This window comes from Micromonospora sp. NPDC049359, from assembly GCF_044466585.1.
In the GTDB taxonomy this organism is placed as follows: Bacteria; Actinomycetota; Actinomycetes; order Mycobacteriales; family Micromonosporaceae; genus Micromonospora.
Genome location: NZ_JBITMW010000009.1, coordinates 1 through 57671, shown reverse-complemented (window position 1 = coordinate 57671; position 57671 = coordinate 1). Strand labels below are relative to the sequence as shown.

Below are 57671 nucleotides of genomic sequence, written 5' to 3'. Positions count from 1 at the left end.
CCTTGTCGACAACGACACGACGGCGCTGCGCCGTAGGCCCGGCTTCGAGCGGCTGTTGAAGCTCATCGCGTCCGGTGAGATCAACGTTGTTATCGCGTGGTCGAGTGAGCGGCTGCTCAAGACGAAGACCGACGAATACCGGTTTTACGAGACGTGTCTTGCCGCGCCTCACCCTGTAATCGTCTCCTACGCTCGCGGCATGACGTTCGACCTTTCGACGCCGCAGGGGCGAAAGTTCTTTGACAACGCGGCTAGTGACGCCCGGTACGAGACGGAGTTGAAGTCGGAGCGTCAGAAGCGCGCGAATCGTCAGCACGCCGAGAAGGGACGCCCCGCCCCCGGTCCCCGGCCCTTCGGCTACGAGCCGGACCGTGTGACGCTGCGCGACAGGGAGGCCAAGGCCGCGAAGGCCGTTTACCGTGCGATTCTTGCCAAGAGCAACCTCGCGTCACAGGTCCGAGCGTTGAACGATGCTGGGCTACGCACCGGACAGGGGAACCTGTGGCGGACGGAGACGCTACGCAAGTGGCTCACCAGCCCGCGCAATGCCGGTCTGCGCTCGCATCTTGGCGAGGTGGTTACAAAGGCCGGCTGGCCGGGCCTGGTGGACGAGGCGACGTGGCGGGCAGTGAAGGCGATCCTGGAGAACCCGGCGCGCAAGAAGACGGGCAAGTCCGCCAAGGGTATGAATACCGGTTGCGCCTGCTGCGGTGTCTGTGGCGAGACGGTCAACATGAGCGGCCAGTCGAAGACCGGAGCCAAGAACTACACCTGTCGCACCGGAAAGCACGTCAGCAGGGCGGTAGAGCCAGTGGACGAGCTAGTGAGTGATGTCGTGATCGCCATCATCGAACGAGACGGCGCTGATCTGCTGGTCGACCATGACCGCCCGGATGTTGACGCACTCGGTGAGGAACTGGAGGCCACCCGGGTTCTGCTCAAACAACTCGGAATCGACTTCGCCAAGAAGCGCATCCCGAGATCAACGATGCTTGCCGGCACCGAAGCAGCCGAGGCAGACATTGCCGAGATCGAGGCCAAGATGGCGGACGCCGGCAGGGTGGATGTCCTCGGCCCGGCCGTTGCCGCTTCCAACGTGCGGGAGTGGTGGTACTCCGACAAGGTGACCAACGACCAGCGCCGCGCGATCATCACCACACTCATGGACGTGACCATCCTGCCGGCGGTCCGAGGACGGAAGGGCTTCGACCCGGAGACGGTGCGGATCACGCCGAAGGAATCGGTTAGGCACGCGAGCTAAGCCCGCCTCACGGCAGCATGACCAAGCAGGACCCGTCATGCTGCCGTGGCGTCCGATCTCCGGATAAGCAGAGCAAGCGTCGAGCGTTGCTCCTCCGTCAGTGGCGGCCACTCGTCAAGTAGTTTGCGCACGTGCTCGGCGCGGAGCAGCTCCCGAATGCCGGGCGGCTTTGCAGCGGCAGTATCGGTTCGGCGCTTTGTCCGAGCCGATGCAGTGTCACGGCCCATCGCGCTCACCCCCCGGATCGGCATCGCGTGCCGCATCCCGAGCGGTCTGGAGGTCGTCGGCGATAGCGTCGGCGAACATGGCTTCGCCGGGGGTGTGGCCGTTGCCGGTGTACGTCCATTGCTTGTCGGTGATGGCGTCCGGGTCGTCGGGTAGTTGCTCGTCGGCTTGATCGCGGCGGTGTTCTTCCCGGGCGGCGCGGAGCGCGGTGTAGGTGGTGGAGTAGGCGCGGCTTTTGCTGGCGATGTGGCCTCGGTAGCCGAGTTGGTGTGCCCACCGCCGCAGGTTCAGCGCCTTGTGTTCTGGCCGTCCGCCGAGGGTCCAGCAGGTCCGGATGAGGGTTCGGGCGTGGTCGGCCACGGGGAGCACTGAGATGGTGACCGCGTCGCGGATGGGCTGGTCCACGGTGATGCCGGCGACATCAGGCTTGGTGACGTACTTCGCGATGTAGGAGGCCACCGCGCGTTCGTTGAGATCGTCGTCGCTGCCGTTGCCGGGAAGGATGGGCCGGATGTCGAGCTGCGCGCCGAAACGCAGGATGGTGTCCAGGCCGGGCACGGCCAGGTGGACACGGCGGGTGGCGGTCCGGATGGTCTGCACCAGCAGCGCCAGGGTTGCCCAGGCCGGCGGCGGGGTGTCGACGGTGGGGCCGTCGAAGCGCATGACCGCGTGGAAGTGCACGGCCCCTCGCCGCTGGTATTCGGCAACTTTGGCGTAGCCGACGCGAACGGTGTTGCGGGCGGCCGTGCGGACATGCCGCGTGTGGTGGCGAGGGCTTCGTAGAGGTTGCGGTATAGGCGTTGCCACAGGTCGCGGGTGTGGGCGTTCCACAGCACGGCGGCCGGGTAGTCGTAGCAGTCGCCGCAGATCGGGGACCCGGTGAGCGGGTCGTCCGATGGATGCCGGTCGAGGCACCACAGGGGCCGACCATGAGCGCAGACGAGACCACGGCGGCGGCGTGACGGTCGGCAGGGGTCGTCGGTGGTGTGACGGTGCACGGGGCCGAAGCTGGGCGCGGTGAACGTGACGAACACGCGCGGGTGATCACGGACGCTGTCGGGGACGCCCTTGCCGCCGGCGAGCCCCGCGACGACGAGTTGGTAGGTGTCGCCCTGGTGCAGCCGGGCGCAGGGTTCGCAGCGGGATTGACGACGGTTCCCGCAGGCGATGGTGAGCCGCCCATGAGGCTGCTCCGCCGAGGTGAAGGCACGCACGAGACGCCCGGTGCCAGCGTCCACGGTCAGGGTGTGACCGACGAGATGCACGGGGTGTTGGCAACCGCCGATATGACGGATGCGCGCCAGCCACGCCCGGAAGTCGGGGTGCGTCGCGGTGGTCAGGATCTCGCGGTCGGTGAACGACAGGCCAGAGTCAGGCCCGCCGGAGGCGGGGGTAGGCATGGTGGTCCTCTGCTCCTTGGGTCGTGGTGGCCGGCGCTGGTGGGCCGGTCGGTCCGTGGAACGCCGTCACCGGGTGCGCGTGCGGCGGGGCGGCCTGGTCGTGGACGCATCGCTGCTCCCTTCGGGCTGGCCGGCGAGTCAGGCCGGCGGGGTGAGGCCGGGCAGAACCGGCGCCAGGTGTGCCGTGCCGGCAATCACGGCGGCCAGGTGCTCCGGTGGCAGGTGCACCGACCGGGCGCGGATCCACCCGGAGTGCTCGGCGGTGGTGACCGCGACGCCCTTGACCGCCGGGTCGATCTGCTGGGCCGCCTCCACCGCATCGGGGTAGAGGTCGCCTAGCGTCATGTCGGCGGTTTCCGGGTCATTGACCTGAAGGCAGATCCGCCCGGCGAGCTGGGCGCGTAGCGCGGTCACCCCGGGGCCGAGGTCGGAGCCGACCCGTTGCCCAGCCACGATCACGTGCACACCCAACGCCGCGCCGAGCTGCGCCAGTCGGAGAAGGTGTGTCGTCGCGCGAAGCGCTTCGTCCTTGTCCGCGCGTGAGGCGACTAGGTACAGCTCGGCCAACTCGTCGACCACCACGATCACCGGCACCGGCCGCACAGGCTCGGGCAGTTGCCAGATGTTGCGTGCCCCGTGCTGGCGGCACAGCCGCATCCGCCGCTGCGTCTCTGCGACGAGTTCGGCCAGGATGTCCGCCGCCTCCGCCCGGTCAGTGGCCAGGGCCGAGAGCCGGGGCGCGTGGGGAGCCAACTCCATACCGCCCTTGCAGTCGATGCCGACCAGCGCGACGGGACGCGACGCCCACCGGGCTACGGCAGCGTTGATGAGCGTGGACTTACCCGACTGCGTGGCCCCGGTGATGAGCCAGTGCGGGAACGTGGCAAGGTCGATCACCCACCGCTGCCCGTCTTCCCGGTGGCCCACTTCGGCCGCCAGGTCCGCCGGCACCGCCGCACTGACCGGCTCGGTGATCGCCTCCGACGGATGCAAGGGCACCGCGGCCGGCTTCGCTGCCGGTGCGGTAGTCCGGGCCGCCGCTTCCCTGCCAGGTGTGGTGAGCGGGTCGGCAGTGAGGATGGTCAGCCGGACCCGGCCGCGTAGCCGCGCGTCGACCCGCACCGCGTGGACCTGCCAGGCATGCGCCATTGCCTCAGCCGCGTTGACGAACGGCTCCGGGACCTGCCCAGGGTGCAGCAGGATCACCGCCGTTGCCCCGAACGAGCGAGGACGGATCCGGGTCAGCAGCGGCAGCACCGGCATGATCGGCCTGCCCTTGACCAACAGCGGCCCGAGCTGCCCGGTGGTCGGCCGGTCGGTACCGGTCAAGTCCGCGTTGAGACACAGATGCCGCCACGAGTGACGCATCCGCAGCCGCAGCACCGGAAACCCGACCAGGTACCAATGCGTCCGGGGCGCGACCCTGCGCAGCAGCCGCGAGGCCACGACCAGCGCGACGACGACGGCCACCATGACCACGGCAACCGTGATGATCGTCGGTAGCCACGCCTGGAACCGGTCCATGGTGACCCCGGGAATTCTCGGCGCGAAGTCGGGAATCCACGGAGTCATCGACGGCGACGGCGCAGGCGTCGGCGGTGGTGCCGATGCCGGCGGCATCAGTCCGCCCTCCCTCGGATCATCGGATGCTCGGTGGCATAGTCGGACTCATCGGCGTAGGTACCGGCCAAGTCCAGGCCGTGCGCCAGGACGGACGCCAGCCACCCGCAGCGCGCCGCCGCCTCGCCGAGGTAGCCGGCCAGTTCCGCGACGAGGCGGGGCCGCTCGACCGGAGGCGCGGACTCGATCGCGTCGGCCAGATCAGCAACGCCGCACGCCATCAGCCGGATCACGTCCAGCTCGCTCGCGCCGGGCCGGTCATCGCCGCACCCGTGAATCAGGTCAGCGGCGCTCATGAGGAAGCCGCCTTACCGCCACGCTCACGCTGAGGCGCAGTCGGCACCGGAGCCGGAGCGGCACCGCCCTCAGTGCGAGGACGAACCGGGTAGACGGACGCCGCCTTGTAGGACAGGCCGTGCCGGCCCTCGATCTCCCACAGCGACACGTCCAACTCGGTCACGCCGACCGCGCTTCCCTCCGTCACGCCTTCCGGCTCGGCAGAGGTCCGAACATCGATCACCGACGCCTTACGGGTACCGGACCGACGCACCGCGACCCCCGTCACCCACAGGGCATTACCGTCGCGATCCTTTTGGATCACGCCGTCAAGGTCAGTTTTGCGTTCCGGCGCAGCCACGCACAGCAGGCCGGACAAACGGGAAAGATCAACAGGAATGCTGTTCACCACAAACTCCAAAGACAGAAAAGTTGGTTGGGTCGTGCAGGCCGTACAGGTTGTGCGGTAGTCGGAACAGGGACAGCGGAGCCGGGCCAACCGGGGCGGGCCGCGACTCCGCACCACCGGCACCACGAGACACAGCCGAATCGGCGCGACGTCAGCGCCACAGGCGCAACAGGACACAACAACCTCCATTGAGGACAGACGAAGCGGTGACGCCTCCCTGGGCATGGACGACGCCTAGCCCGACGCGACCGGACGAGCGGACGCCGGACAGCTCCTAGCCGGCGGGCCACGGGCTGGATGGGCAAGCAGGGACCGGCGCAGACGCCGCGTACCGAGGTTCCAGGCGATCAGGGCCAGGACGACCAGGACGCAAGGCGAGCAAGGTCAACACCCCGGAGAGTCGAGGTGCGTACGAGTTTCCCTACTTGGTCAAGAAGCGGAATCGGCATAGCCGATCCCGCGACAGACGGAAGGGGGTAGGGAAAGGAGCGGTCGGCGGGGTCGGGGGCTGCGGCCTAGCGGCCGGTCCCCCGCCCCGCCCCAGAGAGAAACAGAGCGCACACGGCACCGGGGACGCCCAGCAGCCAGCAACCAGGCGTCAGACCCTCACACCGGACCCCGACCACGGACACACGCCACCCGACGCCGACCGCAGTGCACGACGGCACGATCAGACCGCACCGCACCGCACCGCACTCCGGCGGCGAGCTGACCGCAGACCAAGACCACGATCGCCGCCGGGACGCCAGTCGACACGCCCGAGCCGCGACCCGTCCTCACCGATGCGGCCAACATCGGCCGAAACCGCAGGCCACAGCGCCGAAAGCGCCGACTACACCCGCCGGTCGATCCACGGCCGCGCTTTGAGGTGCTGCCGCGCCGGCAAGCCGGCTTGCCCTCGAACACCGAGGCTGAGCAGCGCGAACCCTCGCAGGAGCGAGTAGGCGGGGAGCCGGATGCACGACAGCCGTGCGAGCCCGAGCCGAACTCCTTTCCGCGATGGTCGGGCCGCAGCGATGCCGCCGGTGATAGTGCCTCTACCTACAGAGAAGGGAACGCGCACGCTAGAAACTCACAAGATCGACATCCTGAGTGCGAAGATTTTTCCGCCACGCGGTTACGCTGGGGATCAAGGCCAGGCCGGCAGCGGGGGCATCCGGTCCGGCTGTCGGTTGTGGAGTCGAGCGACGACGAGCGCTCGCAGCGGGGGCCGCATAACGACATGGCATCCCCACGCGATCTCTCGAACGCTTGTGCGGCTTCCGGCGGTGTCCGCAGCACGCCGGGGCTACACGAGGTGTCACCGTCGACCCGGGCTCATCACCGCCGACAGGCGGCCCGGCGTGTCCCACCCAGCCCGAGCGACGTGGGGAGGACAGGAAGCGGTGCCCGATGAACAGATGCCCACAAGGCACACGCGCGGCATCCTCGCCGGCCCGCTGGTGTTCGATGAACCCGACCGGTGGTTACCAGAGGACCCGCGCCCAGCCCGCGACACCCCGCACGAACTCGACCTGATCCCGCTCGCCAAGATGCCCCTCGGCCTGGTTAGCTACGCCGCCGCCAAATGCACCATCGGTGTCCCGCGCGGTTGGGTCGACGGCACCAACGATCCCCGCCCGGCCACCCCCCGCTACGTGATGCACCGCATCGCCCTCACCACCGTCCCCGTCCAGACCAAGGACCGGGTATGGCGGCACATCGTCGCCTCCTACCGCGACCACGCCGGCTCGATGCGCAGTCAGTGGAGCCTCTACGCCCTCGGCGTCGGCTTCGGCGGCCTCTACGACCGCGCCCGCCGCCTCACGCCGAAAGGCAGCCGCGAATGGCGGCGCGATGGTGTGCAGATCGACCTCATGATCGAATTCCTGACCCGGATGCGGGAGACGCAGATCCGCGACGGCATCCTGTCGTGGCGCTTTGACGCCAGCCGGCCCAACATCTACCACCGACTGACCGGCACCGCCTACGACCGCGTGAGCGGACGCACCGAACGGCGCAGGCGTCAACGCCGCCGCCGCGACGACGAAACCCTGACCGAATATCACGCCCGCCTCGCCCGCCTGGACGAGGAAGACGACAAGCGCCTAGCCCAACTCGTCCTCATCGGAGACGAGCAGACGATGACAGCGGTAGCCGCCGATCAGCACGGCACCGCCGGCCCGCAACCCCGCCAGCCCGACGCCGACCACGCCGCCGAGGCAGTGTTGACCGCTCTCGTGCAACGTTCCGCCGCTGGACCCGCCAGCGGACGCATCGACCCCACCAACGCCGAGCTTGTCCGCCGCACCTACATCCGCCGGGAACGACTCAAGGACGTCGCCGCCGACCTCGGCCTGTCCGCGCACAACGCCTCCCAACGGCGTAGCACCGCCGTCCGGCAGATCACCCGGCTCCTAGGCGGGCGCACCCGCCTCACGCTCACCCAGCAGCCCCGCCGCGACACCTGACACCCCGGCACAACCCGGCGCCCGCGAGTGCGAACCACCCCCGACGACTACACCGACGCCGCCGGCTCCGCGCTCTTGTCTCCACCCCACCCGTAGCGGGACGCTTCCTTCACGACTTGCGCCACCGACCCGCGCACCAGGTCACGTTCCTGCACCGTCTCCTGAATCCAGAAGCAGTGTTCCGCGAGGCCATCCACGCACACAAGAATCGGGCGCACCACCGGAGACACCCGGAACACCAGCGACCAGGCCGGGCCATGCACCCGCAGCACCACACCACCGCGGCCGGATCCCACCCGCAGCGCCGCGCGCCCGTAGCGCTCCACCACCCCGGCCGCCTCGGTAAACACCTCCCGCGCCCCCGGTGCCTCATCCACGCTCGACGGCCACGCCGCCGACAACACCACGTTCTCGTTGCCGTACCACACGCCCGGCTCCGGGTTCACCAGGCCGTCAAACAGCCGATCCGCCAACGCTCGCCGCTCATGCGCCGCCGCCGACAACTCCTGCGGCTCCAGCATCGGAACCACCGCCGGGATCCTCGGGTTATCCACCGGCAGCATCACCGTCGACGTGTCTTCGCCGGCCGCCTGTGCCTGCCACACCTGCTCATGGATGGCATCCGCCTGCATGTTGTACAGCTCATCAGCCCACGTCGCCCACGCCGCCCGTGTACGTGGCTTCGGCAGCGCCCACCGCACCGAACGCATACGCCGATGCGCTGCCAGCCGAGCCCACACGCTCCGGCGGCGGACAGGCGAATTGCGGTACATAAAATACAGCTTGGCATAGTGCCAGTAGCGCTAGCGACAGTTGGCCACGTGCCAGTTGGGCTTTTGCCAGTAGCTACCAGCGCGCAAGCCCACGATCCGGCTACAGCCCTCAGTGAGCAGCCTCCTCGGCGCTCTGTGGTGCGGACACCCAGCGAGTCGGCCAGCGGTGCGCGAGGTGTTCAGGGCAAAACGAGGCCCGCCCCGGGTCGTCCTTCACGGGGGAAGAGGACGTCCCAGGGCGGGTGGTCAGGGCGTTAGAACGGTCAGCGGGCGCGGCCCCGGTAGGCGGCCCAACTGCCGGTCCAGGCCGCGAGATCGTGCACCCATCCGTGCGTACTTTGCCCGGCCTTGACCTCCCACTTCGCGGCGTTCATCGCGGCGAAGGCGTCTAGGACGTCAGGGGTGACGGAAGACCACGCCGGGAACTGCGCTAGCCATTGCTCAGCTGCTGCCGGGCTGTGGCCGCTGCCGATGAGCCACTGTGCGAGTAAAGCCAGCTCGACCCACGCGGCAGCCTCGGTCATCCACGCCCAGTCGACGACGCGTAGCCCGCCCGCCGTCAGGATGAGATTGGACGGGTTGATGTCGGAGTGAACGAGCGTCCGGCCTTCCATCTCGGGCAGCGCGAACCCGAGCCGGCCCGCCGGGGTGAACCAGTTCCCGCGCGGAGCCGGCGTGCCCTGAAGGGCCTTCAGGGTCACGCGGAGCAGGTCCAGATCAGGGCTACGCGGGGACAGGTCGGGGTGAGGGCCGTCAAGCAGCTCGGCCCCCACCACCAACCAGTCGGCACGCTCGAAGTGCCACAGGACGGCCGGCGGGAACCAGTCAACCGCCCTGGTTGCCGCCAGCTCGTAGCGCAGCGTTTGGACGCTCAGCCCGGTAACGGCGGCCTTGACGAAGACCATGCCGGACGAGCCGACGACGGTCGACGCGATCTCGGCGTGGTTGCCCGTCCGGGCCGGGCGTACGTCGATGATCCCGCCGACGCGCTCGGCTACCTCCGTCACAACCGCCTCGGGCAGGGTGGACCAATCGCGGCGCATGGTTACCTCTCTGTCAGCGGTTGCCGGGCTGCGGCGGGTTGGGCGGGCAGCAGGACTCGGCCTCGCCGTACCAGAATTCCAGGTCGACGCGGTAGCCGGTCCGGTGCAGCGCCGCGAGCGTGAAGGTCACGGCGGTGCCGTCCATCATTCCCTCGGTCAGGATGGGGATGTGGTGCACGAAGCCCCCGGCGACCTGCTCGCACGCGTCGGCATACGGCACGGTGTGCTGCAACACCGAGTGCCACACCGCGTCGACCGGACGGGTCGGCACGACGCGGCCGATCGAGCCGTCCGGCAGGGGCATCCCGAAGTCCTCGTTCGTCACGTTGTCGGCGTGCGCCTTGAGGAAGATCAGGAACTGCTCGACGGCCCGCGTGGCGTAGGTGTGGGTGACGTGCCGGTCGGCGGCGAAGTAGTCAACCAGCTTGCCGAACGTCTCGGAGTCGACCAGCGTTCGGGGGTTGGCGGCGGTCGTCTCCGACTGGCTTGTGGTGACGGTCATTTGCGGTCCCTTCCGGTGCTTTCGCTGTGCGGGGACGCGTTCCCCGCGCCGGTTGTGCCCTGTACGCCCGGTGGCCGCCGGTTGGCCGGGACGGCGACCAGCGGGAATCTAGGTGCCGCCGCGAGACGTCGCAGCCTCGACGGCGGGCCTGCGGAACGGCCCCCACCCCACGAACCGGTCGAACAGGGCTTGCGGGCTCGGGCCGTCGTGCGGGTTCAGGTGGTACAGGTCCCGCATCGCCTCGTACATCAGGCCCGCCAGGTAGATCGACAGGCTCGGCATCGTGTCTTCGTACTCGGCTTTCAGCATCAGTCGCGCCGTCGCGCACGGCCACGGCTGACCGTCAGCGCGGCACGCCCAGTGGGGACGTAACGGCGTGTGCGGCGGGGCCTGCCCATGCTGGCGCGGGCGGTTCGCGACCGGACCACGCTCGGGGACTGAAACCTGCGTGGAGATCACTCCCGACCCCCGTTCGCCCGGAACTCCTGCGCCCGGGTCAGGTGACCAACCCGGCCGACCTCGTCCACCCGGAACGCCTCGGTGTGCGCCGTGACCCAAGCCGGAAGTCGCGTGGCGGGGTGCGGGGCGGGGCGAGGCACAGGCACTTTCGGAGCTGGGTTGCTGCGCCAGAGCTTGAAACGCACGGTGCCTCCTTCGCGCTGTCGTCGGAGGGGGCCGCCCCGATGACCACCCCTCGGAGCGGCCCCAGACAGTTCCGCCCCCGGTTCGGGCTTCGTGAGCGGTCCTGCTAGTGACACTCTGGTTTGGAGATAGCTACCCTCGGAAGGTGGTTCGGCGCTTCGGCGCGAGCTGTGTAAACGACGCCGCTCGGGTGAAGCGCTGAAAAGTCGATCTCTGATTTGGGGAGCTTTGAATGGCCGACGTGCCGGGGCCGATCGCGGCCTTCATCGTTGCGGAGGTTCGGCGGGCACGCGGCGCGGCCGGCATGACGCAAGAGGCGTTTGGAAAGCACGCAGGCTTCAGTGCGTCACACGTCAGCGCCGTGGAGGGCCGCACTCGGACGCTGACGACCGAATTCATCAAGGGCAGTGACGTGGCGCTGAAGACGGGCGGGCTGTTTGAGCGCCTGGTCGCCGAACTCGGTGCGCCCGCGTGGTTTCTCCCCTGGCTAGACGCGGAGCGGGAGGCAACGCAGCTCCGCTACTACGAGCCGAACCTGATCCCAGGTCTATTCCAGACCGAGGCGTACGCGCGGGCCGTGCTGCGGCTTGACCCACGGCTCACCGACGAGGACGTAGAGCGCAAGGTTAAGGCGCGGATGGATCGTCAGGCGATCCTCGACCGCACTCCGCCGCCGCAGATCGTCGTGGTCGTGGACGAGAGCGCGATTCGGCGCGTGCGCGCGGGAGACGAAAAAATGATGGGTGAGCAGATGCTTCACCTAATAGGCTGCGCCGTGAGACCTAACGTCAGCGTCCACGTCGTACCTGCGGACGTTGGCCTACACGCTGGCTTGTCCGGCCCGCTGTCCCTGGCACGTATGCCGGACGGCAGTTGGGTTGGTCACCTTGAAAGCCAGCTCGGCGGCGATGTCGTGGACAAGCCGAACGACCTCGATACGCTGTTTGAGCGGTGGGAAGGCGTCCGTACCGAGGCGCTGTCGCGACGGCAGTCCCTAGACCTGATGAAGGAAGTAGCGAACCAATGGACCTAACTGGCGCGCGGTGGCGGAAGTCCACTCGCAGCGGCACCAGCGGCGGCAACTGCGTGGAGGTGGCCGACAACCTGCCCGGCGTCGTGCTCGTGCGCGACACCAAGGACCGGGACGGCGGCATGCTCCAGTTCGACTCGACCGTCTGGCAGTCGTTCGTCAACTTCGCCAAGCAGCACTAGCCCAGACCCCTGCCGGAGGCCCCCGCCGAGTTCGGCTGGGGCCTTCGCTTTGTGACCAACCATCTCCCGCGCCCTCCCCTTCTCGGCAAATGGACCCGACATGGGGCGACTCGCACACGAGGAGCAGATCAGTCGGGTCGCGTGGTCGGGTTACGGTGTCACCCATGGTCGACCCGACGTGGGAGGTTCGTGACCTCCCTGTACTACGAGCGATTGTTGAACTATCGGACGAGGGCGCCTGGCTCATCGAGCCGCACGAGATCGCGGAGCGGACTGGCCTTGACGAGACCCGGGTGAAGCACGCTCTGTTCGCCTTGGCCGCTGAACTGCCGCCCTTCTTCGACTACAAGGACCTGAACACCTTCGGTGGCCGTGATATCGGATGTGTCTTCGAGCCGACCGGACACGCTCGGAGAACAGTAGGCACTTGGCCGACGCCAGAGAACCTGGCCGATCGATTGGTGCGGGCGATGACGTCAGCAGCAGAACAGGAGCCAGACGAAGAGAAGCGGAGTCGACTGAATACAGCAGCATCGTGGTTTGCTAATGCCGGCCGAGATGTGCTTGTGGACGTGACAGCGGCAGTAGTCAACCGACAGTTGGGCGGGGCGTAGCAGCGTGATATCACTCTGCACTGTCACCTGAAAGCTGAGGACTCGGAGCAGATCGGGCGATGAAGAGGAGCGAGCAGTACAGGCAGATGGCGCAGGACGTCGCCAACTTCCGGGATGCGTACAAGTCTGTGTTGGTTCACATGCAGCCGGTCCGCGAGAACATGATGAACGCGGTGGTGGCGTATCAACCCAAGGCAGGCGCGAGCGGGGCAGTCGCAGATGCGTCGCAGAAAACCTCGCAACTAGCCGGAAGAGCCAAGCGCGCACAGTTACAGTCAGGTATTTCCCGGACCTTCGTGGTCCCAAGCGTTGGGATCCCGATCGACCCGATAACCGCCTGGGACCACTCCCTGCGCGATGTGGAAGCGATGCCACCTGGGCAGGTCGTTAATACCTGCAACCTCGTGATCGGGGCATTGGAAGAGAAAGCCGATAGGGCCGATAAAACAGACCGGACTTTGGTAGGCAGATTGGCTTTGTTGGCCGCGCTTCCAGCCCGGGTGCGCACAATCGTAGCGGAAGATCATCCCAGCCTCGGGAGGATCGGATTTGCAACAGGGATTTTCGCTCAAATTGTGGTTGCCGTCGCGAGTGGCCTGATCCTCGCAGGCGCGACCGTCGGCATCAATGTCTTATGGAGTAAGGTAGCCAAATCAACGCCGGCCCCCAAATCCTCGCCGTCCATCGCTCCAACTACCCCGCCTGCCGCATCCCCAACGCCCAATGCAAGCCTTACCACCGCCCGCAACTAAAACGCTTCTCTGTTAACCGCGACCTGCGGTCCTGGGGTTCGTACTCTGTCTGATCTTCGTCGAAGATGTCCGATTTTCGGCCTTGACCGACGATCGGGTTGTCACCCCTGCGGACAGTGCGTGCCGCAGTCGCCGCCGCCAATATACCCGAGATCGGTCTGTGCGTCCGAGATGGCTCGGCGTATCAGATGGCAACCGCCACCATCACGCCCGTTCCGGCCGAGCAGGTCTAACAGCCGGCTCGATTCGATTCTGACTCGGCGCACGGATCTGGAGGCTGTCGGAGGATGCTGGGAGAGTCGACCAGTAAGCTTAGTCTCGATCCGAGGGAGTTCAGATGGTTGTGTACACCTTCGAAGTCAGGATGCCGTGTGCTCGCACCCTGACCCGGTGGGTTGAGTTCGATGGCATGGGCAAGCCGTGACCGCCGAGGAGCAGACCGAACCGCTTGAGGTTCAACCCGAGACGCCCGTGGCCGAGGGCGATTCCTCAGTAGGTGTGGCGCCATCTCCGCAACGAGACCTGATATCCGCGAGGGTCTCAGATGCTTTCGAGAAGGTGCCGCCGATTGGCGATCGCTGGACTCGCTGGTACGACCTCCCATACAAGTTGCTGTGGTTCCTCCAGACCAACTGGCGACGCAAGATCATTCCCAAGCCGGCACACCGTGCTTTCCGTCGCTGGTCTATCAATCTCAGTCAGTTCAACGAACTTGAGCGAGACAGAATCTGGGACCCAACGGACCGGTTGCACGACTTCCAAGTGCCCGCTGATGAGCACGTGTACACGCCGGCCATCTGGGTGATTGAACTCTTTCCGCCGAGCGCTTTCGCCCGACTGGAGCGGGCGATCGATAGGAACGGCTGGGATCGGGACCGTTGGATGTCTGGAGCCCAAGACACCAACGTCAACATGCTGCTGAAGTCCCGTGCTCGCAGGGGATGGAGTTGGTGGCGCATGGCCTCGATTCAGGACATCAATGGGACGTACATGATGCCCGACGGAGTGCGCGCCCAGTTGCCGCCCGAGTTTAGCTACATCGACTTGAAGTCCATACAGGTTGGCTCCGGCCTAACTGCCGTTGTTGCTCATATCCAACTCTCCGAATTGGGGGCCACACAACTCGATGAGGTATGGCATCAGCCTCACGAGCCGATGTTGACCCGTCGAGACGGGCGGCTACACGCACTTGATCGCATGTGGGCTGGGTTCCACGTTACGCAGACGGCCCGGGAACGGCTGCACCAGTTGGCGCGTAGGTGGATGAATGAGTGCTGCGATGGCTTCTTTGGTGAGTTCAACAGTCCTCAGACGCTGATCGACATGCTCATCCTGGACCAGCACGACCCGACTGACGTTAGCGAGGACCGTGGCCGCGACCAGTCCGATGCCTTCCGAGCGCTCGGAATCACGGAGACACGCGTCCGCCATTACACCTCCCCTGAGATCCCCAAGATGCATTTGGTCCCGACTTCACCTTCATTGGCGCGAGGCATTAGCACTGACCGGACGTGGGCGCTTTGGGGTCAGCGTCAGGCTGTCCTGGACAGTGCCACCTACATGACTGGCTACGGCGACGACCCCAACCGAGCGATTGCGCATCGCTACGGCGACGCAATAGAGAGCTTTTTGGTGACGCTGGCCGTATCTGACTTGCTCGAAACGGTCGAGGCTCGCTATGCGCTGCTTCGGGATCGCGCTCGGGCGCAGCATGGCCGCTTTAAGGCCAAAGTTATCAACGACCTTCGCGAGCAACTGTTGACCCTCAGCATCGACGTAGCGACCTTGCAACGCGACTTGGAAAGGTCCTGGAAATCCCGACCCCGGTTTGAGGAGGAGGCAGAGTTCACGATCGAGTATTCGCCACTCTACCGGCCCAACTCCGACCGGGCGGACGAGCCGATCCACATGAATACCGAGCTGCGGAAGCGTCAGAAAGAGTGGTTCGAGGAACTAACCGCTGCTGACCGTGACTACCGGAACATCCTCTCGACCGTGGCCTCGCTCGGTGCCTCGGTAGATGCCGCCAGAACCGGGCGTCGTGCGCTGCGGGTTGCGTTCGTGTCGCTGGCGGTTGCCTTCGTAACCGTCGTGGCGACCGACGTTGGCGACAGCAGCCTGCTCCACGAGGTGATGGAGTTCCTGCGGAGCCGGCTCTGAAGCCGAACACGGAGGCCCCGAAGGACGAGCCTGTTCGATCTTGGCACTGGTCGCCATGCCGGCTGCCACCATCCGTACCGTTACCAGGATGACCGACCCCCCAACGCCTTCCGAAGCCCGTGTCACTCGCCGCGCTGTTTCAGCCGTAGAAGGCAGGGCGGCGAGCCGGCATTGGTGGGACGAGGACGCTGACAGCTATCAGGCAGAGCACGGCGCTTTCCTCGGAGACGTTGACCTCGTGTGGTGCCCCGAGGGTCTACGCGAAGGGGACGCGAGGCTGCTCGGCGATGTCAAGGGAACACGGGTCCTAGAGATAGGGTGCGGCGCGGCTGCGGGGTCACGCTGGCTAGACGGCCAAGGGGCCGACGTTACGGCACTGGACCTGTCCGCCGGCATGTTGCGGCACGCCCGGCTGGCCGCTGAACGCTCGGGGGTGCATGTGCCGCTCGTACAAGCTGACGCCCTGGCGATGCCTTTCCCGGCGGGCACCTTCGATACGGTGCATACCGCCTTCGGTGCTGTCCCGTTCGTCGCAGACTCCGAAGCGCTCATGCGCGAAGTGTTCCGGGTGCTGCGCCCCGGTGGGGCATGGGTCTTTGCAGTTACTCACCCGATGCGCTGGATTTTTCTCGACGATCCGGGCGAGGCCGGCCTGACGGCTGTCCACTCATACTTCGACCGCCGTCCGTACGTCGAACAAGACTCGGCAGGAGTGCCTACCTACGTCGAGGCGCACCGCACCTTCGGTGATCGGGTCCGAGAGCTTGCGGCCTCGGGCTTCATTCTCTGCGACGTAGTCGAACCGGAGTGGCCGCCGGGACACGAGGGGATTTGGGGCCAGTGGAGCCCGCTACGTGGCCGGCTCTTCCCCGGCACCGCCATCTTCGTCGCCCGCCGTCCAGCCGCCGTGTGACTAGTCGTGGCCAGGGAACAATTTCCATCTTGCAAGATCATACCCACTTGATCGGGTGGGTCACCGAGAACACCCACCGGCCGCCCGGACGCAACACCCGGTGCACCTCGGCGAGCAGGGCCGCCGAATCGTCCACGAACGGGATCGCCCCGAACGCCGTGCAGGCCACGTCGAACGACCGGTCGGCGAAGGGCAGCGCGAGCGCGTCGGCCTGCACCAGCGGGACGCGTACCCCGGTGGCCTCGGCCGCCTTGGCGGCGTGCCGCAACATGCCGGCGGACAGGTCGAAGGCGACCGGCCGCGCGCCCTGGGTGGCGAGCCAGCGGGCGGCCGCGGCGGCGCCGCAACCCACCTCGAGCACCCGTCGTCCCGACACGTCGCCGAGGAGGTGGGCGTCCGCCTCGCGCAACCCCTCCGGGCACCAGACGAAGTCCACGTCGCCGAGGAACGCGCCGTGCTCGGCCTGGTAGTCGTCGGCGTCGGTGTCCCACCAGCCACGGTTGGCCCGCCGGACCTCGGCGTCACCCACGCCGCGCCGGGTCACCCGGCTGTCGTCATCCACCCGCTCACGCTAGGCCCCACCCACCCCATTGGGGCGGCGGCGCGTCCGGCTTCGGGGAAATCGGGGTCTCCGGGGCGGCGGGATGGCCCGGTTTCCAGGAAGCCGAGTCGGTCAAACCGGGTCCGACCAGCCGACGGCTGGGTCCGCTGTGACCTACGAGACAGCAGGGGTCATTTCCGGGCGATTGTTCGGCTTTCGCAGGTCATCGCGCGGCGAGGAGGCGGGAGGGCTTGCACGCTGTGGTAATGCGCACGGTAGGCTAGACGATGCGCTCGCGGATCGCGTTGCCTCGGCAGGGAGCAGGTGCGCGGTCGTCGGAGCCACATCATGATCTCACTAGGCGATCGTTCGGTGTGCCCGGCGGCGGATCCGCTGGCGCGAACAGGTCACTGCGACACACCAGCCTGCTGTGACAACCCACCGACCGGAGCAACCGCCCACATGACGAGCAGCATCGAGGCCCCCTCGAGCGCCACCCGGGTCACCCACGACGATCTCGGTTCCGAGGAGGCTTTCCTCGCCGCGATCGACGAGACCATCAAGTACTTCAACGACGGCGACATTGTCGAAGGCACCGTCGTCAAGGTCGATCGGGACGAGGTCCTGCTCGACATCGGCTACAAGACCGAGGGTGTCATTCCCTCTCGTGAGTTGTCGATCAAGCACGACGTGGACCCCGCCGAGGTTGTGACGGTTGGCGACCACATCGAGGCCCTGGTCCTCCAGAAGGAGGACAAGGAGGGGCGTCTGATCCTCTCCAAGAAGCGGGCGCAGTACGAGCGGGCCTGGGGCACGATCGAGAAGATCAAGGACGAGGACGGCGTCGTCCGCGGCTCTGTCATCGAGGTCGTCAAGGGTGGTCTCATCCTCGACATCGGCCTGCGCGGCTTCCTGCCCGCGTCCCTGGTCGAGATGCGGCGCGTGCGTGACCTGCAGCCGTACGTCGGGCGTGAGCTCGAAGCCAAGATCATCGAGCTGGACAAGAACCGCAACAACGTGGTGCTGTCCCGCCGTGCCTGGCTCGAGCAGACGCAGTCCGAGGTGCGTACCGAGTTCCTCAACAAGCTGCAGAAGGGCCAGGTCCGCAAGGGCGTCGTGTCCTCGATCGTCAACTTCGGCGCTTTCGTGGACCTCGGCGGCGTCGACGGTCTGGTGCACGTCTCCGAGCTGTCCTGGAAGCACATCGACCACCCGTCCGAGGTCGTCGAGGTGGGCCAGGAGGTCGAGGTCGAGGTCCTGGACGTCGACCTGGACCGCGAGCGTGTCTCCCTGTCGCTGAAGGCGACGCAGGAGGACCCGTGGCGGCAGTTCGCCCGCACCCACGCGATCCAGCAGATCGTGCCGGGTAAGGTCACCAAGCTGGTTCCGTTCGGTGCCTTCGTCCGGGTGGACGACGGCATCGAGGGCCTGGTCCACATCTCCGAGCTGGCCGAGCGCCACGTGGAGATCCCGGAGCAGGTCGTCCAGGTCGGCTCCGAGGTCATGGTCAAGGTCATCGACATCGACCTCGAGCGTCGCCGGATCTCCCTGTCGCTCAAGCAGGCCAACGAGGGCTTCGTCGAGGGCGAGGAGCACTTCGACCCGACCCTCTACGGCATGGCCGCGACGTACGACACCGAGGGCAACTACATCTACCCGGAGGGCTTCGACCCGGAGACGGGCGAGTGGCTCGAGGGGTACGACAAGCAGCGCGAGACCTGGGAGAACCAGTACGCCGAGGCCCGTCAGCGTTGGGAGGCCCACACCAAGCAGGTGCAGACCTCTCGCGCCGCCGACGCCGAGGCCGCTGCCAACCCGGCCCCCGCCGTCCCGGCTGCCACTGGCGGCACCACCTCCTCGTCCAGCCCGGCCCCGAGCCGGCAGAACGAGGAGCCGGCCGGCACCCTGGCCACCGACGAGGCGCTCGCCGCTCTGCGGGAGAAGCTCGCCGGCGGTAAGTGACCCGCTGAACGACGGCAGGCCCCGTCTCCCGCGATCCTCGGATCGCCGGAGGCGGGGCCTTCGTCGTACCCACCGGCCGTGTCGCACGTGGCGCCGCGCTCTCGCGAGCGGCGCGGGGTCTGGCCCGGGGTGTGCGACGGCACCGGGCGGGACGGGCCTGTTTGGCCGGTGGCCCGCGATCCGGTTGACTGTCCTGGTGCTGAGGGTGGGTTTGACCGGCGGGATCGGGTCGGGCAAGAGCGCGGTGGCCGCGCGGTTGGTGGAGTTGGGCGCGGTGCTCGTCGATGCCGACCAGGTCGCCCGGGAGGTCGTCGCGCCGGGCACCGAGGGCCTCGCGGAGATCGTCACCGCCTTCTCCGCCGGGGTACTGGACGCCGACGGCGCGCTGGACCGCGCCGCGCTGGGCGCGCTGGTGTTCTCCGACGAGGCCGCCCGCCGCCGGCTGGAGGCGATCACCCACCCGCGGGTACGGGCGCGTACCGCCGAGCTGGTCGCGGCGGCGGCGCCGGACGCGATCGTCGTCAACGACGTACCGCTGCTGGTGGAGGTGGGGCTCGCGCCGACGTACCACCTGGTGGTCGTGGTGCAGACGGCCGTGCGGACCCGGCTGGAGCGACTGACGCGCGACCGGGGCATGACCCGCGCGGAGGCCGAGCGGCGGATCGCCGCGCAGGCCGACGACGATCGCCGGCGGGCGGTCGCCGACGTGGTGGTGACCAACGACGGCAGCCTGGCGGCGCTGCACGACGCCGTGGACACGCTGTGGCGGCAGCGGCTGCGACCCTACGAGCACAATCTGCGGCAGCGGCGGGTCGCGTCGCCGCCCGCGCGCGACGACGCGGCGGAGGCCGACGCGAGCTGGCCCGAGCAGTACGCGCGGTTGGCCGCCCGGATCCGCCACGCGGTCGCCCCGGCGGACCTGCGGATCGACCACATCGGCGCGACGGCGGTGCCCGGCCTGGCCGCCGCCGACGTCATCGACGTGCAGCTCGCCGTGCCCAGCCTCGCGGACGCCGACGGGCCGCTGGCCGAGCGGCTGGCGGGCGCGGGGTTCCCCCGGGTCCCGGGGCACTGGTGGGACGATCCGCGTCCGGCCGGCCGGGGGCGGTGGGAGAAGCGGCTGCACGGCAGCGCCGACCCAGGTCGCCCGGTGCGGCTGCACGTACGGGCGGCGGACTCGCCCGGCTGGCGGTACGCGTTGCTGGTGCGGGACCACCTGCGCGCCGACCCGGATCGACGGGCGGCGTACCTGCTGCTCAAGCGCGATCTGGTGGACGCGGCGCCGCACGTCGGTGACTCCGGCACGGCCCGCGACCCCTGGTTCGACGAGGAGCACCTGCGGGCCGAGCGGTGGGCCGCGCAGACCGACTGGCGGCCCTGACCCCTGGTCAGCGTGTTGCGGGCGGTCGACCGGCGGCGCGCGGTGGCGGCGGGAGGCGGGGCACCACGGCGGGAGAGAGGTCCAGCTGTGCCCACGCGCCGGGGCCGGTGAGCAGCTCCACCCGGCGCAGCAACCCGTCCCGGTCGATCCAGTAGCGCAGCCGCGCGGCGCCACTGCGGAACTCCACGACGTCCACCGTCCGCCCGTCGGCGAGGTCCTCACGGAGGCGCACGGGGGCGCCACGCCGGGCCGCCGGGTCGGCGGCGGCCACCGCGGCGTCGACCAGCAGGTCCAGGTCGTCGCGGGCGGACCGGGTGGTCCGCCACGTGCCGGCGGGGACCGGGAACGGCGGCCGACCGGGCGTCTCGGCCGTGCCACCGCCACCGGCGTCGGCGGGCACGTCGGTACGGGACAGGCCGGCGGCGTCGCGGTGCAGGAGGGTCCGGCGATCGGGTACGCCCAGGTCGGCGACCGCCAGGTAGGCGGTACGGGCGGACCAGCCCAGCCAACCGGCGCCCCGCAGGTTGACCTCGACGCCCACCGGCGCGGCCAGCGTCAGCGTGGCGCCGCCCTGGCCGCGCAGCCGGGCCGGCAGCGCGTTCCACCTCCGCTGCTCGGCCTCCGTGAGCGCCCGGGGCAGGCCGGGTCGGCCGCCGAGCGCGTCCACCGGATGCAGCGTGGGACGGTCGATCCGGTCGAGGAGCACCGTGAGCGGCCCGACGCCGGGTAGACGTGTCACCAGCTTGTGCAGTCGGCCGTCCCGGTCGAGCCAGTACCGGGCCTCGTGGCTGCCGGCCGCCGGCGTGCCGGCCCCGGTGCTGGCGGCTGCCGCGGTGCTGGCCGGTGCCCCGGTGCTGGCCGGTGCCGCGGTGCTGGCGGCGGTGGGCGTCGCGGCGCCCAGCGACGCCTGGAGTACGTCCAGCGTCCCGGCCGTGACCACCTCCTGGGCGATCCAGCGCGCGTCACCGGCGGTCGGGATCGGGTCCGGGCGGTCGGCCGCGAGGCCGAGGAGCAGGTCGAGGACCGACGCCAGGCGCGTGCCGGGTGTCAGGTGACGCAGCCGCCAGCGGTCCGTCGGCGGCACCAGCGGAGGCGCGGCCGGGGTGGGTACGGCCGTCGGGTCCGGCCGGACCACCAGGACCGGGCCGGCGCTCTGCACCAGGCCCCGGTCGGCGCCCGCCCCCGGCCCGCCGACGTCCAGGTAGAGCAGGGAACGCGACCAGTCCACCCAGCCCACCAGCTCGGTACGGGCGGCGCCCTCGCCGGCGGTGACGCGCACACCGGCGCGCAGGTCCCGCAGGTTGGTGACCCGCATGGCGGCCAGCCGCTCGGCCTCGGCGACGGTCAGCGGCCGGGCCGGCGCGGGTGGGTCGGGCGCCCAACTCAGCAGCCCGAGCACCAGCGCCGACGCCGACGTCACGGCGGTCAGGGCGAGCAGGAGCAGCAGCGTACGCCGGCGTCGCCTGGCCTGGGCCGACCCGACGCCGCGGCCGGTATCGCCGACGGGGGTGCTCCGGTCCCTGACCTCGGCACGGCTGGGCCGGCCGTCCCTGACGCCGTGCCGAGCCCTGCGGTCCGGGATGCCGACCCGGGTGGTGTCGGGGGAGGGCGCCGGGGCTCCAGAGGTGTCCACGGATGTGAAACGGGTGGGACGGCATCGGGTGACGAGCCCGGAGTGCGGAGCAGGGGCGCTCGCGGCGGCCGGTCTGCGCCGTGAGCGCGACCACACGGGTGCGCACGCCGGACGAGCCGGGTGCTGCGACCGCTGTGCCGGGGGCGGCCGGCCGTGATGTGACGGCCTGGCCACCGGCCCGGTCGGCCGCCGCGAGCGGCCTACACGAAGAGGGTAGTCCCGGTGACATGGGCCACACAATGGGAATATTGAAGCCGATCACGTACCCTGCGCGACGGCCGAACATGTCGGACCTTCGGCGTACCGTTGATGTCATGGCGCTCGACATTCCTCGGCTCGACGGCCGCTTCCAGGTCGTCAGCGAATACCAGCCGGCCGGCGACCAGCCGGCCGCCATCGACGACCTTGAGCGCCGGGTGCGGCGCGGCGACCGGACCTCGGTGCTCCTCGGCGCGACCGGCACCGGCAAGAGCGCCACCACCGCGTGGCTCATCGAGCGGCTGCAGCGCCCGACCCTGGTGCTCGCCCCGAACAAGACGCTCTGCGCGCAGCTCGCCAAGGAGTTCAGCGAGCTGATGCCGCACAACGCGGTCGAGTACTTCGTGTCGTACTACGACTACTACCAGCCCGAGGCGTACATCCCGCAGACCGACACCTACATCGAGAAGGACTCCTCGATCAACGAGGAGGTCGAGCGACTGCGGCACTCGGCGACGATGTCGCTGCTCACCCGGCGTGACGTGATCGTGGTCGCCACCGTCTCGGCGATCTACGGCCTGGGCACCCCGGAGGAGTACCTGGACCGGGCGGTGAAGGTGAAGGTCGGTCAGGACCTCGACCGCGACCAGTTGCTGCGCCGGCTCGTCGACATCCAGTACACGCGCAACGACATGGCCTTCCAGCGGGGCACGTTCCGGGTCCGCGGTGACACGTTGGAGATCATCCCGGCGTACGAGGAGTTGGCGGTCCGCATCGAGCTGTTCGGCGACGAGGTGGAGAAGCTCTACTACCTCAACCCGCTGACCGGTGACGTGGTCCGCGAGGTCGACCAGTTGGTGATCTTCCCGGCGACGCACTACGCGGCGGGCCCGGAGCGGATGGAGCGGGCCATCCGCGACATCGAGGCGGAGCTGGCCGAGCGGCTGGCCGAGCTGGAGCGCCAGGGCAAGCTGCTGGAGGCGCAGCGACTGCGGATGCGCACGACGTACGACATCGAGATGATGCGCCAGGTGGGCTTCTGCTCCGGCATCGAGAACTACTCGATGCACATGGACGGGCGGCTGCCCGGCAGCCCACCGCACTGCCTGCTCGACTACTTCCCGGACGACTTCCTCACCGTGGTCGACGAGTCGCACGTGACGATCCCGCAGATCGGCAGCATGTACGAGGGTGACGCCTCCCGTAAGCGGATGCTCATCGACCACGGGTTCCGGCTGCCCAGCGCGGCCGACAACCGGCCGCTGCGGTTCGACGAGTTCCTGGAGCGGGTCGGCCAGATGGTCTGCCTCTCCGCGACCCCGGGCACGTGGGAGTTGGAGCAGGCCCAGGGCGAGTTCGTCGAGCAGGTCATCCGCCCCACCGGTCTGGTCGATCCGGAGGTGGTGATCAAGCCGACCAAGGGCCAGATCGACGACCTCATGCACGAGATCAAGCTGCGGACCGACCGGGACGAGCGGGTGCTCGTCACGACGCTGACCAAGAAGATGGCCGAGGACCTGTCGGACTACCTGCTGGAGAACGGCGTCCGGGTGCGTTACCTGCACTCCGAGGTCGACACGCTGCGCCGGGTCGAGCTGCTGCGTGAGCTGCGCAAGGGTGAGTACGACGTGCTCGTCGGCATCAACCTGCTCCGTGAGGGTCTGGACCTGCCCGAGGTGTCACTGGTGGCGATCCTCGACGCCGACAAGGAGGGCTTCCTGCGCAGTGGCCGGTCCCTGATCCAGACCATCGGGCGGGCCGCCCGTAACGTCTCGGGCCAGGTGCACATGTACGCCGACAAGATCACGCCGTCGATGGCGGCGGCGATCGACGAGACCGACCGGCGTCGCGCCAAGCAGATCGCGCACAACGAGGCGCACGGCATCAGTCCGGAGCCGCTGCGCAAGAAGATCCACGACATCCTGGACGACATCTACCGCGAGGCGGAGGACACCGAGAGCTCCCGGGTCGGCGGTGCGGTCCGCCAGCTTTCCCGGGGTAAGGCGCCGGTCAAGGAGACGCGCAGTCGCAGCCGGTCGACCGCCGCCACCACGTCGCGGGAGGGGATGGCCCGCGCCGACCTCGCCCAGCTCATCCAGGAGCTCAACGACCAGATGCTGGCCGCCGCCCGTGAGCTGCAGTTCGAGCTGGCGGCGCGGATCCGCGACGAGGTCGCCGACCTGAAGAAGGAGCTACGCGGGATGGACGCCGCCGGCGTGAAGTGACAGCCGGGCCCGCCCACGCACGACCGACACGGTCACGAGCGGCGTGGGCGGGTGTGGCACGGTTGGCGCTTGGTGTGGGCGGGTGTGGCACGGTTGGCGCTCGGCGCGGGCGGCCCCGGTGTGACCGCGCGTGGTTGTGGTGTGGAGCGCCCGGCAGCCGCTCGCGGTTGATCTCCGTGCCGAGCTGGTCACCCTTGACCGGCATGGGCGGGCGTGTCTCGGCCACGCGCCGGGTGGTTGGTTCGTGCGGCGAGCGGGAAGGGCGGTCGGGTGCGATGACGCCGATCGACGACGAACTGGTCCTCGGAGTGCCCGAGCTCCGTCTGCGTCCGTTCGTCGACCGGTACATCGGCTACCGGGAACGCGCGGACGTCCCCCTGGTCCGCCGGGAGACCGCTGGTGCCTTCGTGGTGCTGATCCTGGGCTGGGGTGCGCCGCTGGACGTGGCCGATCCGCGCGGCGCCGAGCGCGGGGTCGAGCGGGTGGACTCGTTCGTGGCCGGCACCTTCGACGGCTGGTGCACCACCCGCACGGTGGGCGTGGGGGAGGGCGTGGAGCTGCTGCTGACGCCGCTGACCGCCCGGCGTGTCCTCGGGCTGCCGCTGGTCGAGCTGACCAACCGGGCGGTGGGCCTCGATCAGCTCCCGGGCGGCTGGCTCGACCGGCTGCGGGGCCGGCTCGCCGACGCCGGGGGCTGGCCGCAGCGCTTCGCGCTCCTGGACGCGGCACTCGCCGACCGCCTGGCGGCGTCCCCACCCGTCGACGCCCGCCTCGACTGGGCCTGGCGATGGCTCACGGCCAGCGGTGGGCGCGGCGCTGTCGGCGAGCTCGCCGCCGAGCTGGGGTGGAGCCGGCGACATCTGGCGGCCCGGTTCCGGGAGGACGTCGGCCTGCCACCGAAGACGGCGGCCCGGTTGATGCGCTTCCAACACGCGCGCGCGGCGCTGCGCGATGCCGCCGCGACCGGATCGCCGCCCGGACGTGGACGGGCCGTCGACTGGGCCGAGGTGGCCGTCCGATGTGGCTATTACGACCAGTCGCACCTCATCCGGGACTTCCACCAGTTCGCCGGCGCCACACCGGCGGCGCTGCTCGCCGCACGCTCCCCCGTCTGACGTCAGACGCCGTCGGCACGTGAGGCCGTCGGCGCGTGGGGCCGTCGGCACCTGACGTCGTCGCCGCGTGAGGCCGTCGGTGCGTGGGGCCGTCGGTGCGTGAGGTCGTCGGCGCGTGACGCCGTCGGTACGTGACGTCGTCGGCGCGTGAGACGGACGGACAGCCACTGAAGCCGCGCATGGTCAACTCCAGATCGCCGATCTGGCGGTGTCCGACCGCCCGGTTGCCGCCACGTCGGCGACCTGGTGTGGATCAACGTTCACGATCGACTCGGGTTCAGGGAAGTGGGGGCGTCCTGAGCGCGCCGACGGCCCGGTTTGCGGGAACCTGGGGGTCGGGCCGCTCCAGCGCGGCGATCCCGGCGCAGGTTGGGCTGCCCGGGTCACATTCGTCCAATCGGGGGGTCGACTCCGGGTCGGAGACTTGTCGCTATGCGAACCGTCTATCCGATCCTTCGTTATCCCGATCCGCGTGCCGCGATCGACTGGCTCTGTTCCGCGTTCGGCTTCGAGGTGCACGCCGTGCACGAGGCGCCGGACGGCACGGTCGCGCACGCCGAACTCGTCCTCGACACCGGCATGATCATGCTGGGTCCTCGGGTGGGCCCGGCGTCTCCGGCGGCCGAGGACGACTGGTCCGTCTACGTGGCCGTGCCCGACGTCGACGCCCACTACGCCCAAGCGCGTGCCGCCGGAGCGGACATCACCCGGGAGCCGTTCGACACCGACTACGGGTCCCGCGACTACGCCGCCCGTGACCTCGCCGGTATCCACTGGTCGTTCGGCACCTACCGGCCCTGAGCCACCTACCGGCCTGAGCCGAGTTCCGGCTTGACCGCGCCTACCGGCCTGAGCCCTGAGCAGGGAAGGGAGGCTTCGACGGCATCGGATTCCCCGCATGGCGCGACCGCCTCAGTTGCGGTGCGCCACCGCGCTATTGCACTGGGTGATCGTCCTGCGTACGCTCCCTCGATGGGGAGGCGGGGATGCCGTTGCCAACAAGTCCTGTCATTCGACGCGCGCGCCTCGGCGCTGAGCTGCGTCAGCTACGCCGACGCGAGGCGCTGACCCTGGAACAGGTCTGCGACCGGTTGGGCTGGGCCTCGACGTCGAAGCTGTCCCGCATCGAGCTGGGGCAGAGCCGTCCGGATCTCGCCGACGTGCTGGATCTGCTCGACGTCTACCAGGTGCCCAACCCGGTCCGGGACGCGTTGATCGTTATCGCCCGCGACGCGGCCACCAGCCGTGGCTGGTGGAAGGCGCTCGGCGAGATGAGCGAACGGCAGCGCGTGTACGCCGAGCTGGAGGCGGGCGCGGCCGACATCGTCGAGTACCAGCCGGCGCTCGTGCCGGGTCTGCTCCAGACGGCGGCGTACGCGCGCTCGCGGGTCGCCGCCGGTGTCCTGCTCACGCCCGAGGTCGACGTGGAGGCCGAGGTGCGGGCGCGGGCGCTGCGCCAGGAGGTGCTGCGCCGGGCCGACCCGCCGCGTTACACGGCGGTGCTGGCCGAGGCGGTATGCGACCCGGGCGACCTGCCGGTCGACGTCTGGCGGGAGCAGCTACGGCACCTGGTGGCGGTGACCGGGCTGGCGCACGTGACGGTGCGGTTGCTGCCACGCGGGCTGGCCGGCGGCGGGCTGCACCCGCTCACGCCGTACTCCTGGTATGCCTTTCCCGACCCGGAGGACCCGCGGACGGTGATGCTGGAGGCGTTGACCACCGACGTGCGCCTGGCGACCGTGCTCGACGTCGACAGGTACGAGCGGATGACCGAGGCGCTGTTGGCGGCGGCGCTGTCACCGGAGGAGACGGTCACCGTCCTGGCCCGCCGCGTCGGGCAGTAGGACTCGCCCGCGCGGCCACCGGGCCCGGCGCCCCCGAGCCCGTCGGGACCGGCGACCCGCGCGTGCGGGAGGCACGGTAACCGCGGGGTACGACAGGTCCACTCAGGCCGGTACGTCGAGGAAGTGCTCGACCAGCGGCGGTCCGGCGAAGTGCGGCCCGATGAGCGCGCGCCACCGCGCGAACCGGTCGGTGTCCCGGAAGTTCTTCTCGTGCGCCTCGACCGAGTCCCACTCCACCAACAACACGAACCGGGTGGGCGACTCGATGCCCCGGGTCATCCGCACCGAGCGGCAGCCGGGCGTCCCGGCCAGCACCGGGTGACCCTCGCCGTACGCGGCGGCGAACGCGTCCTCGTGTCCGGGCAGTACGTCGATCAGCGCGACCTCAAGCACCATGCCGGCAAGCCTTTCACGGCCCGGGGTCGTGCGGGTGCCGCGGGGTCTGTTCCGCCGTCGACACACGTCCTAAGGTCTGACGACATGATCATCGACTGGCTTACCGGTACCGCGTTCCAGGTCGGGGGCGTCGGCACGACCTGGGCGGAGCTGCTGGGGTTCGCCACCGGAGTGCTCAACGTGTGGCTGGTGGCCCGGCAGCGCGTCGCCAACTGGCCGATCGGCATCGCCAACGTGTTGCTGCTCATGCTGCTGTTCTGGACGGCCGGGCTGTACGCCGACGCCGGGCTCCAGGTCGTGTACGTGGCGCTCGGCTGTTACGGCTGGTGGCACTGGCTGTTCGGGGGCGAACGCCGGACCCGGCTGACGGTGAGCCGGACCGGCCGACGGGAGTGGGTGTGGCTGGCGGTCGTGGGTGTGCTGCTCACCGGCGGGCTCTGGGTCCTGCTGGACCGGGCCACCGACTCGACGGTGCCGCTGCCGGACGCGCTGACGACGGCGCTGTCCCTGCTGGCGACGTACGGGCAGACCCGCAAGCGGGTGGAGAGCTGGTGGCTCTGGATCGCGGCCGACCTGATCTACATCCCGCTGTACGCCTACAAGGGGCTGCACCTGACGGCCGTGCTGTACCTGGTCTTCCTCGCGCTGTGCGTGGTCGGGTTGCGGGCCTGGCGGGCCGATGAGCGCCGACTCGACCCGGCTACCCCGGCGCCGCCCGGCCCGACCCCGGTGACCGCGTGAGCGAGACGGCGCAGGCGCGGCGTCCCGAGTTCGGGCACGGGATGGTGGTGGGGAAGTTCTATCCGCCGCACGCCGGGCACCATGCCCTGATCGCGGCGGCGGCCGCCCGCTGCGCCACCGTCACGGTGGTGGTGGCGCCGTCGCGTCGGGAGTCCATCCCGCTCGCGGCCCGGCTGGACTGGCTGCGCGAGGCGCACGCGGACACACCGTGGGTCCGGTTCGTCGGCCGGTACGACGACCATCCGGTGGACTACGACGACCCGGCGGTCTGGGACGCGCACTGCGCGGTGTTCCGCGAGGCGGTCGGACCGGAGCAGGTGGACGCCGTCTTCTCCTCCGAGGCGTACGGACCGGAGTTGGCCCGCCGATTCGGGGCCGTACCCGTGTCGGTCGATCCGGATCGGCGGACCGTGCCGGTCTCCGGGACGGCGGTCCGCGCGGACCCGGCGGGTCACTGGCGGTGGCTGAGCCCGCCGGTGCGGGCCGCTCTCGTGCGGCGGGTGGTGGTGGCCGGCGCCGAGTCGACGGGCACCACCACGATGGCCGAGGCGCTCGCCGCGCACTACGGCACCGTCTGGGTTCCCGAGTACGGCCGGGAGTTGACGGCCCGCAAGCTCGCCCGGCTGCGGGAGCGCTCGCCCGAGGCGACGATCTTCGACGTCGGCTGGGACCGCGACGACTTTCGCGAGGTGGTCCGCGAGCAGCAGGCGGCCGAGGACGCGGCGGCCCGGTCGTCGGGGCCGTTGCTGTTCTGCGACACCGACGCGCGGGCCACCGCGGTCTGGGAGGAGCGCTACCTGGGTAGCGCGTCGCCGCAGGTGCGGGCGGCGGCCCGCCGGCCGGCGCGGTACCTGCTGACCGACCACCGGGGCGTGCCGTTCGCCGACGACGGGTTGCGCGACGGTGAGCACCTGCGGGCCTGGATGACCGACCGGTTCCGCGACGAGTTGGCCGGGTCGGGGGTGCCGGTGGTGGAGTTGACCGGATCGCACGCCGAGCGGCTGGCGCGGGCCGTGCGGGTCTGCGACGACCTGCTGGCGTCCGGCTGGTCGTTCACCGACCCGATCAGCGCACCCGACACGCTAGCCTCCTAGGACGGCTAAGAGGGTGTGCGATGGCACCCCGGGCCCCAGGTGTGATCACGGCGCGTGGTGGGCAACAATGGTCCGCGAGGAGGGGAGTATTCCCCCGCGACGAAGTCGTCAGCACGGACGATCGCCGGATTCTCGGCGACCGACCCGGCTCCGTCGGTCGCCGTCCCGTTCGCGGGTCGGGGGCGGAAGAGACCTCCGACAGTCACCAGAGTGAGCGACAGCGGCACGCCGGCCCCGCCAGGGGCGTACGGTGTGCCCGACGCCGCGTGTCTGCCGGAGGAATGAACGTTGGACGTGTCCGGATTGGTGTGGGCGGGGACCCTCGTCGCACTGTCTGCGGTGCTGCTCGTCGATCTGCTGATCATCGGTCGGCGTCCGCACGAGCCGAGCGTGCGCGAGTCGAGCCTCTGGGTCGCCTTCTACGTCGGCCTCGCCCTGCTCTTCGGCGCCGGTGTCTGGCTGGCCTCCGGGGCCAGCTCGGCGGGGCAGTTCTACACCGGTTGGCTCACCGAGTACAGCCTCTCGGTGGACAACCTCTTCGTCTTCGTCATCATCATGGCCCGGTTCGGGGTGCCCCGGCAGTACCAGCAGAAGGTGCTGCTCATCGGCATCGTGCTGGCATTGGTGATGCGTGGCGGGTTCATCGCCGCCGGAGCGGCGTTGATCTCGCAGTTCTCCTGGGTCTTCTACATCTTCGGCGCGTTCCTCATCTACACGGCGATCAACCTGGCCCGCCAGGGTGAGCCGGACGAGGACGAGTTCTCCGAGAACCTCCTGATCCGGTGGAGCCGCCGGGCGCTGCCGATCTCCAAGGGCTACGACGACGCGAAGCTGACGACCCACGAGAACGGGCGACGGCTGTTCACGCCGATGCTGATCGTGATGATCGCGATCGGCACCACCGACCTGATCTTCGCGCTGGACTCGATTCCGGCGATCTTCGGCATCACGCAGGAGCCGTACCTGGTCTTCACCGCGAACGTGTTCGCGCTGATGGGTCTGCGCCAGCTCTACTTCCTGCTCGGCGGCCTGCTCGACCGGTTGATCTACCTGAGCTACGGACTGGCCGTCGTCCTGGGCTTCATCGGCGTCAAACTCGTGTTGGAGGCGCTGGCCGACAACAACCTGCCGTTCATCAACGGCGGGGAGCACGTCGGGTGGGCGCCGCACATCCCGATCTGGCTGTCCCTGCTGGTCATCATCGGCACGCTGGGCGTCGCCACTGTCGCGAGCCTGGTCAAGTCCGCCCGGGACCGGCGTCGCGAGCTGGCCGCGGCCCGGCGCTGAGGCCGGCGCCGCGACGGGCCGGCCGGTCAGACCCGGTGCACGCCCACCAGGGTGGCCGTCCGGTCCGCCGGTAGGGGCTCCTCGATCACCCGCCGCCGTCGGTAGCAGGCGTGCAGCATCCGCCGGTCGGTCGAGCCGTCGGCGGCGGCTGTGACGATGCCGATGTGGTGGATCTTCCGGCCGGGACGGGCGAAGAAGTAGAGGTCGCCGGGGCGCTCCGCGCCCAGGTCGAGGGGGGTCGTCGCCACCGCCTGGTCGTCGGCGTCGCGGGGCAGGAGCACCCCGAACCGGCGCCAGGCCAGGTGGACGAGGCCCGAGCAGTCGATGCCGTACGCCGACAGCCCGCCCCAGATGTAGGCCACGTCCAGCAGCCGCTGGGCCACCGCGAGCGCGTCGGCGGCGCTGGCTGGCCCGCTCGACGGCGGGACGAGGTGCCCGTCGGGCAGCCAGAGCGGCGCGGCCCGGCCCGGGACGTGGACCGCCCGCCAGCCGTCGCGGGCGGGACCGGCCGGGACGAGACGGGTGCCGACGACGACTCCCGGCAGCACGACCGGCCCGTCCGGGGTGGCGTGCAGCCCGGTGACGGTGGCGTCCACGACGAGCGGGTCGCCGCTGACGGTGGGATCGGTGGGGGTCAGCTGGTCGGCGGGGAGCCAGCCCGGGTAGCCGCGGGGATCGAGTTTGGCGGCCGGCTGCTCGACGGCGACGACCCGGGCCCAGCCGTCCGGGCGCAGCTCGTCGATCAGCACCCGCTCGCCGAGCAGGAGTTGACTCAACACGCAGTCGCCGACCTGCTGGTCGGTGTCCAGGCCGGAGACCCAGGTCGGGATGTCGACGCCGGCCGTGAGCGCGGGACCGTCGACCGTCCGGACCGCCTCGGGCGCTGACCACAGCGTCGCCACCGCGACCCGGACGACGGCCTCGCGGCCCGGTTGAAGCTCCACATCGACCCCCAGCTCGTGTCGGCTGTCTGGGGGCAACCCTATGAAGAAAACCGCCAGCGCTCAACCACGAGTCTGCATCTTTACTTCAGCCAGACCGGAAATGCCCAGGCCAGGAGCGTCCGGTAGGACCACCGTCGGCCCCTCGTAGCGGATCCCGCCCTGCACCGGCGACCAGGCCAGCCACCACGCGGCGTCCAGGTCGGCGACCGCCGTGGTGCCGTACGCGGCCACCAGACTCGCCGCCGCGCCGATGCCGACCTGACTCTCCATCATCGACCCGACCACCGTGCCGAGCCCGTGCGCGCGGGCCAACTCCAGGAGCGTGCGCGCTGGGTGTAGCCCGCCACACTTGGCCAGCTTGACGTTGACCAGGTCGGCGGCCCGGCGGCGGATCACCTCCACCAGGTCGCGGACCCCGAAGACCGCCTCGTCGGCCAGGATCGGCACCGAAACCCGGTCGCTGACCCATGCCAGCCCGTCCAGGTCCCAGCGGGCCACCGGCTGCTCGACCAGCTCCACGTCCAGCCCGGCGTCCTCGATGCCACGGATCACCCGGACCGCCTCGCGCGGCGTCCAGCCCTGGTTGGCGTCCAGCCGGATGCGCACGTCCGCGCCGACCGCCGCGCGTACCGCCCGTACCCGGTCCAGGTCGCCGGCCGCGTCCGTGCCGACCTTGAGCTTCAGCACGCCGAAGCCGTCGGCCCGCCGCTGGCGCGCGGCCGCCGCCAGGTCGACCGCGTCGCCCGCGGCGAGGGTGACGTCCGTCGGGACCCGCAGGGTCGTGCCGCCGAGCAACCGCGCCAGGGGTACGCCCAAACGCCGCGCCGCCAGGTCGTGCAGCGCGACGTCCACCGCCGCCTTCGCCGCCTCGTTGCCCACCACCGCCCGCTGCACCTCGGCGCAGCGGGCCACCAGGTCGTCCGGGTCGCGTCCGGACAGCAGCGGACCGAGCAGTTCGCGGACGCAGGCCTCGGCCCCGGCGACCGAGGCGCCGGTGACCTGCCACACCTGCGGCGCCTCGCCGAAACCGGACCGACCGTCGGCGTCGACCAGCTCGACGATCAACGTGTCCACCGTGGTGGTGCGGCGCAGCGCCGTGACGAACGGGGTGTGTAAGGGGGCGGAAACCCGGTGGGTGCGTACCGCCGAGATCGTCATATGGGGCACCCTATACGCAGGAACACGGCGGGAGGGCGGGCCGGATGGTCGTACGGGACTGGCAACTGGTGGGCGCGCCGAACGCCCGTGACCTGGGCGGCCTGGTCGGCGCCGGTGGTCGCAGAGTGCGCGTCGGCCAGCTCGTCCGCACCCCGGCGCTGGGCCGGCTCACCGACGCCGACCTACCGGTGCTCGCGACACTCGCGCCGGCCTGCGTGGTCGACCTGCGCGACGGCACGGAGATCGACGTCGCGCCGCCCGACCGGCTGGCCGGCGAGCCCCGGGTGGTGCACCTGCCGGTGCACGATCCGGAACACCCGGTCTTCACGTACGTCTCGGCGGTGCTGCTCGGGCACGACCTCGACGCGTACGCTGAGTTGGCCCGGCAGGGCACGGCGGGGGCGATGGCCGAGATCTACCGGTGGTTCGTCACCGGCGAGTCGGCCCGGCGGAACTTCGGCGCGGCGGTACGCCTGGCCGCCGACCCGGAGAACCTGCCGCTGCTGTACCACTGCTCGGCCGGCAAGGACCGCACCGGCTGGCTCACCGTCATCCTGCTCACCGCGCTCGGAGTCGACGAGGAGGCGATCCGCGCCGACTACCTTCGCAACAACGCGTTGACCGAGAGCCTGCGCGCGGTGATCGTCGAGGCGATGCGCCGCCGCGAGCCCGCGCTGGACGTAGACGCGGTGCTGCCGGTACTGGAGGTCCGCCCCGCGTACCTCGACGCCGGCTACCAGGAGGTCCGCCGGGTGCACGGCTCGTTCGACGCGTACCTGCGCGACGGGTTGGGGTTGACCGACGACGTGGTCGAGGCGTTGCGGGCGCACCTGCTGGAGTGAGGGCGTCGGGCTCAGAGGCGGTGCCGGTCGGCCCACACCTGGGCCGAGACGCGCGCGATCAGCCGACAGGCGTCGTCGTCGCCGTCGTCCAGGTCGGTGGTGGTGCACACGGCGATCACGTACGGCGGGGCGTCGTCGGGCAGCACCACGCCGACACCGTGCCGCACACCGCGTACCCAACCGTTCTTCAGCGCGATGCGGGTGCCCTCGGGCAGGCCGGCGGCCAGGTCCTCGCGGTGTTCCTGCGCGAGCAGCACGTCCAGCATGGCGGCGCACCCGGTCGGCGAGGCGAGACGGCCGGGGGTCGTGACGCCGCTGGCCAGCGCGCCCAGCAGGGCGGCCAGGTCGGCGGCGGTGACGGTGTTGGTGATGCCGGCGTCGCGGGCCGCGAAGTCCTCGATGCCGCGGCCGGTGACGCTGTCGCGGGCGTCGGCGAGGGCCCACACCTGCGCCACCGCGGGCAGCCCGACGTGCCCGATGACCAGGTTGGTGGCCAGGTTGCTGGACCGCACGATCATCCGCTCGGCCAGCCAGCGCAGCGACGCCGTGCGGCCGAGCCGGTCCCAGACCGCGTCGTCGTTGTCGTAGTGCGGGGCGCAGGAGAACCGGGGCGCGCCGGGCTGGGCCGAGTCGAACTCGTTGACCACCGGGACGTCGGCGTCCAGGTCCAGCGTGCCGGCCTCGGCGGCGCGGTGCAGCGCCGCCAGCACCGCCACCTTCATGGTGCTGGCGGCGTAGTGGCCGGCGTGGGCGTGGCGGGTCCAGCTCGGGGGCGCGTCGAGTCGACCCACGTACGCCGAGACGGTGCCCGGCACCGCGTCCAGGAAGGCGTCGAGATCATCCCAGGTCATGCCGGTGACCGTAGTCGAGGAGGACGGCGTCGGGCGGACGTACCCCGGCGGGGAAGCGCACGGGCGCGCCGGCCGCAAGCGGCCGACGCGCCCGGTGCGGTTGTCGATCAGCCGGCGTGCTTGCGGCGGGCGGCGGCCCGGCCGCGCTGCTGCTGGTCGAGCACCACCTTGCGGATGCGCACCGAGGTCGGGGTGACCTCGACGCACTCGTCCTCGCGGCAGAACTCCAGCGCCTGCTCCAGCGAGAGCTTGCGCGGCGGGATCAGCTTCTCGGTCTCGTCGGAGGTCGAGGCCCGCATGTTGGTGAGCTTCTTCTCCTTGGTGATGTTGACGTCCATGTCGTCGGAGCGGGAGTTCTCGCCGACGATCATGCCCTCGTACACCTCGGTGGTCGGCTCGACGAACATCTGGCCGCGCTCCTGCAGGTTGATCATCGCGAAGGCGGTGACCACGCCGGAGCGGTCGGCGACGAGCGACCCGTTGTTGCGGGTGCGCAGCTCGCCGAACCACGGCTCGTACGATTCGAAGACGTGGTGCAGGATGCCGGTGCCCCGGGTGTCGGTGAGGAACTCGGTGCGGAAGCCGATCAGGCCACGCGCCGGCACCAACCACTCCATCCGGATCCAGCCGGTGCCGTGGTTGACCAGCTGCTCCATCCGGCCCTTGCGGGTCGCGAGGAGCTGGGTGATCGCGCCCAGGTACTCCTCCGGGGCGTCGATGGTCAGCCGCTCGACCGGCTCGCAGGTCTTGCCGTCGATCTCCCGGGTGACGACCTGCGGCTTGCCGACGGTCAGCTCGTAGCTCTCCCGGCGCATCTGCTCGACCAGGATGGCCAGCGCCAGCTCGCCGCGGCCCTGCACCTCCCAGGCGTCCGGCCGCTCGGTCGGCAGGACCCGCAGCGACACGTTGCCGACCAGCTCCTTGTCGAGGCGGTCCTTGACCATCCGGGCGGTGACCTTGGAGCCCTTGACCCTGCCGACCAGCGGCGAGGTGTTGGTGCCGATGGTCATCGAGATGGCCGGCTCGTCGACGGTGATCAGCGGCAGCGCCACCGGGTTCTCCACGTCGGCGAGCGTCTCACCGATCATGATCTCCGGAATGCCGGCGACGGCGATGATGTCGCCCGGGCCGGCGGTCTCGGCCGGCTTGCGCTCCAGACCCTCGGTCATCAACATCTCGGAGATGCGGACCCGCTGGGTACTGCCGTCGGTGCGGCACCAGGCCACGGTCTGGCCCTTGCTGATGGTGCCCTGTCGGACGCGGCACAGCGCGAGCCGGCCGAGGAACGGCGACGCGTCGAGGTTGGTGACGTGCGCCTGCAGGGGCGCGTCGTCCTCGTAGGCGGGGGCCGGGATGGTGTCCAGCAGGGTGCGGAACAGCGGCTCCAGAGAGTCGCTGTCGTCGGGCACCGAGCCGTCGGCCGGCTGGGTCAGCGAGGCGATGCCGTCCCGGGCGCAGGCGTAGACGATCGGGAAGTCGATCTGCTCCTCGTCGGCGTCCAGGTCGAGGAAGAGCTCGTAGGTGTCGTCCACGACCTCCTTGATCCGGGCGTCCGGACGGTCGACCTTGTTGATCACCAGGATGATCGGCATCCGGGCCCGCAGCGCCTTGCGCAGCACGAAGCGGGTCTGCGGGAGAGGGCCCTCACTGGCGTCGACGAGCAGCACCACGCCGTCGACCATGGTCAGGCCGCGCTCGACCTCGCCGCCGAAGTCGGCGTGGCCCGGGGTGTCGATGATGTTGATGGTGACCGGGTCCGAACCATCGGCGGGCAGGTACCGCACGCCGGTGTTCTTCGCCAGGATCGTGATGCCCTTCTCCCGCTCCAGGTCGCCGGAGTCCATCACCCGCTCGGTGTTCTCGCCTCGTGCGCCGTACGCGCCGGCCTGCCGCAACATGGCGTCGACCAGGGTGGTCTTGCCGTGGTCGACGTGAGCGATGATGGCGACATTGCGGAGGTCGGTGCGAAGCTGCATACCCTCTATCCTTCCGCCTGCGCTCGCGCAGGCTGCGTCGGGGTCACCCCCAGGTGCCCCTGATCTATGGTGAAACCGCTGTGCCGGTGGTTCCCCCGGCTGGCATGCTGGCTCCCGTGTCCCGGGGGCCTGAGTGCACGACCTGCTGACCTGGGTGCAAGGTCTGCCCACCCTGTGGATCTACCTGGTCGCCGCGCTGATCGTGGCGGGCGAGACCGCGGTGATCTTCGGCCTGCTGGTGCCGGGTGAGGCTACCCTGCTGCTCGTCGGCTTCCTCACCTACAACGGTACCTTGCGCCTCGGGCCGGCGTTGCTCGCGATGATCGTCTCGGCGTTGGCCGGCGACGCGCTGGCGTTCCGCGCCGGTCGGCGCTACGGCCCCCGGCTGCGCGCCGGGCTGGGTCACCGGGTCGGGCCCGAGCGGTGGAGCAGGGCCGACGCGATGCTCGCCCGCCTCGGTGGGCGGGGCGTGTTCGCCGCGCGGTGGGTGGCCTTCGCCCGCACCCTGGTGCCCCGGCTGGCCGGCGCGGCCGGCATGCCGTACCGGCGGTTCGCCGTCTGGAACCTGGCCGGGGTGGCGACCTGGGTGGGCGGCTCGATCCTGCTCGGCCACCTCGCCGGTGAGTCGTACGACACGGTCTCCCGGGTGCTCGGTCGGGCCACCGGCGCGGCACTGGCGTTGCTGGCGGGACTGCTGGGGGTGGTGCTCGCCGGCCGGTGGCTCGGGCGCAACCCCGACCCGGCGCGCGCGCTGCTGTCGCGGGCCGCCGCGCTGCCGCCGGTGCGCTGGCTCAGCGCCCGCTACGGGGTGCTGTTCTTCCTGGTGGCCATGCGGATCGGACCGACCTGGACGCTGCTGCTCAACCTGGCCGTCGGGCTGCTGCTGCTCTTCGCCGCCGGGCTGGCCATCGCCGGCCTGCTCGCCGTGGTGGTGCGCAACAGCGGACTGGCGGCCCTGGACGGGGCGATCGACGTCTGGTTCACCGCCCGCCGCACTCCGGACGCCGCCGACGCCACCCTGGTCGTGGTGTCACTGGTACGGGGGTGGGCGCTGATCGTGCTGGTGGCGATGGTGGCGGCGGTACTGGCGTGGCGTCGCCGCCCGCTGCGTACCGACCTGCTGAGCGTGGTGGGCACGGTCGGCGCGTTCGTGCCGCTGGTGGTGCTGGCCGGGGTGGCCGAGTTGACCGGCACGCACGGCGGCCCGGGTGGGAACGAGGCCGTCCCGTTCCCGACCCAGAACGCCGTGGTCGCGGCGAGCCTCTGCACCCTCGCCTGGCTGGTGTCGCGCAACGCGCGCTGGCCGGTGGCGGTGGCCGCGTGGACGGCCGCCGCGGCGGGCGTGCTGGGGGTCGGCGTCGCCCGGCTGTACCTGGGCCTGGACACGGCGAGCGGTACGGCGGCGGCGGTGCTGCTCGGCGTGCTGTGGACGGTGGTGTTCATGGTCGCCTGGGCCACCCGGGACCGTGCGGTCGGCGGACGGGAGCCGTCGAGCGGTCCGGTCCGCCCGTCGCAGGGGCAACCCCGGCCCGTCGAACCTTGCTAATCTGCGGCGACTGTTCGACGGGGGAGGATCACCATGCGTCAACGAGCCGGTCGGGTGGGCGCGCTCGTGCTCGCCGGCCTCCTGATCGCCGGCGGCACCGTGGGTTGTGCCGGCAAGGGGGAACGCCCGCAGGACCAGGCCGCCGCCCCCGTCTCGGTCACCGACGCGCCGACCGACGAGCCGGTCGACGAGCCGGTCGACGAGCCGTCCGTCGAGGCGAGCCCCTCAGCGAGCGGGGTGGCGGCGATGGGCGCCGCCCCGAGTCGCAGCGCGTCGGCCTCCCCGAAGCCGTCGAAGAAGCCGACGCGTACGTCGCCGCCCACGAAGCCGCGGGTGGTCGCCAAGGCGCCCACCGAGACGAAGGTCCCGCCGGCCCCACCGAAGCCCGCCTCCTCGTCCTGCAAGCCCAGCTACAAGGGCACGCAGGCGAGCCGTGCCGACGTGAAGACGGCGCTGTCCGCGGCCGCCGCCCGCACCTACTGGCCCAGCTCCGCCCCTGACCTCAAGATCCCGCTCAACCTGCTCAAGGCCACGGCCTGGCAGGAGAGCGGCTGGCAGTCCAACATCTACGCCTGCGACGGCGGCGTCGGGCTGATGCAGGTCATGCCGGCCACCGCGACCTGGATGAACCAGCGCTTCGACCAGAGCTACGACATCGCCGCCTACCAGGACAACGCGTACCTGGGCGCCAACTACCTGGCCTGGCTGACCAAGTACATCGGCGACATGTACTTCGAGTCCGACTTCCGGCTCGACGCGGACCTGTGCACCGCCGAACTGGACTCCTGCCTGCTCAACGCGGTCATCGCCGCGTACAACTTCGGGCACGGGGCGGTGGCGCAGGAGGGCGAGCCGCTGGCCATCCCGAACCCGTCGTACGTGCGCAACGTGCGGGCGCTGATGACCGAGTGCGTCTGCCTGGGCTACTGAACACGACGAAAAGGGGCGGGGGTGGACCCCGCCCCTTTTCCGTGCGCGTCAGTCGCGGGCGGCCACCGGCTCCCGCGTTGCCGGGGCGTCGACGGCCGGCTCGGCCTCGACGCGGCCCGGCCACCAGAAGCGGTCCCCCAGCAGGAACGCCAGCGCCGGCACCAGGACCGTACGGACCAGCAGCGTGTCCAGCAGCACGCCGATGCAGACGATGATGCCGATCTGCGTCAGCGTGATCAGCGGCAGCACGCCCAGCACGGCGAACACCGCCGCCAGCAGCACCCCGGCGCTGGTGATGACACCTCCGGTGACCCGCAGCGCGGACAGCATGCCGTCGCGGGTGCCGGCGCTGCGGGCGTCCTCGCGCGCCCGGGTGACCAGGAAGATGTTGTAGTCCACACCGAGCGCCACCAGGAACACGAAGGCGAGCAGCAGCACGCCGCTGTCCAGCGCCGGGAAGTCCAGCACGTGGTCGAAGAGCAGCCACGCCGCGCCGAGGCTGGCGAAGAACGACGCGATCACGGTGAGCACCAGCAGCACCGGCGCGACCAGGCCCCGCAGCAGCAGCACCAGCACCGCGCCGACCAACAGCAGGATGATCGGCAGGATGAGCCGCAGGTCCCGGTCATTGGCCTCGTCGGAGTCGTACGTCGCGGCCACCGAGCCGCCCACGATCGCCCCGACGGGCGACTCGACGCCGCTGACGGCCGGGGGAGCGGAGTCGGGAACGGCGGCGACCGCGTCGCGCAGCGCCTCGATCGCACGATCCGAGGCGGGCGTGCCGGGCTCGGCGTCCAGCACCACGTCGACCTGGGCGACGGCCTGGCCGGCGTCCCCCGGTCGGGCCGAGGCGACACCGGGTACGGCGGCGGCGACGTCGGTGACCGCCCGTACCGCCGCCGGGGTGGTGAGCACGGCGACCGGTTGGGTGCTGCCGGCGGGGAACGCGCGGGCCAGGGTCTGCGCGCCGGTCACCGCCTCGGGCGCGGCCCGGAACTGCTCGGTCTCGGACAGGCCGGTGCGGATCCCGAGCCCACCGAGGGCCAGGCCGCCGAGCAGCACGGTGGACAGCGCCGCGACCACCACCGGTCGGCGTCGTACGAGGCCGCCGAGCCGGCCCCAGAGTCGGCCCTCCCGGGCCGGGCCGCCGACCCGGGGTACGAACGGCCAGAACAGGCCGCGACCGAAGAGCACCAGCACGGCGGGGAGCACGAACAGCGCCGAGAGCATGGCGAAGACCACCCCGGTGGCACAGGCCACGGCCAGTGCCCGGTTCGTCTCCTGCTCGCTGAGCAGCAGGGTGAGCACCCCGAGCACCACGGTGCCGCCGCTGGCCAGGATCGGCTCGGCGGTACGGCGCAGCGCGGCCCGCATCGCCGCGAAGCGGTCCTGCTCGCGCCGCAGCTCCTCCCGGTAGCGGGCGATGAGCAGCAGGGCGTAGTCGGTGGCGGCGCCGAACACCAGCACGCTGGCGATGCCGGTGACCTGGCCCTGCTGGAGGTTGATGCCGACGGCCGGCACGATCGTCTCCACCGCGCGCAGGGTGAGTTGTTCGGTCGCGGCGACGACGACCAGCGGCACGATCCACAGGAACGGACTGCGGTACGTGACCAGCAGCAGCAGGGCGACCACGGCGGCGGTCACCGCGAGCAGGGTGACGTCGGCGCCCTCGAAGACCGACGACAGGTCGGCGGTGAGGGCGGGGGCGCCGGTGACCTCGGCGGCCAGCGGGTCGGGCAGGTCCGACAGCGCGTCGCGCAGCTCGGCGACCCGTGCGGTGACGTCCTCCTGACCACCGGCGGTGTCCAGCGGGACGGCGACGAGCGCGACCGTACCGTCCGGGGAGACCTGTGGGGGGCTCACCCGGCCGCCCACCGCGAACCGGCCCAGGTCGCCGGAGCGGGAGGTCAGGGCGGCCCGGTCGGCGTCGCTCAGCGCTCCGCCGCCCTCGCGGCTGACGACCACGATGGCCGGTTGGACGTCGCTGGTGGGCAGTTGGTCCTGGAGACGTTGCACCTGGGTCGACTGCCAGGTGGCGTCCAGGCCGGTGGCGGAGACCGGCGTCGGATTGTCCGGCCGCGGGACACCGAAGACGACCGCGGCGACGACGAGCGCGGCGGCGACGGTCAGCCAGGCGGCCAGCCGACCCCGCGCGACCCTGCTGAAGACGGACATCACTGACCCCTAGGTCTTTCGAAAGCCAAGTATCTTGATGGCCGAGATTATCGGCGGCTGCTCTATGCTGCAACCCGGCAGACCGACGACGGGGAGAAGCGGCGCGACGTGGCGACTCACGGCATGTACCGGCGGCGCGACACGCGCCGCGAGCAGCTGGTCGCCGAGATCACCAACAACCTCCGGCGGTACGCGGTGGACGCCCAGCAGGTCGGTCACGCCTTCGCCACCCTGCACGGCCTCAACCCGACCGACCTGAACGCGCTGATCGCCGTCATGGACGCCGAACTGTTCGGCGACCCGATCACCCCCGGCCGCCTCGGCGAGCAGCTCAACCTGTCCTCCGGATCGGTCACCGCCCTGATCGACCGCCTGGAACGGGCCGGGCACATCCGCCGCGACCGGGACACCACCGACCGGCGCAAGGTGCTGCTGCACTACGCCGACCAGGGCGCCGCCCTCGCGATGGAGTTCTTCCGGCCGCTGGGCGCCCGTACCGACACCGTGATGGACCGCTTCGACGACGACGAGCTGGAGGTCGTGCACCGGTTCCTGGGCGAGATGGGCGAGTCGCTGCGGGCGCACCGTGACGCGGTCCGTGCCGCCCGGCCCGGCGCGCCCCACCGGACGACGGGCTGACCGTGCCCGGCCGGCTCGTCGCCCGCCTCGCCGCCGCCGCGCTGCGGCTGCCCGTGACGCGTCCCGGCCCGGTCCGGGCCACCCGGGGCATTCCGGTCCGCGCCCGGGACGGCGTGGTGCTCCGCACCGACCACTACGCGCCGCACCGCGCATCCGCGCCGGCCGTGCTGATCCGCACCCCGTACGGTCGGGGTGGTCCCTTGCGGCTGCTCGGCCGGTTGCTCGCCGCGCGGGGCCGGCACGCCGTGATCCAGTCGTGCCGGGGCACCGGCGGCTCGGGCGGCACCTTCGCCCCACTGGTGCACGAGCGCGACGACGGGGTCGACACCCTCGACTGGCTGCGCCGCCAGCCCTGGTGGTCCGGGGCGTTCGGCATGTTCGGCGTCAGCTACCAGGGCTTCGCCCAGTGGGCGCTGGCCGCCGACGCCGGCGAGGAGTTGCGCGCGATGGTCGCGGTGGTGACCGCCTCGGCCACCCGGGACTCGACGTACGCGGGGGAGTCGTTCGCCCTCGACACCGTGCTGACCTGGGCCGAGCTGTTGCACGCCCAGACCGTGCCGTGGCTGGCCCGGCAGTGGGAACTCAAGCGTGGCCAGCCCCGGCTGGCCGCCGCGCTGGCGCATCTGCCGCTCGCGGACGCCGACCGGGTGGCCACCGGTGTCCGCATCCCGTTCTTTCAGGAGTGGCTGCGCCACCACACGCCGGAGGCGGCGTACTGGCGTGAGCGGGTCTTCGCCGACCGGGTGGCCCGGGTGCGGGCGCCGGTGGTCATGGTCACCGGCTGGCACGACATCTTCCTGCCCGCCCAACTCGACGACTACGCCACCCTGCGCGCCACCGGCGCTCGACCGCGCCTGGTGATCGGGCCCTGGACCCACGGCAGCCCCGGGCTGTTCGTGGCGGCCCTGCGGGAGGGGTTGACCTGGCTCGACGAGCACCTCGACGGGCCGTTGGACGACGAACCCCCGCCCCGCGCCGCCCCCGTCCGGCTGCACGTGGGGGGTCGCGGCGGCGGCTGGCGGGACCTGCCGGACTGGCCACCGCCGACCGTCGGGACCGCCTGGCACCTGCATCCGGGCGGTGAGCTGGCGGTACGTCCCCCGGTCGCGTCGACGGCCGACGGGTTTCGGTACGACCCGGCCGACCCCACCCCGTCGCTGGGTGGGCCGCTGCTGGTCGCCCAGCGAGCCGGTCCGGTGGACAACCGGCAGGTCGAAGCCCGCCCCGACGTGCTGACCTACACCAGCGCGCCGCTCGTCGAGCCGGTCGAGGTGATCGGCCCGGTCCGCGCCGAGCTGCACGTCCGCAGCGAACTGCCGCATCTGGACGTCTTCGTGCGGCTGTGCGATGTGGACCGGCGCGGTCGGTCGTGGAACGTGTGCGACGGTCTGGTGCGGGTGACGCCCGAACGCTTCCCCACCGACTCGTCCGGGGTGCTGCGGGTGCCGGTGACGCTCTGGCCGACCGCGTACCGGTTCGCCACCGGGCACCGGCTGCGGGTGCAGGTCGCCGGTGGCGCCCATCCGCGGTGGGCACGCAACCCCGGCACCGGCGAGCCTCTCGGTACGGCGGTGACGCTGCGTGCCGGTTGGCGGCAGGTGCTTTCTGGCCCGGCTCACCCGTCGGCGCTGCTGTTGCCGATCGTCCACTCTGCCCCGGCTCTGCCTCCAATCTGAACAGAGCGCCTCTGAGCTGGGCATTCATCGGAACTGCGGGCTATGGTTGGGTCAACGCCCGGCGCCGTGCAGCACCAGACCGGGCTCGCCCACAGCCCACCACCGCGTACGCGGTGTGACGTCGCGCCCGGTCCCCGCCCCAGCCGAAAGGGGGACCCCATGACGCGGGCCCCGGACAATCTGTTGGACCTTCGACGTCTGCTCCTCACCCACCTCGACAACGCGCCCGGCCCGGACGACCTCGATCCGGCGGAGGTCGGCATCGTCGGCGACCCGGCCCACCGGGGCGGCTATCACTGCGGCTCGGACCGGGTGGTCCCGAACGACTACTCGGTGGTCGAGTCACCCCGGGACCGGTCCGGACTGACCCTGGACGCGGCGGCGATCGACGTCGGCGAGTTCGACGTCCGCTCCGGTGCCGGTAGGCACACCCTGGCCAGCTTCTCGGTGTGGTGTGTGGGTCAGTGCGCCGCGAACGCGGCCGACACCCGGGACATCCGCGAGATCATCTACAGCCCCGACGGTACGACCGTGAAGCGGTGGGACCGGCTCGGCAAACGCACCAGCGGCGACAGCTCGCACCGCTGGCACACCCACTTCAGCTTCTTCCGCGACGCCATCAAGGCGGGCCGCGACCAGCGGCCCCTGTTCCGCCGCTACCTCAGCTCCATCGGACTCCTGGAGGACGACGACATGACCCCCGAAGAGCACAACTGGCTGGCCACCGTCCACAAGAACCTGACCGTGCTGGACGGCCGCAACCCGATCGGACAGATCTACACCCGGTTGGGCGAGGGACGGGACGACACCGGCGCCCCGGTCGTCGGCAACTGGAACCTGCAGTCGATGACGAAGCAGCTCACCGACCTGCAGACCACGCTCAACGCGCTGGCCGGAAAGGACGTCACCGACGAGGCGGCGATCGTTGCGGGCGTGTTGGCCGGGCTGACGCCGGAGAAGATCGCCGCGGCCATCCCGCCCACCATCGCCAAGCAGGTCGCCGACGAGTTGGCCCGCCGGCTCGTCGCCTGAACGGGAGGCGGCCCGACCCCACCGGGCCGCCCCCACCCGTCCGCCCCCACTCGTCCGGCGGTTCGCAACGAATGTTGAGCAATAACAGTTGCGCAACATCTCTTGCTGATGCCATGCTGCCGGTATGGAGAAGCCCGACGTACGCCAGGTCACCGACTCGCGGGTCCTCGCGGCCATGGCCCACCCGCTGCGCCGCCGCCTGATGGACGTGTTCAAGGTGCACGGGCCGTCGACCGTCGGCCTGCTCGCCGAACGCACCGACCAGGCGCCGGCGAACGTCAGCCACCACCTCAAGGTCCTCGCCGCCGCCGACCTGGTCACCGAAGCCCCCGAGCTGGCCCGGGACCGCCGCGAACGCTGGTGGAAACTGGTCACCCGGGGAGTGCGCTGGTCCTCGGCCGACTTCGACACCGACCCCGCCGACCGCGCCGTCGCCGACGCCGCCACCTCGCTCAACCTGGACCGGCACGTCGCGCTGGCCCGCGCCTGGCACGCCGCCGAGGAGACGGCGCAGGCCGCCTGGGGCGACGCGCCGTTCTCCTCCGACCGGTGGCTGCACCTCACGCCCGAGGAGCTGGACGAGCTGGGTGCCGAAATCAACGCCCTGCTCGCCCGCTGGGAGAACCGCGAGCGGTCCGACGACGGCGTCGAGCGGCACCCGGTGTTCGTGTTCGTCCACGGCGTACCGGCCCGGCCGTGACGGCGGCCACCCGGACCGGTCCCACGCCGGTCCGACCGGCCGGTGGGCTGCTGCGCCACCGCGACTTCCGCCTGCTCTGGGCCGGCCAGACGGTCAGCAGCATCGGCAGCAACGTCACCGTTGTCGCGCTCCCGCTGGTGGCGGTCGCCGTACTCGACGCCAGCACCTTCCAGGTAGCGGTCCTCACCGCCGCCGCCTGGCTGCCCTGGCTGCTGATCGGCCTGCCGGCCGGCGCGTGGGTGGACCGGTTGCCACGCCGGCCGCTCATGGTGGTCTGCGACCTGATCTGCGCGCTCGCCTTCCTCAGCGTGCCGGTGACGGCGCTGCTGGGCCGCCTCACCGTCGCGCAACTCCTGCTGGTGGCGCTCGGCGCGGGCGTGGCGCGGGTCTTCTTCGAGACCGCCGACCAGGTCTACCTGCCGGTGCTGCTGCGACCCGAGCAGCTACCCGACGGCAACGCGAAGCTCCAGGCCACCCAGACGATGAGCTACGTCGTCGGGCCCGGCATCGCCGGTCTGATCGCCCAACTCGCCGGCGCGGTCGCCGCGCTGCTGCTGGACGCGCTGACGTTCCTGCTCTCCGCGGTGTTCCTGCTGCGGATCCGCACCGCCGAAACGCGTCCGGAACGGCGGGACCACTCCCGATCGCTGCGCCGGGACATGGCCGACGGGCTCCGCTTCGTCATCGGTGACCCGTACCTGCGGGTGCTGACGCTCTACGGCGCGGCCAGCAACATCGGTCTGACCGGCTACCAGGCGGTCCTGGTCGTGTTCCTGGTCCGCGAACTACGACTCGCGCCGGGCCTGGTGGGCGTGCTCGTCGGGGTGATGAGCGTCGGAGGCATCATCGGCGCGCTGCTGGCGACCGTGGTCGCCCGGCGCTTCGGCAGCGCCCGTGCCCTGCTCGTCGCGGCGGCGCTCACCGGCCCGTCCGCCCTGCTCATCCCGTTGGCCGGGCCCGGAGTCGGCCTGCTCTGGCCGGCGCTCGGCGGCGTGCTCGTCAGCCTCGGCGTCGCCATCGGCAACGTGGTCAAGGGCGCGTTCCGGCAGACGTACACGCCGCACCACCTGCTCGGGCGCGTGACGGTGAGCATGCACCTGCTCAACTACGGCACCATCCCGCTGGCAGCCGTGCTGGCCGGGGCGCTCGGCGCGCGTTACGGCGTCGGCACCGCGATCACCGTGATGACCGCCTGGTCGGCGCTCACCCCGTTGATCCTGCTGATCGGACCGCTCCGGCGGCGGCGGGACTTGCCCGCCGCCCCGGCAGCGTCGTGAGTGCACTGCGACGGCGGCCGGGAACCGACCGCCGTCACCGGCACGGAGCTACATCGGGCGGACGTTGTCCGCCTGCGGGCCCTTCTGGCCCTGGGTCACCTCGAACTCGACCTTCTGGCCCTCGTTGAGCTCCCGGTAGCCGCTCGTCGCGATGGCGGAGTAGTGGACGAACACGTCCGGCCCTCCACCATCCTGCTCGATGAAGCCGAAGCCCTTTTCCGAGTTGAACCACTTAACCGTGCCGGTTGCCATGCATCTCTCCCTGTTCAAAGCGGCGGACCACCGGCCTCGAGGCCGATGGTCGCCCGTACCTGTTCGACAGTAACGGGCAAAACCCCGATCCGCCGGCCGAAGTGCCGTAGGTCTTTTCTCGAACTCAGATGAACACTCCGCGTCGCCCGCGTGCCAAAGCCGCCCCGACCGCTTCGTCGTGCGGCATGCTTGCGCCGATGAGGGGTCCCGCAGCCACCGCGCTGTCCGAGCTGGAGCGCGAGATCGACGCGCCCGGCGCCGGCCTGGACCGGCTCCGGCTGGTCCCCACCCCGTTCGTCCCGGAGGTGCGCCTGCACCTCGCCGAGGACGCGATCGTCTGGTGGGCCCGGATGGAGGCGCTCGCCGGGCACCCCCTGACGGCGCCGTACTGGGCCTCCGTCTGGCCCGGCGGTCAGGCCCTGGCCCGACACCTGCTGGACCACCCCGAGCTGGCCGCCGGGCGTCGCGTCCTCGACCTCGCCGCCGGTTCGGGACTCGTGGGCATCGCCGCCGCGCTGGCCGGCGCCGCCGAGGTCGTCGCCAACGACATCGACCCGTACGCTGTGGCGGCCGTCACGGTCAACGCCCGCGCCAACCGGGTCACCGTCGACGTCAACGGCGACGACCTGCTCGACCGCGACAGCGCCGACGCGGACCTGGTGGTCGCCGGGGACGTCTTCTACAGCCGTCCGATGGCCGCCCGGATGCTGCCGTTCCTGCGACGGGCCGTCGCCTCCGGCGCCGAGGTGCTGGTCGGGGACCCCGGCCGGGCGCACCTGCCGGTCGACGGGCTGCTGGTGCTGGCCGACTACCCGGTGCCCACCACCGAGCCGTCGGTGGACCCGTCGCCGCGTCGGGTGCGGGTGCTGCGACCCGCCTGACCCGCCGGCCATCTCAGGGGTGACCCCGAGGTGGACACCAGGGGGCGGTAAGGGCTGCGACCGGATGTCCACGGTGGCACGACGGCCATAGCGTACGAGGCATGACGCATTGGCTGGCCCAGGTCGGAGAGCTACCCATCCTGGTGCTGATGGGCGTACTCGGGTTGGTGATGCTCTTCGACGCCGTACCGCTGCTCGGCGTCCTCGTCCCCGGCGACGTGGCGATCCTGGCCGCGGTCGGGGTGGGCCGCCCGGCCACCGGGCTGGCCACCTTCGCCGCGGTGCTCGCCGGATGCCTCGCCGGCTGGTCGCTGAGCTTCCTGATCGGTCGCCGGTACGCCGAACCGCTGCGCCGCAGTCGCATCGGAGGCTGGATCGGCGAGTCGCGCTGGAGTGCGGCCGAAGGGATCCTCAGCCGTGGCGGCGGGCGGATGGTGATGGTCGCGCCGTTCCTGCCGGTGTTCAACGCCCTGCTGCCGCTGGCCGCCGGCGGACTGCGGATGTCGTACCGGCGGTTCCTCGGCTGCGCGGCCCTCGGCGCGGCGGCCTGGGCCGGTCTCTACCTGGCGCTGGGCATCGCGTCACGGTCGCTGGCCGCGCTGCTGCCGGGCGCGCCCAGCCCGTTGCTGGTGACCATGGGGGTGGGGTTGGTGCTGGCCACCGTGGTGTTGCTGGGGGCGCGGCGGCGGCTGTTCGCTCTTGCTGGCTGATCGCTCTTGGTTGCTGACTGTGGTTGCGGTGGGGGCGGGGGGGGGGGGGGGGGGGGGGGGGGGGGGGGGGGGGGGGGGGGGGGGGGGGGGCCCGGCCGGCCCCCCCCCCCCCCCCCCCCCCCCCCCCCCCCCGCCCCCGTCGGGGTCTTGGTCCGCCGGTCGGGTCGCGGTCTTCCGGCGGGTTGTTCGACCTTCAGTGGCTCTTGGTCAGCGTTTGGTGGCCCGGGTTGGGGGCCCGGGTGGGTGGCATCTCGGGCCCGGGTGGGTGCCTCTGGGTGTGGCCTGGTGGGGGTTGCGCGGGCCGGTGGCTTCGCCCTGTGGCTGACAGGTGGGTGGGTTACCAGCCTCGGGTTCGCCACTGGGGGAGGGCCGGGCGTTCGGCGCCCAGGGTGCTGTCCTTGCCGTGGCCCGGGTAGAACCAGGTGTCGTCCGGCAGTTGGCCGAACAGCTTGTGCTCGACGTCGTCGATCAACGCGGCGAAGCGCTGCGGGTCCTTGTCCGTGTTGCCCACACCGCCGGGAAAGAGACTGTCGCCGGTGAACAGGTGGGCGGTGCCGGCCGGATCGCGGTAGAGCAGCGCGATCGACCCGGGCGTGTGCCCCTTGATGTGGATGACCTCCAGCGCGCAGTCACCCACCGCGACGGTGTCGCCCTCGGCCAGGTGTTCCGCCTCGATCGGCAGCCCGGACGCGTCGTCGGCGTGCACCAGCGCCCGCGCGCCGGTCTTGGCGACCACCTCCTCCAACGCCACCCAGTGGTCCATGTGCTGGTGGGTGGTGACCACGGCGGTCAGGCCGTCGTCACCGATCAGCTCCAGCAGCCGGGGCGCCTCGTTGGCGGCGTCGATCAACACCTGGTCGCCGGTGCCGGAGCACCGCAGCAGGTAGGCGTTGTTGTCCATCGGGCCGACCGACAGCTTGCTGATCGTGAGCCCGGACAACTCGCGGACCGCCGGCGGGCCGCCGTGGGTGACATCTCCGCTGTAGGTCATGACGTGTCGACATCCATTCCGGTGGAGGAGGCGCTCGGCGGCTGTGCGGTGGCGTCGCGCGGGCGGCGCGGCGGTGCGCACGCGTCGACCCTAGCGGGCGGGCGCCGCACCGTCGTCGCGGAAATCGCTTTCGGCACGGCGCGTCGCGCCCTACCGTCGGCGTCACAAGCGGCACTCGGACGTCGGACGGAGGTGGAGTTCATGCCGGACGTGGCACGCGTGTTCCGCCATCACCAGCTCGACACCGATGAGGATGCTATGACCATCGATCTGACCGCCCTCGGCTGGGACGCCGACCGGGCGTCGTACGCCGCCCGACGTGGCGAGCGCCACCCGGGCCGGGTGGCCCGGGTGGACCGGGGAGTCTGCACGGTGCTCACCGTCGACGGCCCGGTCCGCGCCAGCCTCGGCCCGTCCGTGCTGGCCGCCGCCGTCCAGGACCCCTCCGCGCTGCCCTGCGCGGGAGACTGGGTACTGCTCACACACTGGCCGGACCGCCGGATCACGGTGGGGGCCGTGCTGCCCCGGCGAGCCGCGCTGATCCGCCGTACCGCCGGCAAGGACGCCAGCGGCCAGGTGCTGGCCGCGAACCTCGACACGGCCGCCGTGGTGGAGCCGGTGCACCCGGAGCCGGACGTGGCCCGCATCGAGCGGCTGCTGTCCCTGGTCCACGAGTCCGGGGCCCGGCCGCTCGTGGTGCTGACCAAGTCCGACCTCGCGGCCGACCCGGCCGCGCTGGCCCGCCAACTCGCCGCCGTCGCACCCGGTGTGCCGGTGCTGCCGGTCAGCGCCGAGCACGGCACCGGGCTGGCGCCGCTGCGCGCCGAGGTCGCGCCGGGTCGCACGCTGGGGCTGCTCGGGCCGTCCGGCGCGGGCAAGTCGAGCCTGGTCAACGCGCTCGCCGGCGCGGTGATGATGCCGACCCAGGCGATCCGCCGGGTTGACGGCAAGGGCCGGCACACCACCACCTGGCGGGCCCTGGTGCCCATCCCGGGCGGCGGCGCGGTGATCGACACGCCTGGCGTACGCGCGGTCGGTCTCCTCGACGGCGTGGCCGGGTTGGACCGGGCGTTCGCCGACATCGCGGGGCTGGCCGAGGGTTGCCGGTACGCCGACTGCCGGCACGACGGCGAGCCGGCCTGCGCGGTCCGGGACGCGCTGCGGACCGGTGAGCTGTCCGCCCGCCGTTGGGAGAGCTGGCGGCGGCTGCAGGGCGAGGTGGCGCACGAGAGCGGGCGGCGTGCCGCCCGCCTCGCCGCCGAGCGACGCGGCGGCTGGCGCTCGGCGCGACGCCGGGCGGCACGCCCGCCGTCGCCCGGGGGTTACTGACCGGGGCTTTGCCGTCGGGGTACGTGCCCGGCGGCAACGGCCGGTGCCAAAGGCTCGCGGCCGGCGCGGCCGACCGGGCTGAGCTGGGGGAATGTGCGGGCGGGGGAAACTGTCGTACCTCGGGGCTAGAGTTGCCGAGGCGTGTTTTCCGCGCCCGTACCGACCGCTCATGAGCAGCTACGACCGCTCGGAAACAGCACAGAGCGGGACAGACCCTCCGCTTCACCTTCACCCGGGAGTACACGTACCGTGGCCGACCGACTCATCATCCGTGGCGCGCGCGAGCACAACCTGCGTGACGTCAGTCTCGACCTGCCCCGGGACGCTCTCATCGTGTTCACCGGGCTGTCCGGGTCGGGCAAGTCGAGCCTGGCCTTCGACACGATCTTCGCCGAGGGGCAGCGGCGCTACGTGGAGTCGCTGTCGTCGTACGCCCGGCAGTTCCTCGGTCAGATGGACAAGCCCGACGTCGACTTCATCGAGGGGCTGAGCCCGGCCGTCTCGATCGACCAGAAGTCCACCTCGCGCAACCCGCGCTCCACCGTCGGCACCATCACCGAGGTCTACGACTACCTGCGGCTGCTCTTCGCCCGCATCGGCGAGCCGCACTGCCCGGTCTGTGGCGAGCGGATCTCCAAGCAGAGCCCGCAGCAGATCGTCGACCGGGTCCTCGCGATGGCCGAGGGCACCAAGTTCATGGTGCTCGCCCCGGTCATCCGGGGCCGCAAGGGCGAGTACGTCGACCTCTTCGCCGAGCTGCAGGCCAAGGGTTACGCCCGGGCCCGCGTCGACGGCGTGGTGCACCCGCTGACCGAGCCGCCCAAGCTCAAGAAGCAGGAGAAGCACACCATCGAGGTGGTGATCGACCGGCTCACCGTCAAGCCGAGCGCCAAGCAGCGACTGACCGACTCGGTCGAGGCCGCGCTGGGGCTGTCCAGCGGCCTGGTGCTGCTCGACTTCGTCGACCTGCCGGAGGACGACCCGGAGCGGGAGCGCCGCTACTCGGAGCACCTGGCCTGCCCCAACGACCACCCGCTGGCTATCGAGGATCTCGAGCCCCGGGTGTTCTCCTTCAACGCGCCCTACGGCGCCTGCCCGGAGTGCACCGGCCTGGGCACCAAGAAGGAGGTCGACCCGGAGCTGCTGGTTCCCGACCCGGAGCGCAGCCTGCGCGAGGGCGCCATCCAGCCCTGGTCCACCGGGCACAACCTGGAATACTTCCTGCGTCTGCTGGAGGCCCTCGGCGAGGCCCAGCACTTCGACATCGACACCCCGTGGCGGGCGTTGCCGGCACGGGCGCAGAAGACGATCCTGCACGGCTCCGACGACCAGGTGCACGTGCGCTACCGCAACAAGTACGGCCGTGAGCGCTCCTACTACACCGGCTTCGAGGGCGTGGTGCAGTGGATCGAGCGCCGGCACTCCGACACCGAGTCCGAGTGGTCCCGCGACAAGTACGAGGGCTACATGCGGGACGTGCCGTGTGCGGCCTGCGGGGGCGCCCGGCTCAAGCCCGAGGTGCTCGCCGTCACCCTGGCGGGCAAGAGCATCGCCGAGGTCTGCAACCTGTCCGTGGGGGAGTGCGCCGACCTGCTCGCCGGCGTCGAGCTGACCGACCGGCAGAAGCTGATCGCCGAGCGCGTCCTCAAGGAGATCAACGCCCGGCTGCGGTTCCTGCTCGACGTCGGCCTGGACTACCTCTCCCTCGACCGGCCGGCCGGCACGCTCTCCGGCGGTGAGGCGCAGCGCATCCGGCTCGCCACCCAGATCGGCTCGGGCCTGGTCGGGGTGCTCTACGTGCTCGACGAGCCGTCGATCGGGCTGCACCAGCGGGACAACCACCGGCTCATCGAGACGCTGATCCGGCTGCGCGGGCTGGGCAACACGCTGATCGTGGTGGAGCACGACGAGGACACCATCCGGGTCGCCGACTGGATCGTCGACATCGGCCCCGGCGCGGGCGAGCACGGTGGCAAGATCGTGCACAGCGGCTCGGTGCCGGCGCTGCTGAAGAACAAGGAGTCGATCACCGGGGCTTACCTCTCCGGTCGGCGGTCGATCCCGACGCCGACCGGCCGCCGTCCGCAGACCAAGGACCGTGAGCTGGTGGTGCACGGCGCGCGGGAGCACAACCTGCGCAACCTGACCGTCTCGTTCCCGCTGGGCCAGCTCATCGCGGTCACCGGCGTCAGCGGCTCGGGCAAGTCGACGCTGGTCAACGACATCCTGTACGCGGTGCTGGCCAACCAGATCAACGGCGCCCGCCTGGTGCCCGGCCGGCACACCCGGGTCTCCGGGCTGGAGCACGTCGACAAGGTCGTCGGCGTGGACCAGTCGCCGATCGGCCGTACGCCCCGCTCCAACCCCGCCACCTACACGGGTGTCTGGGACCACGTCCGCAAGCTCTTCGCCGAGACCACCGAGGCCAAGGTCCGGGGGTACGGGCCGGGTCGGTTCTCGTTCAACGTCAAGGGTGGCCGCTGCGAGGCGTGCTCCGGCGACGGCACCATCAAGATCGAGATGAACTTCCTGCCCGACGTGTACGTCCCCTGCGAGGTCTGCAAGGGCGCCCGGTACAACCGGGAGACCCTGGAGGTGCACTACAAGGGCAAGACCGTCTCGGACGTGCTGGAGATGCCGATCGAGGAGGCCGCCGAGTTCTTCTCCGCCATCCCCGCCATCCACCGGCACCTCAAGACCCTCGTCGACGTCGGCCTGGGCTACGTACGCCTCGGGCAGCCCGCGCCGACGCTCTCCGGCGGTGAGGCGCAGCGGGTCAAGCTCGCGTCCGAGCTGCAGAAGCGCTCCACCGGGCGCACGGTCTACGTGCTCGACGAGCCGACCACCGGTCTGCACTTCGAGGACATCCGCAAGCTGCTGATGGTGCTCGAGGGACTGGTCGACAAGGGCAACACCGTGATCACCATCGAGCACAACCTCGACGTGATCAAGACGGCCGACTGGCTCATCGACATGGGCCCCGAGGGCGGTCACCGGGGCGGTACCGTGCTCGCCACCGGCACCCCGGAGGAGGTCGCCGAGGTCGCCGAGAGCCACACCGGCGAGTTCCTGCGCCAGGTGCTCAAGCTCGACGGCGAGGCCAAGGGCGCGGCGGCGGCCACCACCCGGGCCGCCAAGGCCAACGGCGCGACCAAGACGCGGGCGACCCGCAAGGTGCCGGCCGGCGCGCGCTGACTTTCCCGCATCTCTTCGGGGCGGGTCGGCTGACGACCCGCCCCTTTTGCCGGGGTCGCCCGGATGCCGGGGTGAACTATCCGGCACAGTTGCGCGTGGAAGGAAGTGTGGCCGGCTTTCGGACCGGCGCACTGGGCGAGAGAGAGGCGAGGCATGAGCGACGATCAGGCGCTGACCGGACCGGGTACGCAGACCCGTCGTACCCTGCTCACCGGCGTCGGGGCGGTCGGCGCGGCCGTCGTCCTGGCTGCCTGCGGCAGTGACGACGGCAGCGGCAGCGACGGACCCACCAGTGGCGGCCCCGCCGTGCCCAGCACCGGGGACGCCGGCGGCGGCAACCGGCAGAACGCCCAGTCGCTGGCCACCACCGCCGACATCCCGGTCGGCGGCGGCAAGATCCTCGCCGCCGAGGGCGTGGTGATCACCCAGCCCGCGGCCGGCCAGTTCAAGGGCTTCAGCCCGATCTGTACGCACCAGAACTGCCCCGTGTCGAACGTCGATGGCGGCACCATCAACTGCACCTGCCACGGCAGCAAGTTCTCGATCGAGGACGGCTCGGTGAAGGCCGGTCCGGCGAAGAAGCCGCTGCCGCCGAAGGACATCAAGGTCACCGGCGACCAGATCTCGCTGGCCTGACCCACCTGGGCGCGCCGGTCGCGCCGGTCGGCCATTGATCAACTCGCGTTTCCGGAAGTCGGGGTGTCTGCGGCTCTCCGACACCCCGACTTCCGGGAAGCCGGGGTGGATCACGCGCCTGCGGTGGGGTGTCGGGGGTGCGGACTAGGCTTGGCGGTGTGGCTGACCCCTCGACCTACCGTCCCGCACCCGGCACCATCCCGGAGTCACCGGGGGTCTACCGCTTCCGCGACGGCACCGGCCGGGTGATCTACGTCGGCAAGGCGAAAAACCTGCGCAGCCGGCTCAACTCCTACTTCGGCGACGTCTGGAACCTGCACGAGCGCACCCGCCAGATGGTCACCACCGCCGAGTCGGTGGACTGGATCACCGTCGGCACCGAGGTCGAGGCGCTCCAGCAGGAGTTCACCTGGATCAAGCAGTACGATCCCCGGTTCAACGTCCGTTACCGCGACGACAAGTCGTACCCCTATCTGGCCGTCACCCTCGACGAGGAGTACCCGCGCCTCCAGGTGATGCGCGGCGCGAAACGCAAGGGTGTGCGCTACTTCGGGCCGTACTCGCACGCCTGGGCCATCCGCGAGACCCTCGACCTGCTGCTGCGGGTCTTCCCCGCGCGGACCTGCTCGGCCGGCGTGTTCAAGCGGGCCGGCCAGGTCGGCCGCCCCTGCCTGCTGGGCTACATCGGCAAGTGCTCGGCCCCGTGCGTCGGCACCGTCTCGGCCGACGAGCACCGTGCCATCGTCGACGGGTTCTGCGACTTCATGGCCGGCCGCACCGACACCATGGTCCGCAAGATCGAACGCGAGATGACCGAGGCCAGCGAGGCGTTGGAGTTCGAACGGGCCGCCCGCCTGCGCGACGACGTGGCCGCCCTGCGCCGGGCCATGGAGAAGCAGACCGTCGTGCTCGGCGACGGCACCGACGCCGACGTGGTCGCGTTCGCCGACGACCCGCTCGAGGCGGCCGTGCAGGTCTTCCACGTCCGCGACGGCCGGGTCCGCGGCCAGCGCGGCTGGGTGGTGGAGAAGACCGAGGACCTGACCACCGGCGACCTGGTGCACCACTTCTGCACCCAGGTGTACGGCGGCGAGCACGGCGAGGCGGACGTACCCCGTGAGCTTCTGGTGCCCGAGCTGCCGGCCGACGCGGACGCGCTCGCCGACTGGCTCACCAGCCACCGCGGCAGCCGGGTGTCGTTGCGCGTGCCGCAGCGCGGCGACAAGCGCACCCTGCTGGAGACGGTCGAGCGCAACGCCAAGGACGCGCTGGCCCGGCACAAGCTCAAACGCTCCGGCGACCTGACCACCCGCGGCAAGGCCCTCGACGAGATCAGCGAGGCGCTGGGCATGCGCACCTCGCCGTTGCGCATCGAGTGCTTCGACATCTCCCAGATCCAGGGCACCGATGTGGTGGCCAGCATGGTGGTCTTCGAGGACGGGTTGCCCCGCAAGAGCGAGTACCGGCGGTTCATCGTCCGGGGCGCCACCGACGACCTGTCCGCGATGTCCGAGGTGCTGCGTCGCCGCTTTGCCCGCTACCTCGACGCGCGGGCCGAGACGGGCGAGGTGGGTGTGGAGTCGGCCGACGACCCGTCCACCCCGGTCGACCCCGTCGATCCGCAGGTCGGTGTCCTGATCGACCCGACCACCGGCCGGCCGCGAAAGTTCGCGTACCCGCCGCAGCTGGTGGTCGTCGACGGCGGCGCCCCGCAGGTCGCGGCCGCCGCGCAGGCCCTCGCCGACCTGGGCATCGACGACGTCGCGCTCTGCGGCCTCGCCAAGCGGCTGGAGGAGGTCTGGCTCCCGGACGACGAGTTCCCGGTCATCCTGCCGCGCACCTCCGAGGGCCTCTACCTGCTGCAACGCGTCCGCGACGAGGCGCACCGCTTCGCCATCACGTTCCACCGCCAGCGCCGCTCCAAGCGGATGACCGAGTCGGCGCTGGACAATGTCCCCGGCCTGGGCGAGGTACGCCGCAAGGCGCTGCTACGCCACTTCGGCTCGCTCAAGCGGCTCTCCACGGCAACCGTCGACGAGATCACCGAGGTACCCGGGGTCGGTCGTCGTACCGCCGAGGCGATCCTGGCCGCCCTGGAGACGGGGGTGCCGGCCGACACCGGCGCGGAGGCGACCTCCGACGCGGGGAGCGCACCCCCTGCGGGGGCGGCTTCTGCCGCTGAGCCAGCGGTCGAGGGCTTGCCTTCGCCATGATCGACTCGACTTCGGCGATATCGGGCTATCAACCGGCTGGTATAGCGCGCTATCGCCGAAGTCGTGTGGATCACCACCTCGCCCCGAGGCGCGCATGCTCCTGCCGCGCGCCGTATGGGCGACATGACCTGATATGGGCGACGATCCGGGCCCGTCCTGTCGGGCCGGCATGGTGGGGTCACCGGGGCGAAGTGGCACTTTGCCGGCCTGGGCGTTGCTCCGCACGCCTGCTCCCGGTGTCGCCAGTGAGCAGCTGCCTGTCCACCTACCTGAATACGGAACGCGCCGCCGCCGCAGACCCCATGATCGTGCTCGATCCTGGTTGTAGTGGCCTCGGCCGCGCGGCGAGGGGCCTCTTTCCTAGTTCGAGCACGATCTTGCCCCTCGTGCGCCGTCTCACCCTCAGTTGGGCTGGTGCGCCCTGGTTGGTGAGACAACACTTTCGGGGATGTTGCTGCCTCACGACGGGCTGAGGCAGCAACATCCCCGATATTGCGCAGATCATCGGACCCGCCCAGGCGTGGCCTGTCGGCGTCGGCATCGGCTCGGCTCGGGTCGGCTCGCGTCCGCTCGGCTTCGGCTCGCTTCGGCTCGCGTCGGGTCGGCTCGGCTCGCGTCGGGTCGGGTCGGGCGTCACGATTTGTCCGGTTTTGGTGGTCGGGTGGCGCTTGGGTACTCGGGGTCGATCGTGCCCGCGCCTCGATCGACTCCAGGTCGCCGATGTGGGGGCATCCTTTGTGCGCAGATGCCGCCACTTCGGCGATGTCGAGTCGATCATCCCCGGTGGGGCCTGACGGTCTGTCCCGCCTGGGCGGTTTGTCCTGTTCAGGGGTGGGTGCCGTGACGGGTCGCATCCCGGCGGCGGAAATCGCGGGCCGGGTCGGGTCGTTGTATCTGGCACGCCGCCGCGACCCTCGGGTCACAGCCGCACGACACCGGTCGCAGTGCGCCACAGCCGCCGGGAACACCCGCCGGGCCGGCGTCGTTACACCCCCCGCGCCGCCGAGCAGCTCGCCGGCCCAGAGCCGGTAGCCGCGGCCGGGAACACC

General features: G+C 70.8%; 47 protein-coding genes and 2 pseudogenes (1 of these 49 running past the window's edge). 31 read left to right on the top strand and 18 right to left on the bottom strand.

Features of this window, described 5'->3' with window-relative positions; all coding sequences use genetic code 11:
• On the top strand, window positions 1–1261 hold the 3' portion of the coding sequence (locus tag ACIBTX_RS20955) for a recombinase family protein (RefSeq protein ID WP_396832866.1). 158 nt of this gene lie to the left of the window's left edge; 1261 of the gene's 1419 nt are visible here — the last part of the coding sequence; the start codon falls outside the window, past its left edge; it ends in the stop codon at window positions 1259–1261.
• A gap of 216 nt (window positions 1262–1477) precedes the next feature.
• Here the strand turns inward: ACIBTX_RS20955 and ACIBTX_RS20950 are convergent.
• The 4 genes and pseudogenes from ACIBTX_RS20950 to ACIBTX_RS20935 all read right to left on the bottom strand — a co-directional run bounded on the left by ACIBTX_RS20950 (window position 1478) and on the right by ACIBTX_RS20935 (window position 5191).
• Window positions 1478–2886: pseudogene (locus tag ACIBTX_RS20950) on the bottom strand (replication initiator).
• Between the two features lie 138 nt (window positions 2887–3024).
• On the bottom strand, window positions 3025–4458 hold the full coding sequence (locus ACIBTX_RS20945; RefSeq protein ID WP_396832865.1) for an FtsK/SpoIIIE domain-containing protein: 1434 nt from the start codon (window positions 4456–4458) through the stop codon (window positions 3025–3027).
• Between the two features lie 47 nt (window positions 4459–4505).
• The gene (locus ACIBTX_RS20940; protein WP_396832864.1) at window positions 4506–4802 is read right to left on the bottom strand and encodes a hypothetical protein; all 297 of its coding nucleotides are present in this window, start codon (window positions 4800–4802) and stop codon (window positions 4506–4508) included.
• Window positions 4799–5191, bottom strand: a complete 393-nt coding sequence (locus tag ACIBTX_RS20935) for a hypothetical protein (RefSeq protein WP_396832863.1) — start codon at window positions 5189–5191, stop codon at window positions 4799–4801. The genes ACIBTX_RS20940 and ACIBTX_RS20935 overlap by 4 nt, the downstream gene beginning before the upstream one ends.
• Window positions 5192–6591: 1400 nt before the next feature.
• Between ACIBTX_RS20935 and ACIBTX_RS20930 the strand changes: the two genes are divergently transcribed.
• On the top strand, window positions 6592–7641 hold the full coding sequence (locus ACIBTX_RS20930; RefSeq protein WP_396832862.1) for a hypothetical protein: 1050 nt from the start codon (window positions 6592–6594) through the stop codon (window positions 7639–7641).
• A 47-nt stretch (window positions 7642–7688) separates the two neighbouring features.
• Here ACIBTX_RS20930 and ACIBTX_RS20925 read toward each other — a convergent pair whose 3' ends face one another.
• The 4 genes from ACIBTX_RS20925 to ACIBTX_RS20910 form a co-directional block, all read right to left on the bottom strand.
• On the bottom strand, window positions 7689–8273 hold the full coding sequence (locus tag ACIBTX_RS20925; protein ID WP_396832861.1) for a hypothetical protein: 585 nt from the start codon (window positions 8271–8273) through the stop codon (window positions 7689–7691).
• 404 nt (window positions 8274–8677) lie between these two features.
• The gene (locus tag ACIBTX_RS20920) at window positions 8678–9457 is read right to left on the bottom strand and encodes a phosphotransferase family protein (protein WP_396832860.1); all 780 of its coding nucleotides are present in this window, start codon (window positions 9455–9457) and stop codon (window positions 8678–8680) included.
• 13 nt (window positions 9458–9470) lie between these two features.
• Window positions 9471–9959: a hypothetical protein gene (locus ACIBTX_RS20915; RefSeq protein ID WP_396832859.1), complete on the bottom strand. Its 489-nt coding sequence runs from the start codon at window positions 9957–9959 to the stop codon at window positions 9471–9473.
• 108 nt (window positions 9960–10067) lie between these two features.
• A complete protein-coding gene (locus ACIBTX_RS20910) occupies window positions 10068–10415 on the bottom strand; it encodes a hypothetical protein (RefSeq protein ID WP_396832919.1) in 348 nt (115 codons plus the stop codon).
• A 418-nt stretch (window positions 10416–10833) separates the two neighbouring features.
• Between ACIBTX_RS20910 and ACIBTX_RS20905 the strand changes: the two genes are divergently transcribed.
• The 6 genes from ACIBTX_RS20905 (at window position 10834) to ACIBTX_RS20880 (ending at window position 16252) form a co-directional block, all read left to right on the top strand.
• Complete coding sequence (locus ACIBTX_RS20905; RefSeq protein WP_396832858.1) at window positions 10834–11634, top strand: helix-turn-helix domain-containing protein; 801 nt, start codon at window positions 10834–10836, stop codon at window positions 11632–11634.
• Window positions 11625–11813, top strand: coding sequence for a DUF397 domain-containing protein (locus tag ACIBTX_RS20900; protein ID WP_396832857.1), 189 nt, complete (start codon window positions 11625–11627; stop codon window positions 11811–11813). The genes ACIBTX_RS20905 and ACIBTX_RS20900 overlap by 10 nt, the downstream gene beginning before the upstream one ends.
• Before the next feature lie 164 nt (window positions 11814–11977).
• Window positions 11978–12427 (top strand): hypothetical protein, encoded by a 450-nt coding sequence (locus tag ACIBTX_RS20895; RefSeq protein ID WP_396832856.1) that lies wholly within the window; start codon window positions 11978–11980, stop codon window positions 12425–12427.
• Between the two features lie 59 nt (window positions 12428–12486).
• A complete protein-coding gene (locus ACIBTX_RS20890) occupies window positions 12487–13179 on the top strand; it encodes a hypothetical protein (protein WP_396832855.1) in 693 nt (230 codons plus the stop codon).
• A 420-nt stretch (window positions 13180–13599) separates the two neighbouring features.
• Window positions 13600–15339 carry a hypothetical protein gene (locus ACIBTX_RS20885; protein ID WP_396832854.1) on the top strand — a complete coding sequence of 580 codons (1740 nt, stop codon included), beginning with the start codon at window positions 13600–13602 and terminating at the stop codon, window positions 15337–15339.
• 88 nt (window positions 15340–15427) lie between these two features.
• Window positions 15428–16252, top strand: a complete 825-nt coding sequence (locus tag ACIBTX_RS20880; RefSeq protein ID WP_396832853.1) for a class I SAM-dependent methyltransferase — start codon at window positions 15428–15430, stop codon at window positions 16250–16252.
• A 40-nt stretch (window positions 16253–16292) separates the two neighbouring features.
• Here the strand turns inward: ACIBTX_RS20880 and ACIBTX_RS20875 are convergent.
• Window positions 16293–16814: pseudogene (locus tag ACIBTX_RS20875) on the bottom strand (class I SAM-dependent methyltransferase); the annotation flags it as partial.
• Window positions 16815–17255: 441 nt separating this feature from the next.
• Here ACIBTX_RS20875 and rpsA point away from each other — a divergent pair.
• Window positions 17256–18755 (top strand): 30S ribosomal protein S1, encoded by a 1500-nt coding sequence (gene rpsA / locus ACIBTX_RS20870; protein WP_357127222.1) that lies wholly within the window; start codon window positions 17256–17258, stop codon window positions 18753–18755.
• Between the two features lie 196 nt (window positions 18756–18951).
• Entirely contained in the window at window positions 18952–20136 is a 1185-nt protein-coding gene (gene coaE, locus ACIBTX_RS20865) for a dephospho-CoA kinase (protein ID WP_357170804.1), read from the top strand.
• A 7-nt stretch (window positions 20137–20143) separates the two neighbouring features.
• On the opposite strand, the gene ACIBTX_RS20860 is transcribed toward coaE, so the two are convergent.
• Window positions 20144–21769: a hypothetical protein gene (locus tag ACIBTX_RS20860; protein WP_363660736.1), complete on the bottom strand. Its 1626-nt coding sequence runs from the start codon at window positions 21767–21769 to the stop codon at window positions 20144–20146.
• Between the two features lie 314 nt (window positions 21770–22083).
• Between ACIBTX_RS20860 and uvrB the strand changes: the two genes are divergently transcribed.
• The 4 genes from uvrB to ACIBTX_RS20840 all read left to right on the top strand — a co-directional run bounded on the left by uvrB (window position 22084) and on the right by ACIBTX_RS20840 (window position 27151).
• Window positions 22084–24192 (top strand): excinuclease ABC subunit UvrB, encoded by a 2109-nt coding sequence (gene uvrB / locus ACIBTX_RS20855; RefSeq protein WP_357170808.1) that lies wholly within the window; start codon window positions 22084–22086, stop codon window positions 24190–24192.
• Between the two features lie 275 nt (window positions 24193–24467).
• Window positions 24468–25307 (top strand): helix-turn-helix domain-containing protein, encoded by an 840-nt coding sequence (locus tag ACIBTX_RS20850; protein WP_357170810.1) that lies wholly within the window; start codon window positions 24468–24470, stop codon window positions 25305–25307.
• A gap of 432 nt (window positions 25308–25739) precedes the next feature.
• Window positions 25740–26108, top strand: coding sequence for a VOC family protein (locus ACIBTX_RS20845; protein WP_363660735.1), 369 nt, complete (start codon window positions 25740–25742; stop codon window positions 26106–26108).
• Between the two features lie 185 nt (window positions 26109–26293).
• Window positions 26294–27151 (top strand): helix-turn-helix transcriptional regulator, encoded by an 858-nt coding sequence (locus ACIBTX_RS20840; RefSeq protein WP_357127240.1) that lies wholly within the window; start codon window positions 26294–26296, stop codon window positions 27149–27151.
• Between the two features lie 102 nt (window positions 27152–27253).
• On the opposite strand, the gene ACIBTX_RS20835 is transcribed toward ACIBTX_RS20840, so the two are convergent.
• A complete protein-coding gene (locus ACIBTX_RS20835; protein WP_357127243.1) occupies window positions 27254–27547 on the bottom strand; it encodes an antibiotic biosynthesis monooxygenase family protein in 294 nt (97 codons plus the stop codon).
• 84 nt (window positions 27548–27631) lie between these two features.
• Between ACIBTX_RS20835 and pnuC the strand changes: the two genes are divergently transcribed.
• From pnuC to ACIBTX_RS20820, 3 genes are all read left to right on the top strand, one after another.
• Window positions 27632–28288 (top strand): nicotinamide riboside transporter PnuC, encoded by a 657-nt coding sequence (gene pnuC / locus ACIBTX_RS20830; protein ID WP_357127246.1) that lies wholly within the window; start codon window positions 27632–27634, stop codon window positions 28286–28288.
• Window positions 28285–29382, top strand: coding sequence for an AAA family ATPase (locus ACIBTX_RS20825; RefSeq protein WP_396832852.1), 1098 nt, complete (start codon window positions 28285–28287; stop codon window positions 29380–29382). Before pnuC ends, ACIBTX_RS20825 begins: the two co-directional genes overlap by 4 nt.
• A 288-nt stretch (window positions 29383–29670) precedes the next feature.
• On the top strand, window positions 29671–30669 hold the full coding sequence (locus tag ACIBTX_RS20820) for a TerC family protein (RefSeq protein ID WP_357127253.1): 999 nt from the start codon (window positions 29671–29673) through the stop codon (window positions 30667–30669).
• A 26-nt stretch (window positions 30670–30695) separates the two neighbouring features.
• On the opposite strand, the gene ACIBTX_RS20815 is transcribed toward ACIBTX_RS20820, so the two are convergent.
• Window positions 30696–31613, bottom strand: a complete 918-nt coding sequence (locus tag ACIBTX_RS20815) for an NlpC/P60 family protein (protein WP_357170814.1) — start codon at window positions 31611–31613, stop codon at window positions 30696–30698.
• 60 nt (window positions 31614–31673) lie between these two features.
• On the bottom strand, window positions 31674–32771 hold the full coding sequence (locus ACIBTX_RS20810; protein WP_357127259.1) for a dipeptide epimerase: 1098 nt from the start codon (window positions 32769–32771) through the stop codon (window positions 31674–31676).
• Window positions 32772–32815: 44 nt separating this feature from the next.
• On the opposite strand from ACIBTX_RS20810, the gene ACIBTX_RS20805 reads away from it, so the two are divergent.
• Entirely contained in the window at window positions 32816–33613 is a 798-nt protein-coding gene (locus tag ACIBTX_RS20805; protein WP_396832851.1) for a tyrosine-protein phosphatase, read from the top strand.
• A gap of 11 nt (window positions 33614–33624) precedes the next feature.
• On the opposite strand, the gene ACIBTX_RS20800 is transcribed toward ACIBTX_RS20805, so the two are convergent.
• Window positions 33625–34464, bottom strand: a complete 840-nt coding sequence (locus tag ACIBTX_RS20800; RefSeq protein WP_357127265.1) for a serine hydrolase — start codon at window positions 34462–34464, stop codon at window positions 33625–33627.
• 107 nt (window positions 34465–34571) lie between these two features.
• Window positions 34572–36440, bottom strand: coding sequence for a translational GTPase TypA (typA, locus tag ACIBTX_RS20795; protein ID WP_357127268.1), 1869 nt, complete (start codon window positions 36438–36440; stop codon window positions 34572–34574).
• A 133-nt stretch (window positions 36441–36573) separates the two neighbouring features.
• On the opposite strand from typA, the gene ACIBTX_RS20790 reads away from it, so the two are divergent.
• Window positions 36574–37986, top strand: coding sequence for a DedA family protein (locus tag ACIBTX_RS20790; RefSeq protein WP_357127271.1), 1413 nt, complete (start codon window positions 36574–36576; stop codon window positions 37984–37986).
• Between the two features lie 33 nt (window positions 37987–38019).
• The gene (locus ACIBTX_RS20785; protein ID WP_396832850.1) at window positions 38020–38916 is read left to right on the top strand and encodes a transglycosylase SLT domain-containing protein; all 897 of its coding nucleotides are present in this window, start codon (window positions 38020–38022) and stop codon (window positions 38914–38916) included.
• Window positions 38917–38964: 48 nt separating this feature from the next.
• On the opposite strand, the gene ACIBTX_RS20780 is transcribed toward ACIBTX_RS20785, so the two are convergent.
• Window positions 38965–41091: an MMPL family transporter gene (locus ACIBTX_RS20780; RefSeq protein WP_396832849.1), complete on the bottom strand. Its 2127-nt coding sequence runs from the start codon at window positions 41089–41091 to the stop codon at window positions 38965–38967.
• Window positions 41092–41214: 123 nt separating this feature from the next.
• Between ACIBTX_RS20780 and ACIBTX_RS20775 the strand changes: the two genes are divergently transcribed.
• The 5 genes from ACIBTX_RS20775 (at window position 41215) to ACIBTX_RS20755 (ending at window position 46415) form a co-directional block, all read left to right on the top strand.
• Complete coding sequence (locus ACIBTX_RS20775) at window positions 41215–41730, top strand: MarR family transcriptional regulator (protein ID WP_357127345.1); 516 nt, start codon at window positions 41215–41217, stop codon at window positions 41728–41730.
• Between the two features lie 2 nt (window positions 41731–41732).
• Entirely contained in the window at window positions 41733–43406 is a 1674-nt protein-coding gene (locus tag ACIBTX_RS20770) for a CocE/NonD family hydrolase (RefSeq protein WP_357127279.1), read from the top strand.
• Window positions 43407–43565: 159 nt separating this feature from the next.
• Complete coding sequence (locus tag ACIBTX_RS20765; protein ID WP_363660733.1) at window positions 43566–44438, top strand: hypothetical protein; 873 nt, start codon at window positions 43566–43568, stop codon at window positions 44436–44438.
• Between the two features lie 124 nt (window positions 44439–44562).
• Complete coding sequence (locus ACIBTX_RS20760) at window positions 44563–45138, top strand: helix-turn-helix domain-containing protein (protein ID WP_357170826.1); 576 nt, start codon at window positions 44563–44565, stop codon at window positions 45136–45138.
• On the top strand, window positions 45135–46415 hold the full coding sequence (locus ACIBTX_RS20755; RefSeq protein WP_357127289.1) for an MFS transporter: 1281 nt from the start codon (window positions 45135–45137) through the stop codon (window positions 46413–46415). The genes ACIBTX_RS20760 and ACIBTX_RS20755 overlap by 4 nt, the downstream gene beginning before the upstream one ends.
• A 48-nt stretch (window positions 46416–46463) precedes the next feature.
• Here ACIBTX_RS20755 and ACIBTX_RS20750 read toward each other — a convergent pair whose 3' ends face one another.
• Window positions 46464–46667: a cold-shock protein gene (locus ACIBTX_RS20750; protein WP_007072071.1), complete on the bottom strand. Its 204-nt coding sequence runs from the start codon at window positions 46665–46667 to the stop codon at window positions 46464–46466.
• A gap of 185 nt (window positions 46668–46852) precedes the next feature.
• Between ACIBTX_RS20750 and ACIBTX_RS20745 the strand changes: the two genes are divergently transcribed.
• Window positions 46853–47548, top strand: coding sequence for a 50S ribosomal protein L11 methyltransferase (locus ACIBTX_RS20745; protein WP_357127292.1), 696 nt, complete (start codon window positions 46853–46855; stop codon window positions 47546–47548).
• Between the two features lie 101 nt (window positions 47549–47649).
• Window positions 47650–48258 carry a VTT domain-containing protein gene (locus ACIBTX_RS20740; protein WP_357127295.1) on the top strand — a complete coding sequence of 203 codons (609 nt, stop codon included), beginning with the start codon at window positions 47650–47652 and terminating at the stop codon, window positions 48256–48258.
• A gap of 337 nt (window positions 48259–48595) precedes the next feature.
• Here ACIBTX_RS20740 and ACIBTX_RS20735 read toward each other — a convergent pair whose 3' ends face one another.
• Entirely contained in the window at window positions 48596–49249 is a 654-nt protein-coding gene (locus tag ACIBTX_RS20735) for an MBL fold metallo-hydrolase (RefSeq protein ID WP_357134874.1), read from the bottom strand.
• Window positions 49250–49507: 258 nt separating this feature from the next.
• Here ACIBTX_RS20735 and rsgA point away from each other — a divergent pair, with 258 nt between their 5' ends.
• The 4 genes from rsgA to uvrC all read left to right on the top strand — a co-directional run bounded on the left by rsgA (window position 49508) and on the right by uvrC (window position 56622).
• Complete coding sequence (gene rsgA / locus ACIBTX_RS20730) at window positions 49508–50578, top strand: ribosome small subunit-dependent GTPase A (RefSeq protein WP_357134873.1); 1071 nt, start codon at window positions 49508–49510, stop codon at window positions 50576–50578.
• A 249-nt stretch (window positions 50579–50827) separates the two neighbouring features.
• Window positions 50828–53773 (top strand): excinuclease ABC subunit UvrA, encoded by a 2946-nt coding sequence (uvrA, locus tag ACIBTX_RS20725; protein WP_357134871.1) that lies wholly within the window; start codon window positions 50828–50830, stop codon window positions 53771–53773.
• A 153-nt stretch (window positions 53774–53926) separates the two neighbouring features.
• Window positions 53927–54409, top strand: coding sequence for a Rieske (2Fe-2S) protein (locus ACIBTX_RS20720; RefSeq protein WP_357134869.1), 483 nt, complete (start codon window positions 53927–53929; stop codon window positions 54407–54409).
• 158 nt (window positions 54410–54567) lie between these two features.
• The gene (gene uvrC, locus ACIBTX_RS20715; protein ID WP_357399183.1) at window positions 54568–56622 is read left to right on the top strand and encodes an excinuclease ABC subunit UvrC; all 2055 of its coding nucleotides are present in this window, start codon (window positions 54568–54570) and stop codon (window positions 56620–56622) included.
• Window positions 56623–57671 lie beyond the last annotated feature (1049 nt).

Excerpts from the sequence above, each read along its gene's own strand:
- rsgA (WP_357134873.1), top strand. The coding sequence starts at position 49,508 with ATGACCATCGATCTGACCGCCCTCGGCTGGGACGCCGACCGGGCGTCG.
- ACIBTX_RS20925 (WP_396832861.1), bottom strand. The coding sequence starts at position 8,273 with ATGCAGGCGGATGCCATCCATGAGCAGGTGTGGCAGGCACAGGCGGCC.
- ACIBTX_RS20810 (WP_357127259.1), bottom strand. The coding sequence starts at position 32,771 with ATGACGATCTCGGCGGTACGCACCCACCGGGTTTCCGCCCCCTTACAC.
- ACIBTX_RS20765 (WP_363660733.1), top strand. The coding sequence starts at position 43,566 with ATGACGCGGGCCCCGGACAATCTGTTGGACCTTCGACGTCTGCTCCTC.
- ACIBTX_RS20945 (WP_396832865.1), bottom strand. The coding sequence starts at position 4,458 with ATGACTCCGTGGATTCCCGACTTCGCGCCGAGAATTCCCGGGGTCACC.
- ACIBTX_RS20890 (WP_396832855.1), top strand. The coding sequence starts at position 12,487 with ATGAAGAGGAGCGAGCAGTACAGGCAGATGGCGCAGGACGTCGCCAAC.
- ACIBTX_RS20850 (WP_357170810.1), top strand. The coding sequence starts at position 24,468 with ATGACGCCGATCGACGACGAACTGGTCCTCGGAGTGCCCGAGCTCCGT.
- ACIBTX_RS20735 (WP_357134874.1), bottom strand. The coding sequence starts at position 49,249 with ATGACCTACAGCGGAGATGTCACCCACGGCGGCCCGCCGGCGGTCCGC.
- ACIBTX_RS20800 (WP_357127265.1), bottom strand. The coding sequence starts at position 34,464 with ATGACCTGGGATGATCTCGACGCCTTCCTGGACGCGGTGCCGGGCACC.
- ACIBTX_RS20930 (WP_396832862.1), top strand. The coding sequence starts at position 6,592 with ATGCCCACAAGGCACACGCGCGGCATCCTCGCCGGCCCGCTGGTGTTC.
- rpsA (WP_357127222.1), top strand. The coding sequence starts at position 17,256 with ATGACGAGCAGCATCGAGGCCCCCTCGAGCGCCACCCGGGTCACCCAC.
- uvrB (WP_357170808.1), top strand. The coding sequence starts at position 22,084 with ATGGCGCTCGACATTCCTCGGCTCGACGGCCGCTTCCAGGTCGTCAGC.
- ACIBTX_RS20750 (WP_007072071.1), bottom strand. The coding sequence starts at position 46,667 with ATGGCAACCGGCACGGTTAAGTGGTTCAACTCGGAAAAGGGCTTCGGC.
- ACIBTX_RS20920 (WP_396832860.1), bottom strand. The coding sequence starts at position 9,457 with ATGCGCCGCGATTGGTCCACCCTGCCCGAGGCGGTTGTGACGGAGGTA.
- ACIBTX_RS20775 (WP_357127345.1), top strand. The coding sequence starts at position 41,215 with ATGTACCGGCGGCGCGACACGCGCCGCGAGCAGCTGGTCGCCGAGATC.
- ACIBTX_RS20940 (WP_396832864.1), bottom strand. The coding sequence starts at position 4,802 with ATGAGCGCCGCTGACCTGATTCACGGGTGCGGCGATGACCGGCCCGGC.
- ACIBTX_RS20760 (WP_357170826.1), top strand. The coding sequence starts at position 44,563 with ATGGAGAAGCCCGACGTACGCCAGGTCACCGACTCGCGGGTCCTCGCG.
- ACIBTX_RS20805 (WP_396832851.1), top strand. The coding sequence starts at position 32,816 with ATGGTCGTACGGGACTGGCAACTGGTGGGCGCGCCGAACGCCCGTGAC.
- ACIBTX_RS20895 (WP_396832856.1), top strand. The coding sequence starts at position 11,978 with ATGGTCGACCCGACGTGGGAGGTTCGTGACCTCCCTGTACTACGAGCG.
- pnuC (WP_357127246.1), top strand. The coding sequence starts at position 27,632 with ATGATCATCGACTGGCTTACCGGTACCGCGTTCCAGGTCGGGGGCGTC.
- ACIBTX_RS20840 (WP_357127240.1), top strand. The coding sequence starts at position 26,294 with ATGCCGTTGCCAACAAGTCCTGTCATTCGACGCGCGCGCCTCGGCGCT.
- typA (WP_357127268.1), bottom strand. The coding sequence starts at position 36,440 with ATGCAGCTTCGCACCGACCTCCGCAATGTCGCCATCATCGCTCACGTC.
- ACIBTX_RS20900 (WP_396832857.1), top strand. The coding sequence starts at position 11,625 with ATGGACCTAACTGGCGCGCGGTGGCGGAAGTCCACTCGCAGCGGCACC.
- ACIBTX_RS20845 (WP_363660735.1), top strand. The coding sequence starts at position 25,740 with ATGCGAACCGTCTATCCGATCCTTCGTTATCCCGATCCGCGTGCCGCG.
- ACIBTX_RS20740 (WP_357127295.1), top strand. The coding sequence starts at position 47,650 with ATGACGCATTGGCTGGCCCAGGTCGGAGAGCTACCCATCCTGGTGCTG.
- ACIBTX_RS20720 (WP_357134869.1), top strand. The coding sequence starts at position 53,927 with ATGAGCGACGATCAGGCGCTGACCGGACCGGGTACGCAGACCCGTCGT.
- ACIBTX_RS20785 (WP_396832850.1), top strand. The coding sequence starts at position 38,020 with ATGCGTCAACGAGCCGGTCGGGTGGGCGCGCTCGTGCTCGCCGGCCTC.
- ACIBTX_RS20835 (WP_357127243.1), bottom strand. The coding sequence starts at position 27,547 with ATGGTGCTTGAGGTCGCGCTGATCGACGTACTGCCCGGACACGAGGAC.
- ACIBTX_RS20745 (WP_357127292.1), top strand. The coding sequence starts at position 46,853 with ATGCTTGCGCCGATGAGGGGTCCCGCAGCCACCGCGCTGTCCGAGCTG.
- ACIBTX_RS20880 (WP_396832853.1), top strand. The coding sequence starts at position 15,428 with ATGACCGACCCCCCAACGCCTTCCGAAGCCCGTGTCACTCGCCGCGCT.
- ACIBTX_RS20780 (WP_396832849.1), bottom strand. The coding sequence starts at position 41,091 with ATGTCCGTCTTCAGCAGGGTCGCGCGGGGTCGGCTGGCCGCCTGGCTG.
- ACIBTX_RS20905 (WP_396832858.1), top strand. The coding sequence starts at position 10,834 with ATGGCCGACGTGCCGGGGCCGATCGCGGCCTTCATCGTTGCGGAGGTT.
- ACIBTX_RS20915 (WP_396832859.1), bottom strand. The coding sequence starts at position 9,959 with ATGACCGTCACCACAAGCCAGTCGGAGACGACCGCCGCCAACCCCCGA.